This window comes from Mesotoga sp. UBA5825, assembly GCF_002432955.1.
Classification (GTDB): Bacteria; Thermotogota; Thermotogae; order Petrotogales; family Kosmotogaceae; genus Mesotoga.
Window position 1 is genome coordinate 1 of the sequence record NZ_DJHG01000035.1, and the last position, 57,671, is coordinate 57,671.

General features: G+C 45.1%; 46 protein-coding genes, 1 tRNA gene and 1 pseudogene (1 of these 48 running past the window's edge). 30 read left to right on the forward strand and 18 right to left on the reverse strand.

Translation table 11 applies throughout. The annotated features are described in order from the left end of the window. The 6 genes from B3N33_RS03505 to B3N33_RS03530 form a co-directional block, all read right to left on the reverse strand. On the reverse strand, positions 1 to 631 hold a 631-nt coding region (locus B3N33_RS03505), incomplete at its 3' end, for a deoxynucleoside kinase (RefSeq protein ID WP_292592189.1). Next, complete coding sequence (locus B3N33_RS03510) at positions 628 to 1,242, reverse strand: deoxynucleoside kinase (protein WP_292592190.1); 615 nt, start codon at positions 1,240 to 1,242, stop codon at positions 628 to 630. The genes B3N33_RS03505 and B3N33_RS03510, both read right to left, overlap by 4 nt. A 102-nt stretch (positions 1,243 to 1,344) precedes the next feature. After that, the gene (locus B3N33_RS03515) at positions 1,345 to 1,842 is read right to left on the reverse strand and encodes a MogA/MoaB family molybdenum cofactor biosynthesis protein (RefSeq protein ID WP_214079347.1); all 498 of its coding nucleotides are present in this window, start codon (positions 1,840 to 1,842) and stop codon (positions 1,345 to 1,347) included. 15 nt (positions 1,843 to 1,857) lie between these two features. After that, positions 1,858 to 4,341: a type I pullulanase gene (pulA, locus tag B3N33_RS03520; RefSeq protein ID WP_414674174.1), complete on the reverse strand. Its 2,484-nt coding sequence runs from the start codon at positions 4,339 to 4,341 to the stop codon at positions 1,858 to 1,860. Positions 4,342 to 4,423: 82 nt separating this feature from the next. Further along, complete coding sequence (locus B3N33_RS03525; RefSeq protein ID WP_214079349.1) at positions 4,424 to 5,380, reverse strand: hypothetical protein; 957 nt, start codon at positions 5,378 to 5,380, stop codon at positions 4,424 to 4,426. Positions 5,381 to 5,486: 106 nt separating this feature from the next. Then, positions 5,487 to 5,903 (reverse strand): antibiotic resistance protein VanZ, encoded by a 417-nt coding sequence (locus B3N33_RS03530; RefSeq protein WP_292588724.1) that lies wholly within the window; start codon positions 5,901 to 5,903, stop codon positions 5,487 to 5,489. A 91-nt stretch (positions 5,904 to 5,994) separates the two neighbouring features. Here B3N33_RS03530 and rpmB point away from each other — a divergent pair, with 91 nt between their 5' ends. From rpmB to B3N33_RS03590, 11 genes and pseudogenes are all read left to right on the forward strand, one after another. Then, the gene (gene rpmB, locus B3N33_RS03535; protein WP_099830535.1) at positions 5,995 to 6,186 is read left to right on the forward strand and encodes a 50S ribosomal protein L28; all 192 of its coding nucleotides are present in this window, start codon (positions 5,995 to 5,997) and stop codon (positions 6,184 to 6,186) included. A gap of 39 nt (positions 6,187 to 6,225) precedes the next feature. Further along, positions 6,226 to 7,362 carry an alanine racemase gene (alr, locus tag B3N33_RS03540; protein WP_214079350.1) on the forward strand — a complete coding sequence of 379 codons (1,137 nt, stop codon included), beginning with the start codon at positions 6,226 to 6,228 and terminating at the stop codon, positions 7,360 to 7,362. Next, a complete protein-coding gene (locus B3N33_RS03545; protein ID WP_214060951.1) occupies positions 7,334 to 8,386 on the forward strand; it encodes a 3'-5' exoribonuclease YhaM family protein in 1,053 nt (350 codons plus the stop codon). Before alr ends, B3N33_RS03545 begins: the two co-directional genes overlap by 29 nt. An 18-nt stretch (positions 8,387 to 8,404) precedes the next feature. Further along, positions 8,405 to 10,624 carry a type I DNA topoisomerase gene (gene topA / locus B3N33_RS03550; RefSeq protein WP_214060950.1) on the forward strand — a complete coding sequence of 740 codons (2,220 nt, stop codon included), beginning with the start codon at positions 8,405 to 8,407 and terminating at the stop codon, positions 10,622 to 10,624. Further along, complete coding sequence (locus B3N33_RS03555; protein ID WP_292588716.1) at positions 10,624 to 11,535, forward strand: D-alanine--D-alanine ligase family protein; 912 nt, start codon at positions 10,624 to 10,626, stop codon at positions 11,533 to 11,535. The genes topA and B3N33_RS03555 overlap by 1 nt, the downstream gene beginning before the upstream one ends. 2 nt (positions 11,536 to 11,537) lie before the next feature. Continuing rightward, the gene (gene hslV / locus B3N33_RS03560) at positions 11,538 to 12,083 is read left to right on the forward strand and encodes an ATP-dependent protease subunit HslV (RefSeq protein ID WP_214060948.1); all 546 of its coding nucleotides are present in this window, start codon (positions 11,538 to 11,540) and stop codon (positions 12,081 to 12,083) included. Then, positions 12,083 to 13,455: pseudogene (gene hslU, locus B3N33_RS03570) on the forward strand (ATP-dependent protease ATPase subunit HslU). The gene hslV and the pseudogene hslU overlap by 1 nt, the downstream one beginning before the upstream one ends. Beyond that, positions 13,455 to 14,474 carry a DNA-processing protein DprA gene (gene dprA, locus B3N33_RS03575; protein WP_214079354.1) on the forward strand — a complete coding sequence of 340 codons (1,020 nt, stop codon included), beginning with the start codon at positions 13,455 to 13,457 and terminating at the stop codon, positions 14,472 to 14,474. Before hslU ends, dprA begins: the two are co-directional and overlap by 1 nt. Before the next feature lie 63 nt (positions 14,475 to 14,537). Further along, entirely contained in the window at positions 14,538 to 15,482 is a 945-nt protein-coding gene (gene fba, locus B3N33_RS03580) for a class II fructose-1,6-bisphosphate aldolase (protein ID WP_214060046.1), read from the forward strand. 13 nt (positions 15,483 to 15,495) lie between these two features. Next, entirely contained in the window at positions 15,496 to 16,725 is a 1,230-nt protein-coding gene (locus tag B3N33_RS03585) for an acetate kinase (protein WP_214079355.1), read from the forward strand. Positions 16,726 to 16,801: 76 nt separating this feature from the next. Next, positions 16,802 to 17,818 (forward strand): cyclic nucleotide-binding domain-containing protein, encoded by a 1,017-nt coding sequence (locus B3N33_RS03590; protein ID WP_292588711.1) that lies wholly within the window; start codon positions 16,802 to 16,804, stop codon positions 17,816 to 17,818. A gap of 3 nt (positions 17,819 to 17,821) precedes the next feature. Here the strand turns inward: B3N33_RS03590 and B3N33_RS03595 are convergent, their stop codons facing one another. Both B3N33_RS03595 and B3N33_RS03600 read right to left on the reverse strand, forming a co-directional pair. Then, entirely contained in the window at positions 17,822 to 18,661 is an 840-nt protein-coding gene (locus tag B3N33_RS03595; protein ID WP_292588737.1) for a GNAT family N-acetyltransferase, read from the reverse strand. Continuing rightward, positions 18,654 to 19,043 (reverse strand): DUF3783 domain-containing protein, encoded by a 390-nt coding sequence (locus B3N33_RS03600; RefSeq protein WP_214060049.1) that lies wholly within the window; start codon positions 19,041 to 19,043, stop codon positions 18,654 to 18,656. The genes B3N33_RS03595 and B3N33_RS03600 overlap by 8 nt, the downstream gene beginning before the upstream one ends. Before the next feature lie 181 nt (positions 19,044 to 19,224). On the opposite strand from B3N33_RS03600, the gene B3N33_RS03605 reads away from it, so the two are divergent. From B3N33_RS03605 to B3N33_RS03635, 7 genes are all read left to right on the forward strand, one after another. Beyond that, positions 19,225 to 20,199: a fumarylacetoacetate hydrolase family protein gene (locus tag B3N33_RS03605; RefSeq protein WP_292592192.1), complete on the forward strand. Its 975-nt coding sequence runs from the start codon at positions 19,225 to 19,227 to the stop codon at positions 20,197 to 20,199. Then, the gene (locus B3N33_RS03610) at positions 20,199 to 21,059 is read left to right on the forward strand and encodes a DegV family protein (RefSeq protein WP_099830548.1); all 861 of its coding nucleotides are present in this window, start codon (positions 20,199 to 20,201) and stop codon (positions 21,057 to 21,059) included. Before B3N33_RS03605 ends, B3N33_RS03610 begins: the two co-directional genes overlap by 1 nt. A gap of 266 nt (positions 21,060 to 21,325) precedes the next feature. Beyond that, on the forward strand, positions 21,326 to 22,315 hold the full coding sequence (locus tag B3N33_RS03615; protein WP_292592193.1) for a LacI family DNA-binding transcriptional regulator: 990 nt from the start codon (positions 21,326 to 21,328) through the stop codon (positions 22,313 to 22,315). Positions 22,316 to 22,341: 26 nt separating this feature from the next. Further along, the gene (locus B3N33_RS03620; protein WP_214060053.1) at positions 22,342 to 23,418 is read left to right on the forward strand and encodes a carbohydrate ABC transporter permease; all 1,077 of its coding nucleotides are present in this window, start codon (positions 22,342 to 22,344) and stop codon (positions 23,416 to 23,418) included. Continuing rightward, entirely contained in the window at positions 23,415 to 24,281 is an 867-nt protein-coding gene (locus tag B3N33_RS03625; RefSeq protein ID WP_214079361.1) for a carbohydrate ABC transporter permease, read from the forward strand. Before B3N33_RS03620 ends, B3N33_RS03625 begins: the two co-directional genes overlap by 4 nt. Before the next feature lie 125 nt (positions 24,282 to 24,406). After that, entirely contained in the window at positions 24,407 to 25,675 is a 1,269-nt protein-coding gene (locus B3N33_RS03630) for an ABC transporter substrate-binding protein (protein ID WP_292592194.1), read from the forward strand. Positions 25,676 to 25,750: 75 nt separating this feature from the next. Beyond that, positions 25,751 to 26,986: a glycosyltransferase gene (locus B3N33_RS03635; RefSeq protein WP_292588699.1), complete on the forward strand. Its 1,236-nt coding sequence runs from the start codon at positions 25,751 to 25,753 to the stop codon at positions 26,984 to 26,986. A 43-nt stretch (positions 26,987 to 27,029) separates the two neighbouring features. On the opposite strand, the gene B3N33_RS03640 is transcribed toward B3N33_RS03635, so the two are convergent. The 5 genes from B3N33_RS03640 to B3N33_RS03660 all read right to left on the reverse strand — a co-directional run bounded on the left by B3N33_RS03640 (position 27,030) and on the right by B3N33_RS03660 (position 33,482). Continuing rightward, positions 27,030 to 28,253 (reverse strand): 6-phosphofructokinase, encoded by a 1,224-nt coding sequence (locus B3N33_RS03640; protein WP_214079364.1) that lies wholly within the window; start codon positions 28,251 to 28,253, stop codon positions 27,030 to 27,032. Between the two features lie 92 nt (positions 28,254 to 28,345). Beyond that, positions 28,346 to 29,731 carry an NAD(P)(+) transhydrogenase (Re/Si-specific) subunit beta gene (locus B3N33_RS03645; RefSeq protein ID WP_292592195.1) on the reverse strand — a complete coding sequence of 462 codons (1,386 nt, stop codon included), beginning with the start codon at positions 29,729 to 29,731 and terminating at the stop codon, positions 28,346 to 28,348. Next, the gene (locus B3N33_RS03650; protein ID WP_214060480.1) at positions 29,728 to 30,018 is read right to left on the reverse strand and encodes an NAD(P) transhydrogenase subunit alpha; all 291 of its coding nucleotides are present in this window, start codon (positions 30,016 to 30,018) and stop codon (positions 29,728 to 29,730) included. Before B3N33_RS03650 ends, B3N33_RS03645 begins: the two co-directional genes overlap by 4 nt. A gap of 30 nt (positions 30,019 to 30,048) precedes the next feature. Then, the gene (locus B3N33_RS03655; protein WP_214078421.1) at positions 30,049 to 31,230 is read right to left on the reverse strand and encodes an NAD(P) transhydrogenase subunit alpha; all 1,182 of its coding nucleotides are present in this window, start codon (positions 31,228 to 31,230) and stop codon (positions 30,049 to 30,051) included. A gap of 221 nt (positions 31,231 to 31,451) precedes the next feature. After that, positions 31,452 to 33,482, reverse strand: a complete 2,031-nt coding sequence (locus B3N33_RS03660) for an Ig-like domain-containing protein (protein WP_292592196.1) — start codon at positions 33,480 to 33,482, stop codon at positions 31,452 to 31,454. 306 nt (positions 33,483 to 33,788) lie between these two features. Between B3N33_RS03660 and B3N33_RS03665 the strand changes: the two genes are divergently transcribed. Next, positions 33,789 to 35,549, forward strand: a complete 1,761-nt coding sequence (locus B3N33_RS03665) for an NADH-dependent [FeFe] hydrogenase, group A6 (protein ID WP_292592197.1) — start codon at positions 33,789 to 33,791, stop codon at positions 35,547 to 35,549. Positions 35,550 to 35,597: 48 nt separating this feature from the next. Here B3N33_RS03665 and B3N33_RS03670 read toward each other — a convergent pair whose 3' ends face one another. Continuing rightward, positions 35,598 to 36,509, reverse strand: coding sequence for a sugar transferase (locus B3N33_RS03670; RefSeq protein ID WP_292592198.1), 912 nt, complete (start codon positions 36,507 to 36,509; stop codon positions 35,598 to 35,600). A gap of 104 nt (positions 36,510 to 36,613) precedes the next feature. Here B3N33_RS03670 and B3N33_RS03675 point away from each other — a divergent pair, with 104 nt between their 5' ends. From B3N33_RS03675 to B3N33_RS03695, 5 genes are read left to right on the forward strand one after another with little or no spacing between them, the layout of a single operon-like run. Next, the gene (locus tag B3N33_RS03675; protein ID WP_214078418.1) at positions 36,614 to 37,903 is read left to right on the forward strand and encodes a hypothetical protein; all 1,290 of its coding nucleotides are present in this window, start codon (positions 36,614 to 36,616) and stop codon (positions 37,901 to 37,903) included. 13 nt (positions 37,904 to 37,916) lie between these two features. Further along, on the forward strand, positions 37,917 to 42,374 hold the full coding sequence (locus B3N33_RS03680; RefSeq protein ID WP_292588687.1) for a fibronectin type III domain-containing protein: 4,458 nt from the start codon (positions 37,917 to 37,919) through the stop codon (positions 42,372 to 42,374). Positions 42,375 to 42,398: 24 nt separating this feature from the next. Continuing rightward, complete coding sequence (locus B3N33_RS03685; protein WP_214078416.1) at positions 42,399 to 43,892, forward strand: ABC transporter substrate-binding protein; 1,494 nt, start codon at positions 42,399 to 42,401, stop codon at positions 43,890 to 43,892. 14 nt (positions 43,893 to 43,906) lie between these two features. Then, positions 43,907 to 44,860: an ABC transporter permease gene (locus B3N33_RS03690; RefSeq protein ID WP_214061124.1), complete on the forward strand. Its 954-nt coding sequence runs from the start codon at positions 43,907 to 43,909 to the stop codon at positions 44,858 to 44,860. Between the two features lie 10 nt (positions 44,861 to 44,870). Continuing rightward, positions 44,871 to 45,701 carry an ABC transporter permease gene (locus B3N33_RS03695; protein WP_214078415.1) on the forward strand — a complete coding sequence of 277 codons (831 nt, stop codon included), beginning with the start codon at positions 44,871 to 44,873 and terminating at the stop codon, positions 45,699 to 45,701. On the opposite strand, the gene B3N33_RS03700 is transcribed toward B3N33_RS03695, so the two are convergent. Next, positions 45,702 to 46,244: a glycerol-3-phosphate responsive antiterminator gene (locus tag B3N33_RS03700; protein WP_214061122.1), complete on the reverse strand. Its 543-nt coding sequence runs from the start codon at positions 46,242 to 46,244 to the stop codon at positions 45,702 to 45,704. Positions 46,245 to 46,424: 180 nt separating this feature from the next. On the opposite strand from B3N33_RS03700, the gene B3N33_RS03705 reads away from it, so the two are divergent. The 4 genes from B3N33_RS03705 to B3N33_RS03720 all read left to right on the forward strand — a co-directional run bounded on the left by B3N33_RS03705 (position 46,425) and on the right by B3N33_RS03720 (position 49,598). Continuing rightward, positions 46,425 to 47,867, forward strand: coding sequence for an NAD(P)/FAD-dependent oxidoreductase (locus B3N33_RS03705; protein ID WP_214078414.1), 1,443 nt, complete (start codon positions 46,425 to 46,427; stop codon positions 47,865 to 47,867). Then, positions 47,864 to 49,102 (forward strand): NAD(P)/FAD-dependent oxidoreductase, encoded by a 1,239-nt coding sequence (locus B3N33_RS03710; RefSeq protein ID WP_214078413.1) that lies wholly within the window; start codon positions 47,864 to 47,866, stop codon positions 49,100 to 49,102. Before B3N33_RS03705 ends, B3N33_RS03710 begins: the two co-directional genes overlap by 4 nt. After that, positions 49,099 to 49,473: a DUF1667 domain-containing protein gene (locus B3N33_RS03715; protein WP_214061120.1), complete on the forward strand. Its 375-nt coding sequence runs from the start codon at positions 49,099 to 49,101 to the stop codon at positions 49,471 to 49,473. The genes B3N33_RS03710 and B3N33_RS03715 overlap by 4 nt, the downstream gene beginning before the upstream one ends. A 50-nt stretch (positions 49,474 to 49,523) precedes the next feature. Beyond that, positions 49,524 to 49,598: transfer RNA gene (locus B3N33_RS03720), tRNA-Asn, on the forward strand. Positions 49,599 to 49,625: 27 nt separating this feature from the next. Here B3N33_RS03720 and B3N33_RS03725 read toward each other — a convergent pair. Further along, positions 49,626 to 50,564, reverse strand: a complete 939-nt coding sequence (locus tag B3N33_RS03725) for an asparagine synthetase A (protein WP_214078412.1) — start codon at positions 50,562 to 50,564, stop codon at positions 49,626 to 49,628. Positions 50,565 to 50,798: 234 nt separating this feature from the next. Between B3N33_RS03725 and B3N33_RS03730 the strand changes: the two genes are divergently transcribed. Together B3N33_RS03730 and smc are read left to right on the forward strand one after the other, a co-directional pair. Then, entirely contained in the window at positions 50,799 to 51,848 is a 1,050-nt protein-coding gene (locus B3N33_RS03730) for an elongator complex protein 3 (RefSeq protein WP_292592199.1), read from the forward strand. Beyond that, positions 51,835 to 55,359 carry a chromosome segregation protein SMC gene (gene smc, locus B3N33_RS03735; RefSeq protein WP_292592200.1) on the forward strand — a complete coding sequence of 1,175 codons (3,525 nt, stop codon included), beginning with the start codon at positions 51,835 to 51,837 and terminating at the stop codon, positions 55,357 to 55,359. The genes B3N33_RS03730 and smc overlap by 14 nt, the downstream gene beginning before the upstream one ends. On the opposite strand, the gene B3N33_RS03740 is transcribed toward smc, so the two are convergent. Both B3N33_RS03740 and B3N33_RS03745 read right to left on the reverse strand, forming a co-directional pair. After that, complete coding sequence (locus B3N33_RS03740) at positions 55,356 to 56,258, reverse strand: DMT family transporter (RefSeq protein WP_214061117.1); 903 nt, start codon at positions 56,256 to 56,258, stop codon at positions 55,356 to 55,358. The genes smc and B3N33_RS03740 overlap by 4 nt on opposite strands. Beyond that, positions 56,255 to 57,671: the 3' portion of a glycoside hydrolase family 13 protein gene (locus B3N33_RS03745; RefSeq protein ID WP_214078410.1), read on the reverse strand. It continues 71 nt past the right edge of the window; 1,417 of the gene's 1,488 nt are visible here — the last part of the coding sequence; the start codon falls outside the window, past its right edge — the gene reads right to left on this strand; the stop codon is at positions 56,255 to 56,257. Before B3N33_RS03745 ends, B3N33_RS03740 begins: the two co-directional genes overlap by 4 nt.

The window sequence follows — 57,671 nt, forward strand, 5'->3', positions numbered from 1 at the left end:
ACCTAGACTGCACTCCTGCCACAAGCTCAGCCGTGAACCTTGAAATCAGGTGAAGAACGTCTTCTCTGTCTTGAGGACTCTCTATGAAATCATATCTATCTCCGTCAATAACTAACTTACGACAGAAGGTGACGCTGTTGATCCATTCGCTGTAAAGACCATTCAGTCTTTCGATGTAGTCCTCGCTGACACCACTCTCGAAACCACGCCCTCTCTTCCTTATTCTCTTCAACAACACGTTCTTCGAGCACTTAAGATAGACAATTCCGTCTGGGGCGGTCAGATGTTCAGAAAGTGTCTGGTAAGTGTCCATGTATAATTGCCAGTCCCTTTCATCGATATAACCCATAAGCTGAAGATTGCGAGCAAATATCTCAACGTCCTCATATATAGTTCTGTCTTGAAGAATCACTGCGCCCTCTGTCACGACTCTCTTGAGGAAGTCGAATCTCTTTATCAAAAAAAATAGTTGCGAGTGGAAGGCCCATCGCTCCATGTTGGAGTAAAAATCCTTCAGAAACGGGTTTTCATCCACTGCTTCGTAGACCCCTCTGAATCCCAGAGTCTCCTCAAGAAGCGAGGTGAGAGATGATTTTCCTGCTCCAATGTTTCCGCAAATTCCAATAATCATAAGATCGCCTCGATTCTCTCAAAAACCTTCTTGAGATCTTCTGGATTTCTCACAAAATCGATGTTCGAAGTATCAATTCTCAGAACCTGGCTTTCGGTCACGTCTTTCATGTAATTCTCATAAGCATCGCTTAACATCGAGATATAGGTCCTGTCCATTCTTCTCTCGAAGGGTCTGTCCCTCAAAGCGATTCTGTTCATCAAAATGTCTACCTCAGCAAAGAGATAGACTATGAGGTCGGGATGGAGGACCTGCTCTTTAAGGGCATTGAAGATCTTCTCATAGAGTCTTAGCTGTTCGCCTTTCAGAGTTAGCGAAGCGAACAAGTGATCCTTCACAAATGCATAGTCGGAGATTACTCCTTGGCCTTGAGAAGCCGCCTTTTTCAGTAGTGACTGTTGATCAAATCGGCTTATCAAGAAGAAGAGTTGAGTTTGAAAGGCCCACCTGTCCATGTCTTCGTAGAAGTTCGTGAGAAAAGGATTCTCCTCGACTACTTCCAGTACAGTGGGCATCGTGTACTTCTGAGATAGCAATTTGACCAGGGTAGTTTTACCAACCCCGATTACGCCCTCAACAGAAACGTATTTTCCACTAACTTTTGAAAACATCATATGAATTCAAAACTCCCTTACACTCAAGACTTAGTAAAGATCTATATCGAAAATCCGAAATGACAATAAGGAGCGATTTTCTCACGATTGCTCACCGTATCACAAATTTACATTGCCATCATTGCCAAGAATCTTCTCCGGCGCCCTCAGTCCATCAAAAAAAGGTTTCAGGTAATCCAGAACAGCCTCCAGATAGTAATGAACTGTCTCATGATATCCTGGTACAGAAAGTACTATTGAGTCTTTTATCGTTCCTGCTCCCACCCTGTAAAGGCACAGAGATGGATCGGCAACAATTGCGTTTCTCAACATGGCAGTCTCGATTCCTGTTGCTCTCTTGTCTACAAGAGATAAGACAACCTCAGGACCAATGTCTTCTCTGTATAGACCAGTTCCTCCAAGAACCAGAACAACATCGTTTGAACAGGAGTCTGCATATATCGCTTCTTTCAGGTCGCTCATTACTGGAGCGACATCAGTGGAGCCGGTATACGTGAAATCATGGTCTTCAAGAATCCTCTTTGAGATTTCTATTGACCGAGAGATTTCCTCAAAGAAGCCAGACTCAAGTATTCTGATTATCTTGCAGCTGTACATAACACACCTCCGAAATCACTTGTGAAGGATATAAGTGGATACCGGTGCAAGTATTACCCTTCCGGACAGCCTTTCAAACGCATCTTCTGAGACTCTGTCTTTGTCAGCAACAAGATTCCAGCTTTCATCGGGTAAGGTTATCTCGCTTGGTTCAAGATTACCGTTGAAGATTACGAGAATTTCATCCCAAGAATCGCCTACCGCTCTGCCATCTATAGTGAAAGCGACTATGTTCCTAGGAGCGTCCAGGAATTTGAGATTTCTGCTTATTTCTTCGGCTGAGCCCATCCTGAATGCGGGATGATTGTTTCTCAGGTGTATCAGAGCCTTGTAGTACTCGAACAGGTCAATGAATTCCGCTTTTCTGGAATAGTCCATCTTGTTCAGCTCTACCCCCGCGTTGTAACTGTTCTCGTTTCCGTATTTCGTGCGCGCAAAATCAACTCCTCCATGTAGGAACGGAATCCCCTGAGAAAGAATAACAATGGCGTTTGAAAGCTTCTGAGCACTAATCAGGAGCTCTTTTGGGGCATCGGGCATCGCTGCACTGTTCTTGTCCCAGAGTGTCTGATTGTCATGAGCCGAAACATAGTTTATTGTCTCTGCCGGGTCATCAGCAAAGTCCTTAATATCGTTGCTGTAATCAATACTACCTACAATTCCACGCATTATCCTTCGTTCTTTTGCACGGCTTCCAAGAGCAAAACCCTTTACCTTTGGATCGAAAACGCTACCTCTTATCGCATCGCGAAGATTATCATTGAAGACCGCTACTCCGGTACCCCTCTGATCTCCCTTGCCAAAGGTGATCGTTGCTCCCCAGCCTCCCCAAGGTTCACCGTATAGGAGAATCGATTCATCAATAGCATGTAGTTCTCTGTCTATTGCAAGAACAGTGTCGCGGTCTATCAAACCCATGAGATCAAACCTAAAACCGTCGATTCGGTAATCTTGGACCCACATCTTAACTGTATCGAGAATATGCTTCCTCATCATCGGCCTTTCGGTAGCTATTTCGTTTCCGACCCCAGTTCCATTAAGATAGTCGCCTGTTCTGTCCGTTCTGTAGAAGTAATAGGGAACAGTCTGGTCAAATGGTGAGGAAGAACCTGTTGTTGCAGTATGGTTATATACTGTATCGAGAATCACCCTGATTCCATTATCGTGGAAGGCTTTGATCATCATTTTCGACTCAGCAATCCTGCTAAGTGGGTCATAAGGATCTGTGCTATAGTGTCCTTCCGGAACCATGTATAGATATGGATCATACCCCCAGCCGTATTGTCCGTCAACGCCCTCATCGATATAGTGAATATCATTGAATGGCATAATATGAACGTGAGTTACGCCAAGTTCAATTATATGATCCAGTCCGGCGGTGACCCCATCAGGCCCGGTCTTTCCTCTTTCGGTTAGTCCCAGGTACTTTCCTTTACTCTCTATGTCGGTATTTGAGTCTGATGTCATATCGCCAACATGGATCTCGTAAATAATCGCGTCCTCCGGCTTCGCAAAAGGGGGGATTTCATGGCCTGTCCAGCCATCGAACACTGCCTTGTTATGATCGATTACGACTGATCTCTCGCTGTTTCTTGTTACTGCTCTAGAGTAGATGTCTACAGTCTCTCTTTCCTTACCGTAAGAGAAAAACCGGTACTTGTAGGCTTTTAAATGCTGATCACCCTCAACCGTCGCTTCCCACACACCTGCCTCGATTTTGCTCATGGGGACCTCTGTGTACACTTCGGAATAGAGGTCTTCAAAGAGTATGACTGTAGCCGAAGAAGATACGGGAGACCAAACTCTGAATACTGTTTTACTCTCCGAGTAGATTGCTCCAAGTTCTTTGTCGTAGTAAAACTGTGGATCATCCAGCGCCTTTCTAACGATCACTTCGCTTGACAGAAACCCTTCGATCTCTAGAGAGAGTTGTTTGTTCACGTTTTCAGCGGCAATCGGTTCGGAAAGCACAATCTTCACGTAGTTTGTGGTTGATATGTCTGTCGGATCAGCCTTCTCAAACCTCTCGATTTTGAGCACAGAGCCGTTCAAGGTAACTTTTGGAGCTGCCGTTTTAGTGTCAACCGGGGCGGATAGAGAGGCCAGAATCTCAGTCAATGAATCCAGGAAAGCGATCTTAACTTTCGGTGTAAGATCTATCTTTTCCGGATCTAACAAGAATTCTTCTTCACCCTCAACTACCCAAATCTCTACTAAACCGGATTCAGGGATATCTACAAATCTATCAACGGCTATGTCCTTTTTTTCCCACTCGCGAAGTCTAACAATGAATCCGAGTCTCGAATGTTTGTCGGCAAGCCTTACTATCGAAGTGACTCCGAAATCGTCGATTTTGTCGAAAGAATATGACTTTCCATCCATGCTCTTTGGTTTATCGGGCCATACCCAGAGATTCCAACCGTCGTAGTTGTTATCGTACCTATGATAGTGGATTATAATTACAGTTTCTGCGCTGTAATCAGCTGAACTTTTCCCCATGCTTTCTCCTGTAAAAGCCAAAATCGTTGTTCCGAAGATAATCACCAAGAAGAACAACACTCTTTTCATTATAAAGCCTCCTTCAGTTAAGTGGGGTTACAATGAAGCCACTAATTCTTCTATCGTATTCATATTCGAAAAGGGTTTCGCTACCACTTGGAGCCCTTACCCTCAGGTAGCCTCCTCTAGGATCAAGGAAGCTTTCCCAGACAAAATCATACTCATAAGAAACGGTTCGTGATCTGTCAAGTGTTACAAGTATTGTTATTTGCTCGTGGACTTCAGCCTCTTTTCCTGAAGCGAAGAAGAAGACATCCTCATCAACACTTCTATCTGACTTTGAGACTATCGAGATTGAATAACCTTCTGAACTTCCTCTCTCTTCAGCGGCTAGGACTATAAGGGCATACTCGCCGTTATCGAAGATCTTGATTTCTGAAATCACGAGTTTTGCATTCTGGACTGACGAGTCTTGGACAGGCGGCTGATCTTCTTGCCCATAATCTTCTTCTATTCGTGATTCCAGAGAGTTTGCTTCATCTGCCCAGATACCCAGTTTCTCCTTGGAAGCGTATTCCTCGGCATAGCTCAGTTCGATTTCTCCATCTGCAACGGAAATAGCAAGACCGCTTGATACGATTATTGATTGAAGTAGATAGACTTCATCTTCGATCGAGATCCATACGTAAGCAGAAGAAGGTTCTTCAGTAGATATCTTCTGGATCCTTGCCCAAGACCCTATTGTACTTCTTAGAAGAGCAAGAAGCGCTCTGCTATGAGGTCTTGACCAGTCATACTTCGGAATCTCGATTCCCTCCAAAACTACTCTTTCAAGAAGACCTTCTTTCAAAATCAGGAGATCAAAGTTGTTCACAGTCCCTACTATGAGGGCTGGAAACCCGGAAGGCGTAGCATCCGGAGAAACATAATGAGTATTAACCATAATAGATGGCTCTGCCATAACGACCATGGGCGAAAGGCTTATCATAAACGATATCAGAAAGATTGATAGCAACTTCACTGAGCTTCTCTCTTTCAAGTATTACACCTCCCCTCACGATCAAAAAGAAGTATATCATCTTAGCTTATTAGAAGAATAATTTGAAGGTCTGTGTTGAAAGTTGGACTTTGCTGATCAAGTGGTTTTATCCATGAGAATCTCTGTTTTTCAGTAGAACCATGCAGCGTTCAACAATCGAAAAAACGGTTGCAGGAACAATCCAGCCAAGGTAATTGAACAAGATATCCAGAGTGTCGAACTGTCTGTAAGGAGATATGATTTGAAGAGATTCGAGGACTAAAGGTCCAATCACCAAGAAGAACCCAAGGGCAAGCCTGTTCAGACGGCTGGCTCCGATTCTTGAAATCAGAATCAGAAGAACACCTCCGGAGAAGAATCCTACGAAATGAAGGAACTTGTCGCTTCCGACTACAAAAGTTTGTACTCCCGGTCTCAAATAAAAGTAGACTGTTGCAATCATGTATGTGATTGACAGAATCGCAGTTATTATCTTCTTCATAACTAAGATTATGCTTGTGACAAACATGAAAGTCAACGACATTTCAAGAAGTGAAACCTCCCAAACGAGTTGAAAAGCTGATCTTTCTTTACTATAATGAATTGTATTGCGAATCGAGAGGAGGACAAATCAAATGTCCAAAGTTTGTGAAGTTTGTGGTAAGGCACCAAGAACCGGAAATATGGTCTCTCACTCAAATAAAAAGGCCAAGCGCTGGTGGAAGCCGAATGTTCACAAAGTCCGTGCCGTAGTTGATGGTGAGGTAAAGAGAATTAATGTTTGTGTGAAGTGCCTTAAAGCTGGGAAAGTCACAAGAGCAATTTAGTTATAGCATACCTAGCGTGTTTTGCCAAAAAGGTATTCCATGAATAGTAGAAAGACCTACGCCTTAGTAAATCTGTCTGCCTATAGACAGAATCTTCTTTATTTAGCTGGGAAAGCATATCCAGCGAGGCTGATGGCAGTTGTGAAAGCAGATGCGTACGGCCATGGCGCTGAACAGCTGTCCAAAGTAGCCGAGGAAGCTGGCGTTGAAAGGCTTGCAGTTGCTTTTCTTGAAGAGGGGATAAAGCTTCGAGAGAGCGGAATATCTCTTCCGATTCTTGTCCTGAACTATGTGGATAATGAAGAGATACTTGCTGCAAAGGAGTACGGTCTTACATTGTCGCTCTGTTCCTCCGGTCAGCTTGATAGCATTTCTGGCCTCAACGAAACCCTTCCTGATTTTGAGATTGCAGTAGATACAGGGATGAGACGGCTTGGGATGAAATGGGAAGAATCGATCAAGTTATATGAGTCGGCGGTCGCTAATGGAATCAAAATAACGGGTGCTTACACACACTTTGCTACCGCCGATGAAAAGGATAGCGATTTCGTTTTCGAGCAGAGTGAGGAGTTCAGAAAGTTCCTCCAGGGCATTGGTAAGAGCAGGGGCAGGGACTTCGTGGTTCACATTTCGAATAGCGCCGGTACCATCTTTCTTGATAACAAAGACTACGATTATGTTAGAGTGGGTATTGCAACATATGGTCTTCAACCATCGAGCGTTATTGACTATAATCTCAAGCCGATAATCGAGTGGAAAACCTGCATTTCCTTCCTAAAGAAGATTCGAGCCGGTGATTCAGTTAGTTATGGAAGAACCTTTGTTGCCGGACGAGAGATGCTTGTTGCCACTATTCCTGTTGGCTATGCAGACGGCTTTAATAGACTGCTCTCTAACAGAGGTTGTGTTATTATTGCGGGCAGGAGATGTAGAGTCCTGGGTAGGGTTTGCATGGATCAATTTGTGGTTGACGTATCACATGTCGATAGTAAGCTGTCGGTGGGAGACGAAGTAGTTATAATCGGTTCACAGAAAGAAGAGACGATAACTGCGGAGGAAATTGCAGAACTGTGCGGTACCATAAATTACGAAGTGGTTTGCTCTATCACTTCTAGAGTTCCCAGGATCTATTGGAAAGGAGAAGATTATGAAACTCCGCGACATAATAGGAAATGAGATTCTTAGTCAGATAAATGACGACCAGGATAAAACTAATAAGGACGGTCTTCCGTTTGTTTCGGACCTGCGCCCGGGAAGTTCTGTCCTTTCAATATTTAAGGTTCATTCTAAGAGAATTCAGGAGGCTCGAGACGGGAAGAAATTCCTTCTTCTCACTCTTTCTGACAAGACAGGCGCGATAAGAGCTATCGATTGGTTCAACGCAGAGCACAACGATGACACTCTGGAACAGGGAACCGTTGTAAGAATCTCGGGGCGGGTAGTTGTATATGAAGATAGGCAGCAGCTGAATCTTGATTCGGAAGGTATTCAAGTTCTAGAAATCGGACAGTATGATCCCGAAAGATTCATGGCTGTAACAACCAAAGATATCCCGCAGATGTATGATGATCTTTTGGGTCTTATAAACAATATGAGTGAAGAGCATATCAAGGCCTTGCTGAGAGATATCTTCGAAAACGATAAGAAGTTCATTGAGAAGTTCATTATCTCCCCTGCAGCGGCAAAGGTACACCATGCTTACAAGGGTGGTCTTCTGGAGCATACAATGTCTGTTGCAGAGCTTTGCGTTTTCTTGGCAACGAAGTACAGTGATTCTATAGACAGGGATCTTCTGATAGCAGGTGCATTGTTGCATGATATAGGCAAAGTTTATGAATACGCGGTAACGCCTGCCGGAATCGATCGAACTAACGACGGTGAGCTTGTTGGTCATATCGCTATGGGAATTGAGATGGTAGGCAGAGCAATAGCGAAGATACAGGGCTTCCCACGCTATCTTCAAACCGAGATCAAACATCTTCTTCTATCTCATCACGGAGAGATGGAGTGGGGTTCCCCTGTTATTCCAAAGACAACTGAAGCGATTGTTCTTCACATGGCCGACGACCTCGATTCCAAAGTTGCCCAGTTTCGTGAGATTGAAGAGAGAGAATTCAACGGGTCAACGGCTTCTTGGAGCAACTATGATCGTTTTCTGAATAGAAGGGTCTTCATGAAGAACAGAAGATCAGGTGACTGAGGAATTGGGAGTGATATCTTGCCTGACAAGCTTGTTATAGTTGAGTCGCCCGCAAAGGCGAAGACGATTAGTAGATACTTGGGAAAAAACTACGAAGTTGCAGCTTCAAAGGGACATGTTAGGGATCTCCCCGAATCTAATCTCGGATTGAATCCTGAGAATTTCGAACCCACATATGAAGTCCTGAAAGGGAAGGAAAAAGTTGTACAGGAACTCAAAAAGAAGTCCAAAGGCAAGAAAGTCTTTCTGGCTTCTGACCTTGACCGTGAAGGAGAGGCTATTGCGTGGCATATTTCAGAGCTTCTTGGCCTTCCCAGAGATGAAAAGAACAGGATAGTCTTCAACGAGATTACTGAATCTGCAATAAAGAGCGCAATTCTTAGTCCAAGAAATATCGACATGTCAAAGGTTGAAGCTCAAGTAGCTAGAAGGGTTCTGGACAGAATTGTGGGCTACAAGATAAGCCCGCTTCTATGGAGAACTATGACTAAGGGTTTGAGCGCCGGCAGAGTTCAGTCGGTGGCTCTGAAGTTAATGGTTGAGCTTGAGAAGAAGATCGCAGTCTTTGTTCCGCACAGATTTTTCAAGATTTTTGCTAAGACTGCCGAGGATCGGTTCGCTCTTTCGCAAATTGAAGGAAAGAAGTTTAACAACAAATCCGTGACTACTGAAGAAAAGAGAGATGAGATCATTGAAGAGCTCTCGAAAAGCGTTCTCCGTGTTAAGGATGTTAAGAAACGAACTTCCAAGAGAAGCGCTCCGATGCCTTTTATTACTTCAACTCTTCAACAAAGCGCGATTGGGGAGCTAGGATGGAGCGCCAGCAAGACCATGAAAGTTGCTCAACAGCTGTATGAAGGAATTGAGACAGATCAGGGCCAGATAGCCTTCATCACATACATGAGAACAGACTCCACAAGGATTTCGAGTCAGGCAAGAGATAAGGCAGTAGAGATAATCAGCAACAGCTTCGGAAGCGAATACGTCGGTCCTGTTAGATCAGGGGGTAAAGGTAAGAAAATTCAGGATGCTCATGAAGCGATCAGACCAACATATCCCGAAAATGATCCGGAGATGGCCAAGAGGCTACTGTCAGGAGATAATCTCCGTCTCTATGCCCTAATATGGAATAGATTCATTGCTTCTCAGATGGCGAGTGCAGAGTATGCGGTGACAGATGTTGAATTGGCTGACGAAAGCGGCAAGTACATTCTGAGTTTGACCGGAGAAAGAAGACTATTCGACGGGTTTGAAAGGATTATCTCAAGATCCTCAAAGAGCGAAATTGGCCACGACTACAAAAAGGGAGAATTAGTCAAGCCTTCCAAACTAGAATGGGAAGAGGATACAACCAAACCGCCTTCCAGATTCAGTGAGGCCTCCCTGGTTAAAGAACTTGAGAAGAGAGGTATAGGGCGTCCGTCAACATATGCAACGATAATTTCCACACTTCTCGACAGGAAATATGTGCTGAGACAATCCAGAGAACTAAGACCGACATTGCTGGGCTCTATTGTGAATGAGTTCTTAAACGAGTATTTTCCGGATGTTGTTAACACGAATTTCACAGCAAACATGGAAGAAGAACTCGATGGTGTTGAAAACGGATCAAAAAAGTGGCGAGATGTTGTTCACGATTTCTATGAAGGTTTTAGAATAGATCTTGATCAGATTGACAAGAAGATCAAGAAGGGAGAGTTAAGAATCGAATTCGAGACCGATAGGGAGTGTTCTTGCGGCGGAGCCTTCAAGGTTGTATTCGGAAGGTACGGCGGATATCTTAAGTGTCAGTCTTGCGACAAAAACGAGTCTGTGGACATGACGTCCTTCACCTGTGTTATCGATGGAAAAGTTCTTCTGAAAGATGTTGCCCCGAATCAGAAATTAGAAGTTGAGATAGATGAAAGCTGCCCCGAATGCGGATCCAATTTGGTTAAGAGAAAAGGAAGATACGGAGAATTCATTGCCTGTTCTGCCTATCCGAAATGCAAGTACACAAGGAACGTCAGGATTGATGCACATTGTCCGAAATGCGGCGGGGTTGTTGAAAAGCTTAGAAGCAAGAAGGGGAAAAACTACTACAAGTGTTCCGGTTGTGGGGAAATGTTCTGGAACGAACCTACAGAAGAGAAGTGCGAGATCTGTGGCTCCAATCTCTTCCTCAAGGTGAAGCGAGGCGGAAAGAGAGTCAAGTATTGTGAAAACTGCAAGAAGGATTTCGAGGTGGGAGAAGCTTGATGCAGCGAAGGGTTGCCGTTGTTTACGGCGGGCTTTCTAATGAGAGAAACGTTTCGATTAAGAGCGGAATGAACGTAGTAACTTCTCTTGAGAAGCTCGGTGTGGAAGTAGTGCCCTTTGATCTCAGAAGGGAGACGATTCCTGCTCTTCTTACTTTAAAGGTAGACCTCATGTTTTTGGCTCTACATGGTAAGTTCGGTGAAGATGGGACGCTTCAGGGTATGCTAGAACTGGCAGGAATGCCCTACACCGGTTCCGATTCCAGGACCAGTTCGATTTGCTTCGACAAGGAGATTACATACAGGCTTGTCAGGGATATCGTCGATCTGCCCGTATGGAGAAGAATTGGCGGCGAGGTCGATCTTGAGGAGTGGGAGACATTTCCCTGTGTGGTGAAGCCGGTAAGAGAAGGATCGAGCATCGGCGTATTCATCTGTGACGATCTTGCGGTATTGAAGGAAAGAACAAGGGAACTTCTTGGCACTTACGATTTTCTTCTCCTTGAAGAATACGTAGAAGGAAGAGAAATCACCATATCTATCATTGATTCGGAAGATGACCATATGGTTCTTCCGATTCTAGAGATAAGACCGAAGAGACGTTTTTATGATTATGAAGCGAAATACACGGCAGGGTTGACGGATTTTGTGGTCCCGGCTCCAATGAATAATGACGTGTATGAAACGATTATCGAAAAGTCTGCTGCAATCTACGATCTTCTCGGATGCAAGGATTTTGCCAGAATTGATGGAATACTGAGGGATAAGACTTTCTTCTTTCTCGAGGTAAATACTATACCTGGAATGACTGACCTGAGTGATCTTCCTATGTCTGCCAGGGCCGCGGGCATGTCTTTCGAGGACATTGTTCGGGGCGTGATTGAGTCTGCTGAGAAGAGGAACAGGAGGTAATCATGAAGACGATGCACGGTACAACGGTACTGGTTCTGAGAAGAAACGGAAATACTGTTATGGTAGGAGATGGTCAGATCACGATCGGAGATACAGTGATGAAAGGCACAGCCAGAAAAGTAAGGAAGCTTGGTGATGGAGCGGTATTAGCGGGTTTCGCGGGTTCTGTAGCCGACGCAATGACTCTCTTCGAGAAATTCGAGGAAAAGCTCAAGGAAGTCAACTCAAATCTTAAGAGAGCAGCCGTGAATCTTGCTAAGGAGTGGAGAACAAACAAGATTCTTAAGAACCTTCAGGCTCTTCTACTCGTTGCTGACAAAGAGAGCATTCTTCTCGTATCTGGAAATGGCGAAGTGATAGAGCCCGACGAAGAAGTGCTAGCAATTGGTTCTGGCGGTTCTTACGCACTTGCTGCTGCAAGAGCTCTGATGAGGAATAGCGATCTCAATGCAGAAGAGATAGCAAGGAGGTCAATGACTATAGCCAGTGAGATATGCATCTACACCAACACGAATTTCACTCTGGAAACACTTGGAGGAGATAAGTAATGAAGAGAGAAGAATTGGATGAGTTGACTCCAAAGAGAATAGTCGAAGAACTCGATAAGTATATAGTAGGTCAAGACAAGGCTAAGAGAGCTGTCGCAGTAGCCATGAGAAATAGGATCCGTAGACAGAAACTTCCTGAAGAGATGCGAAAAGACGTAATACCAAAGAACATACTTATGATGGGCCCTACGGGGGTTGGCAAGACTGAAATAGCAAGAAGACTGGCGGAGTTGACTGGTTCTCCGTTTACTAAGGTCGAAGCAACTAGGTTCACGGAAGTTGGTTATGTTGGGAAGAATGTTGAGTCGATAATAAGGGAGCTCGTTGAAGTCGGGGTCAATATGGTCAAGCAGGAGAAGANNAGGCGATCTTCCAGGTTGAGGAGAGAATCCTTGAAGCCCTGGTTCCCGGTCCTCAGACGAAAGGAAGTGGACCGAGGAACATTCTTGAGTTATTTCAGGGACAACAGCAGTCTAAACCTAGTCAGGAGGAACTTGAAAGAATTAAGGACCGCAGGGAAGACTATAGAGAGAGATTGAGAAGCGGAGATCTTGAAGATCTCGATATTGAGGTTGAGATAGAGGATCACAGTCAACCGATGATAATGATTCCCGGTATGGAAGACATGGGAATCGATATGTCGGGTGTTCTGGGAGGTATGGTGCCGAAGAAGACGAAAAAGAGGAGAATGAGAATTGTCGATGCTCGAAGGGCACTCTTACCGGTTGAAGCTGAAAAACTTCTTGATATGGATAAGGTCATAGCAGAAGCGATTGAAAGAGTTCAAAATAGAGGAATCGTATTCATTGATGAGATAGACAAGATAACTTTCCGAAACGGTTCCCATGGACCAGATGTCTCTCGCGAGGGTGTTCAGAGGGATTTACTGCCGATCATTGAGGGAACAACTGTCACAACCAAACATGGCCAGATAAGAACCGATTACATACTTTTCATTGCGGCAGGAGCTTTTCATGCGGCAAAACCCTCTGATTTGATACCTGAATTTCAGGGAAGGTTTCCTATAAGAGTTGAGCTTGACGCGTTGACCCAGGGGGATTTCCTAAGAATCCTGGTTGAGCCTAAGAATGCAATAACGAAACAATACGTTGCTTTGCTTGAAACTGAAGGTGTAGAAGTGAAGTTCACCGAAGATGGCCTCAATGAGATAGCCAGGGTATCCCACAATCTTAATGAAAGTATAGAGAACATAGGAGCTAGAAGATTATACACGGTTGTTGAGAAGGTTCTAGAAGAGGTATCGTTTAAGGCTCCGGACGTTAGTGATGAAGTTCTTATTGATTTGAAGTATGTTGATGAAAGAATCGGCGAAATCGCGGCCGACGAGGATCTCAGTGCTTTCATTTTGTGATGGATAGATTAGAATATGCTGCAATTGCGCTTTCGGGCGACTTCAACCCTTCTGAAATGGAGAAGATAGAGAGTTCTGGATTCGATAGCTCTCTGCTTTTTCGTTCGCCAATAGAATTGAATAGAAACAAACTGAAGAATTTCGCAAGGAATTTCTCCAGTGTTATTAGAACTCTTTCAACATACGGCAACTTCATAACTCACAGGGATGAGGAGTATCCCGATTCTCTGAAGCACATCTTCGAACCGCCTTCAGTGCTTTTCTTTCGGGGAAAAGTCTCATTGCTCGATTCAAAAAGCGTCTTAGCGGTTGTCGGATCAAGGAAGGCCGACAGGTACGGAACTTCAGTTGCCAGAGAGTACTCAAGGTTGCTTTCCGAAAGAGGAATCACGATAGTCAGCGGTCTTGCTGTCGGAATAGATGCCGAAGCTCACATTGGTGCTCTTGACGGATCTGGAACGACTGTAGGTGTTTTGGGAACGGGAATCGACGTCTATTACCCTGCGTCAAACAGCTCTCTTATCAGATCGGTCATGGAAAAAGGTTGCGTAATTTCGGAGTATCTGCCTGGAACGCCCCCTTTGAAACAGAATTTCCCAAGAAGGAATAGAATAATTGCCGGTCTAGCGAGGGCGGTCTTAGTGGTACAGGCGACTATACGAAGCGGCTCCTTGATCACCGCTAGGCTTGCGCTTGAAAATGGAAGAGATGTCTACGCTGTTCCCGGAGATATCAACCGAAAGAACTCTGAGGGAACAAACTGGCTCATAAAGAATGGTGCAAAGCTCGTTGCGGAATTCGGTGACGTAATTGAGGAATTCCCTGAGATTGACATTGGAGAGTTACACGAAGGGAGTGTAGATTCAGAGGTTCTAGAAGTTCTCGGAACCGGTTCTCTGACGTTTGGAGAGCTTCTTCTCAAAACGAAACTACCTAGCAAAGATTTGATAGTTGAGTTAACGAACCTTCAACTCGAAGGTTACGTTTATGAGGAAAACGGGCGATGGAATAGAACTTAGCCGTTTTAAGCTGGTATAATCTTGATGAAATGTTGATCTAGAGACGAGATTGGAGGGAGAAAAATGCCTTACGTTAACACAAAACTGATACTTGATAGGGCTAACAAAGAATCCTACGCGGTACCAGCGCTAAATATCAACAATCTAGAATTCCTTCAAGCGATTATCGATGCTGGAGTTGAAGAGCGCTCTCCAGTGATAATCGAAACCTCCGAAGGTGCAATCAAGTATGCAGGAAACGGCAATGTTATGCTGGGAGCACGGCTTTTTGTTTCGATGGTAAGGAGCTATGCGGAGACAGTCGATATTCCAGTTTCATTACATGTCGATCATGGAAAGAACTTCAAAATACTCATGGCCGCCATTCAGGCAGGCTATTCTTCTATAATGATTGATGCTTCCGAATTTCCCTTTGAGAAGAACGTGATAGAGACGAAGAAAATGGTGGAAATTGCTCACAGTCTTGGAGTATCGGTTGAAGCGGAACTCGGCAGGTTGGTTGGGATAGAGGACAATGTCGCGGTTGAGTCCCATGAAGCGGCTCTTGTCGATCCCAAGGAGGCAGAGCAGTTTGTTAAAGAGACTGGGGTGGACTTTCTTGCTCCTGCTATAGGAACTAGCCATGGGGCCTTTAAGTTCAAGGGAGAAGCGAGACTTGACTTTGAGAGACTGAAGACGGTTAAGAAGCTTACCGGTATTCCTCTTGTTCTACATGGAGCTTCGAGCGTTCCCGAGGAGGTCAAGAACCTGGCCGAGGAGTATGGGGCTGACTTCAAAGGGGCAAAGGGAGTTCCTGGCGAGATTCTTGCTGAATCAGTGAAATTCGGAATAAACAAGGTTAACACAGATACAGATTTGAGAATGGCTTTCATCGCTTCGTTGAGAGAGTTTCTTGCAAAGAATCCTGGGGAGTTTGATCCGAGAAAATACTTCAAGACACCGAAAGAACTGGTCAAGAATGTGATAAGGGAAAGGTTGAGACTTCTAGGATGTTCTAATAAAGCATAAACGGGGGTGTCAAATGAAGATTCTTGTAATCAATTGCGGCTCGTCCTCAATCAAGTACCAGCTTCTCGATGCCGCAAGTGAAAATGTGCTGGCAAAAGGTCTACTCGAAAGAATAGGAATTCCTGGATCAAAACTGACTCACAAGAAGAGCGACCAGAAGTTTGAGTTCGAGAACGACATTGCCGACCACACTGAAGGCCTAGAACTTATAATAGAAGTTTTGCAGGCTGAGAAGACTGGAGTTGTGAAAGACATTAACGAGATTGAAGCGGTAGGTCATCGTGTAGTCCACGGTGGTGAAAGATTTGCTTCTTCAGTGCTCATTGACGATGAAGTGATAAAGGAAATAGAATCCAACAACTTCCTTGCACCTCTTCATAATCCGGCGAACATAGAAGGGATCGTTGCTGCAAAGAAGATCCTTCCATCGGTTCCTCAAGTGGGCGTCTTTGATACGGCATTCCATCAATCAATGCCCGAATCCTCTTACCTTTACGCAATACCTTATGGTCTTTATAGGAAGTATAAAATAAGAAGATACGGCTTCCATGGCACAAGCCACAGATACGTTTCGGAAAGGGCCGCATCCATTCTAGGGAAACCACTCAAGGAGCTAAAGATAATAACTGCTCACATAGGAAATGGCGCTTCGATCACAGCCGTTAAGAATGGCAGATCTTTCGATACTTCAATGGGGTTCACGCCTCTTGAGGGACTGGTTATGGGAACTCGCTCTGGAGATATTGATCCTGCAATAGTGCCTTTCTTGCAAGAACAAGAAGGGCTCTCACCTGGCGAAGTCAACAATCTGCTAAACAAGGAAAGCGGTATGTACGGACTCACAGACAGGCAGTTCAGTGATATGAGAGACATTGAGATGCGCGCAATGGATAATGAACCTCTGTGTAAACGAGCTCATGACGTATATGAGCACAGATTGGCAAAGTACATTGGTGCTTATGCAGCCGCTATGAACGGAGTCGATGCAATAGTCTTCACAGCTGGAGTTGGAGAAAACAGCGCATATCTGAGAGCCAATATCATAAATAAGTATCTTGGTCACCTTGGGATATCTCTTGACGAAGAAAATAACAGAGTCAGGGGAAAGGAAGTAATGATTTCAACTGCAGACTCTAGAGTCAAGGTTTTTGTGATTCCTACGAACGAAGAACTCGTTATTGCAAGGGATACAAGTAAGATAGTTAAGAACGGACTTAAGGAACTGAAACTTTGGGAAGACTGAAAGGTGATGAAGGATTATAAGGGAAATTGTTCTAGAGGGAGATACGAAACTTGCAGGTCGTGGTGAGAAGGCAGACTTGTATTATATTGTGTCGTCAGGTGGGCTTATTCTTAAGGGATTCAATTCGGATGACAAGGTCTATATGGAAGGAGATCTAGCAGATCCAATGTCTATAGTTGGTGAAAAGTACAGCGGAGATCTTCTTTCCATAGGGGATTCTTCAATTCTTGTTGGCGATAGGGATGAGCTCAGAGAATATCTGGTTGCCAGGCCGGAGAGACTCGAGAGGTTCCTTCAGAATGTCGAAGAAGATTTGAGATCATGTTCCGAATCGAAGGGTCTTGATCTTGACGGTTTGGTTTCGATTTTGGTATCCATGAAGCAGCACTGGTTGAAGGAATACCCTCCACTATTGTTCGGCGAAAAGTCTCTTTACAGAAAGGGCATAAAGCTGATAGAGAGGAGGGAATACCCATCTGCTCAGGAAGTTCTGAAGAGTTATCTGGAACAGTATCAGAACTCACCTTTGTCAAGACCGGTGAAACTCTACTATTCATTGAGCTGTTTTCTAAATAACTCTTTAGATCTGGCATTGACATCGATTCTGGAGATTGTTGAAGGAGAGGCAGACGAGATAGCTGGAATAGCTAGGTTCTTTGCTTGTCGCATGGGACTTCTAGAATCGGGATTCAAGTTCCTCTATAAGGGACCCGATTACAGTTCAAACCTCTTCAGGAATTTGAGAAGGGACTCACGGAAAATCAGAAAGACCGATTCGGACAAGATTGTTGTTGAGGAGGGGAAAAGAGCCGGCAGTGCTATCTTTCTTCTCAAAGGAGAGATGATTCTCTCGAAAAGAAGAGAGAATGAAAATTCTGTTTTATTTTCGCTTAAATCTCCAAATTCTATCGGCGAAGTTCAGTTGTTGGCGAAGAGTAAGTGGGACACGACAGTTGTTGTTCGGGGAAATTCCGAGTATGTGCTCTTGGACAGAAGCCGGCTTTTTCAACACCTGATACACAAATCTCCTCAAGACGGATTCAAGATGGTGGAGTATATTCTCGGGTATATGAGACAGTCACTAATTTCATGATGTTCAATGAATCTTGTAAATCATCTCGCTCTGCTTTAGCAAAACCTGAGGATCGAGTTCCGTTGCTTCCAGAAATAGTGGATCGTCATCCGGAACGGTAGGAAAGAGAGGAGTGAGCCCTTTGTCCTTAGCGATTCCGCATAGCCCTCCTATTATTTCCCTATATGAGGAACTCTTTACTGGGCCAGCGTCTCTCACATAGAAGAGAGAATCCTTTTCCTGCCAGATGCAGTAGCCTCTTTCCTTTCCCTCGGGATTCTCAACGAAGTCAAAGTTGTACTGCTCTAGATGAGTGAAACTAGAAGGCTCTCTTTCCCACTCGGGATTTCTCTTGAAGTTGCTAATTGCAGAAAGAGCGCACTCTATAATTCTGCTTGAATCGGATTTCTTGAGTGAGAACCCCTTTGTGCCGGGTCTTTTGATGAAGAAAGTGATCAGATTACGTTTGTGCCTGAACCCATACTTTTCATAAAAGGCGATTGCTGTGGAATCCTTTTCCGGGACCTCCAGAACAATTTGCTCACAACCATTCCACTTTGCGATTTTCAGTGCCTCATCGACCATTCGGAAGCCAATTCCTTCTCTTCTGAAAGAAGACAAGACTCCCATCAGGTCGATTTTTGCTCTTTTGCCCCTGAAACTCAACAGCACAACTCCCGCATACTCTCCCTTTACTTCCATAACGAAGGATTCCGAAAGCGATATGTTGTTCTCTCTCACATCTCTCTCGAAACTCTCCAGAGTCCAGTGCATTCTGAGAACATAGTCCGAAAAAATCGAATTCAGAAGATTTACTAATTCAACTTTTGAGAGATCCTCAAGTTTATGGAACAAGTTATCCATCAAGTTTTTCCCGCCTCGCTTTCACAAAGTAGTTGTGTTCCTCCGCCAATTCAGAAAGCAAATCACTCATCTTCCAGTTCATATTCGATTCAGTGGTGGTTGCGAATACCAAGTCTCTCCCAAGATACTGACGGATTTGTTTAATGATCTGACCAATATAACTGTTCTCAAACCCACTAAAAATCACATAACAGAGAACCTCGCCGGAAGTCAAGGGAGCCTCCTTCTTTGGACATTCCGAATTCAGAATTTCCTTCAGAGTTAAGTTCTCCAACCCACGGCAGTCGATTACCGTGGTGTCCTTGAATGATTTTCGAAGGACCTCTGTTGCCGCTTCGTCACAGTGAAGAAGGACCGCACGTTGGAGCTCGAAAGTACTCATTCAATCACCTCAGAACAATTCTAGCACAGCCATACCTGCTCAAAGCCAACGGTTACCTATGGGCTAACTTTGTGAGCCGCTCGCTGTAAATCCGTGCAGACTATTATTAATGGGAAGCCAATGGAAAAAACGGAGACATTGATCGAAGCCTCAGGTTATAATAAATGAGGGAGGCGGGCTTGTGATTGTCCATGTTGGAAGATTTAGAAGTAGCAAGAGACGAGAATTCTGGGGAGTTGTTGAAGACGGTTTTGCCCGTCCTCTGGATGTGGAATGTTCAACGACGGGTGACTTTCTTAGCTCGGTATCTGAGGATCTCAAGCAACTCAAGGACCTTGCTTCCGAAGAAAAGATCGTTCTCTCCGAGATTGAGGTTCTATCTCCTATAACAAAACCATGCAGGGTTATTTGTCAGGGAAAGAACTATCTGGATCATCTTCTGGATACGGGAACAAGGCAGAAAGACAAGAAGTACAACATGTTCTTCAACAAATCCTCTGCTTCAATATCAGATCCTTGTTCACCAATTGTTAGGCCACTTGGGGTACGGCTTCTAGATTATGAAGTGGAGCTGGGCCTTGTCATCAGAGCTCAAATAAGCCGAAGTATCGATGTTGACTCATCGCAACTCACTACTTACGTAGGTGGAATCGTTATGGCGAATGATGTTTCAGCGAGGGATGTCCAGTTACCTCAGTCTCAGTTCTTTAAGGGTAAAAGCTATCGTACTTTCTGCCCTATAGGTCCGTTCATGGCGATTTTTGATGAAGAGGAGACGGAATGTGTCGCGAATCTCAATGTCGAACTGAGTGTAAATGGTTCCGTCAGGCAGAGTGCTTCGACATCTAGCATGATTTATAGCCCTGCAGAGACGATTTCGGAGCTGAGTCGGTTTTCAGATCTTTACCCTGGAGACGTTATTCTCACGGGTACTCCGAAAGGGACCGCACTCAGTACAAAAAAGGGGTTTCGTTCGTGGTTCATTGGTCAGCTTTCTGAGTCCAAAAGATGGGAGATCTTTGTTAGAGATCAGCAGAAGAGCGGGAGATATTTGAACCCCGGGGATGTTGTTGAATCCAGGATATTCTCTTCAGATGGCAGAATAAGTCTTGGTTTGCAAAGAAACGTGGTTGTTGATGAGGAGGAAGCATATTAATGATAGGAATTATTTGTGACTCAATCGTGGATCTTCCTTTGGAGCTGGCTGAAAGAGAAGATGTGTACATCGTTCCTGTGATGGTTGTTCTGGGAGAAAAGTCCTTTCGCGAGGGCGTAGAAATAAGCAAGGCCGAAATTGCGGACTTTCTTGACGACAACTTTGCCAGAACGTCACTCCCTAGCCCTGGCGACGTGATGAAGGCCTTCGAGACAATGTATGCAAGAGGTTACGATGAACTTCTTGTTGTCAATCTTTCCGGCGGGCTTAGCGGAACTCATAATTTATTCAAGACGATAGGTGAACAGTTTGCTAGCGAGCGCAAGTCGGTTGTCATTGAATCGGTAGATTCTTTGTCACTTTCGGGCGGAATAGCCATGCTTGTCTACAAGGCGATAAAGATGAAAGAACGTGGAGACTCTTTGAGAGTAATCGCATCAGACCTTAGAAGTTGCGCAGGAATCAAGAACATAGTCTTCTTCACTTTGCCGACATTGAAGTATCTCAAACAGAGCGGGAGAATAGGAAGGCTTGAGGGTTCTGTAGGAGAAATACTCAATGTGAAACCTATAGGAACAATCGACAGTAGTGGTGTTTTCACCCTCTCCGGCAAAGCCAGGGGGATGAAAAAGGCCGTTGAAAAGATGGTAGATCGTCTGCTAGACACAGTCAAAGGAAAGAAAGTCCTTTGTGTTGCTCTGTATCATTCTGGAGATGACAGCAATACGGTCTCCCTGGTTGATTGGGTCAGAACGAAAATCTCTTCGCTTTCTGAGAATTTGCTTGCAGGAGAGTTATCCTCTGGAATCCTTGTCCACGGAGGGAAAGGAATTATTGGGATAGGGGCCTTGATTGCGTAGGAATAATAAGATCCAGTAATCTTATACTAATACACTGAAATCGTTGGAAGAAGCGTATCAAGTAAATCGATTGCCCAACAAGAAGCAACAGTGAGCAACGGAAAGATCTCGGGATTTATCTGCAGGATACAACAGCTAATTTGTGTTTTTCTTCGATATTTATTCTTCATTCACTCAAATAAAGGATATTCACGTTTTGACTGACTTAACTGAATTGTTATAATGGAAGCGATTCCAAATTCCTATTGATTATAGGAGCGATCTCTTTGAAGAAGCCAACTATTAAGGATGTTGCAGCTCTTTCCGGAGTTGGAACCGGTACCGTTTCACGTGTACTAAATGGCGGTTCTGTTAAAGAGGCAACCAGGATTAAGGTTGTTAGGGCGATTGAGAAATTAGGTTATCAACCGAATCAAACGGCAAGAACACTGGCGGGAGGTAAGACAAGAAGAATTCTCTTCCTGATGCCTGAAGTCAGGACTGAGTTCCATTGGAGAGTTATGAAGTCGTTTGATGACTATCTCGACATGAAAAACTACGAGATGGTAATTTATCCTGTGTTTTCGGAAAGGAGACTGAGAAGACTTAGGAGAGATCTTGCTTTGCTTCATGACTCAGATGGGGCTGTAGTTTGTACAATGAACACAGAATTCTTGCTTAAGAACGGTATTGACTTCGGAACAAACATAGTCTTTTTTGAGGCTCAATCCGAGGAGTACGACTGTGTTTATCTGGATAATGTCATGGGCGGAAGGATGGCTGCCGAGCTGCTCATTGAGTGTGGCTCATCAGATTTCTTTGTGATCTCTTTTGAGGAAGAAAACACTATTCTAGCAACTGAGAACTTCGAAAAGAGAATTGAGGGCTTTATCGACATTCTCCGGGACAAGGGATATGATTTTGACCCTGAGAGGCTCGTCTACACATCGTTCTTCTTCGAAACGGCCTACGAAAAGATTGCACGGATCCTTTCTGAAAACACTAAACCCGGCATTTTCGCATTGGCCGACAATTTCGCCCTTGAGGTTCTTCAGACTGCAGCTGCTATGAAGAAGATTCCTGGAAAGGATTTTTTCCTTGTGGGATATGATAATCAGAGTTGGACTCAAAGAGCTGGTTTGACTACAATCGAGCAGCCAATGGAAGAAATGGGCAAGAAAACAGCGGAGCTGATAATCCAAAAGATAGAAGCACCAGGACAGTATATTCAGCCAGTAAGATTCCTGCCCAAGCTAAAACGCAGGAGGACGGCCTGATTTATCTCTAATAGTGAGGAGGATTTATGGCCAGGAAAGATAAGCTATCACTTGCTCAGAAGGAACAGAGAACCGCTTACAAATTGCTTATTCCAGCTCTGCTGATCCTAGCGGCCGTTGCCTTTTATCCCCTGTTTCAGGTTTTCTACACGAGTCTCACCGACAAGGTCTTCGCCTCGGGAAAGGACGAGGCGCCTGAGTTCATAGGGCTAGAAAACTATAAGAGTCTGCTCGGGCTTACAATACAGGAACTACCTGCGGTGTTAGATGATTCAACCGGAGAAACATTGATTGACGAGTCAACGGGTAGACCAGTATATGAAAGAGCGATTAGAGTCTTGCCCAGAAGTCCGATCAGGTACAGAGAGTGGTTTCAGTTTTCTTTTTTCGGACGGCGTTATGTAGTAGGTGCGAGAGATCCTGAGTTCATGAAGGCGATCTGGAATACGCTGGTCTTCACTGTTATTTCGGTCTTTCTAGAGACTATTCTTGGTCTTGGAGTTGCACTTGTAGTGAACAGCAACTTCAAGGGGAAAGGAATTATGAGAGCTACAATGCTTGTTCCCTGGGCCGTTATTACCGTTGTCTCAGCAAGGATATGGGAGTGGATGCTTCAACCAACGAGAGCTGGTCTTTTCAACATGGTCCTTAGTAGACTGGGCTTGGGCGATGGAGATCTTTCGTTCCTCAGTATGTCAGGTCTGCAAATGCCCACTCTCATAGCTGTAGATGTTTGGAAAACAACGCCGTTCATGGCGCTTCTGATTCTTGCGGGATTGCAGCTTATCCCGAGAGAACTCTATGAAGCTGGAAGGGTTGATGGAGCAAGTAGAATCAGACAGTTTCTCTCTATCACAATGCCGCTTTTAAAGCCTACGTTAGCTGTAGCGCTCATCTTCAGAACGCTTGACGCCCTAAGAGTGTTTGACGTATTTCAGGTCTTGATGGGCAACCGGATGTACTCTATGGCCTCATACAATTATTATCAGCTGATCGGGAACAGGAATATGGGACTAGCTTCGGCAATAGGCGTAATAATATTCTTCCTAATCGGTATCTTCGCTGTGATTTACATGAGGCTTATGGGAGTTGATGAAGAATGAAGAAGAGTAGATTGCTCTGGTTCATAGGGAGAGTAGCTTTCTGGGTACTCGTACTGTTCATATTCTTTTACATGCTATTTCCGTTCTACTGGGCAGTTAACTCCTCGCTGAAGTCTGAGGCTCAACTACAAATGACCCCCGCTACTTTTGTTCCTGTGGACGGAAATGGAAAGTTCTCGCCGACACTTCAGAATTATGTTGCTGTGTTCAATGACGGGACCTTCGTTAGAGCTTTGTGGAACAGCACCATAGTTGCAGGACTAACTACAGTTCTTGCTCTAGGAGTTGGGTCTTTTGCGGCCTATGCAATGGGAAAACTTAGGTTCAAAGGGAAGAAGATAACACTCTATCTAATCCTTTCGCTAACCATGTTTCCTCAAATCACTGTACTCTCTGGGTTATACGCGGTAATCACAACGCTGAATCTAGGTGCTAGATTGAGTTTGATCCTCTCTTATATGATTTTCACTTTGCCTTTTACAACATGGGTTCTTACAGCTTTTTTCAAAGAGCTTCCTACGGAGATTATGCAGTCGGCATGGGTCGACGGTGCAACTCCATTCCAAACTTTCTATATGATCTTGCTGCCTTTGACAGCGCCGGCTCTAGTAACAGCAGGATTACTGGCATTTATTGCTGCTTGGAACGAGTACATATTTGCTCTTACATTCACAACTATTGCGCCTCAAGCAAGGACAATTCCCGTCGCGATTTCGTTGTTCACAGGGAGTGTCTCGAGACAGGTTCCCTTTGGCGAGATCATGGCTGGCGCGGTAGTGGTTACAGTACCGGTTGTAGTTCTTGTTTTCATCTTCCAAAGACGAATTGTGCAAGGATTGACTGCCGGGGCGGTAAAGGGATAGCGATGCTGAAATGATATGAATGTTTCGTTTCAATGCTAACGGGAGGTGATTTGAAGAGTCAAAGTAACTAAATGAGATTTGAGGATTGATGAAACTCAAAAAAACTCTTTTGAAGGAGGGGTATTATGAAAAAAGTACTTTTAGCTCTCATGGTAGTATCATTCGCGTTAATGGCCATTTCGCAAACTGTGATTACGATAGCCGCAGGAGCTGTCGGTCAGGAACTCGAGCTAACAAGGAAGGCTGCTGAGATGTATATGGAGATCCATCCTGATGTCACGGTAAGAGTACTGGACACACCAGATATGGTACAGGACAGACTAGGTCTCTATCTCCAGTTCCTCGAAGCAAGAAGTCCCGAGATTGACGTTTATCAGGTGGACGTAATCTGGCCCGGCGACCTCGCAGAACACTTCGTAGATCTTTACGAGTACAACGCCGACAAGGTTGTATCGATGCACTTTCCGGCAATAGTTGAGAATAACACAGTCGATGGAAAACTGGTTGCCATTCCATGGTTCACGGATGCCGGACTTCTCTACTACAGGACCGACCTTCTTGAAAAGTATGGGCTTGCTGTGCCGAAGACCTGGGACGAACTGGAAGAGACAGCAAGAATAATACAGGAAGGCGAGAGGAAGACAAATCCCGACTTTTGGGGATTTGTTTGGCAGGGAAACGCCTATGAGGGCTTAACATGTGACGCTCTTGAATGGCTTGCTTCGAACGATGCAGGTACGATTATCAGCGCCGACAAGAAGATAACAATTGCCAATGCAAACGCCGTTGAGATACTTGAAAAGGCCGCCGGCTGGGTAGGCACGATCTCTCCAAGTGGCGTCTTGACATTTGCCGAAGAGGATGCAAGAGCGGTATGGCAGACAGGGAACGCTGCTTTCATGAGAAACTGGCCATACGCTTATTCACTAAGCGGAGGCGAGGACAGCGCCGTAGCAGGAAAGTTTGACGTTTCTCCTCTACCTGCAGGAAAGAGCGGTAGCGGAGCGGCAACGCTTGGCGGTTGGCAGCTCTCGGTTAGCAAGTACAGCAGAAATCCGGAAATTGCAGCCGATGTGGCGCTCTTCATGGCAGGATATGAAGTTCAGAAGATGAGGGCAGTAGAAGGCTCCTTTAACCCAACAATTGGGGCTCTTTATGCGGATTACGAAGTGCTAAAAGCCAATCCGTTTTTCGGTTCATTGTATGATGTGTTTATAAATGCCGTTGCAAGACCTTCAACGGCGACCGCGCCACGATATAATGAAGTGTCTACTCTCTTCTTCAAGGCGGTTCATAACATCCTCTTGGGTACAGCAGATGCTCAGAACGCTCTTGAAGAACTGGCTCTTGATCTCGAAGATTTGACAGGATTTGAGGTAGTTTGGGGCTTCTAGTAACTGTCTAACTTGGTTAGCTGGTCCTAATCGGGACCAGCTAACCTTTTGCCAAAGCAGAAAGAAGGTGTGGACGTGAAGACTACGCAAGTACAGAGAAAGAGTCTGAAGGACTATGAGCCTTTTATAGAAAGTGATCTATTGGAGAGTATTCTTCAGCTTTCGAGCGAACTCAGGGGTCTGAGAGTTTTGCATGTCAACGCAACATCTTTTGGAGGAGGCGTGGCGGAAATACTACACACTCTGATTCCTCTAATGAAAGACTGTGGCCTCACTGTCGATTGGAAAGTAATTGACGCTCCTTCTCGGTTTTTCGACCTTACAAAAAGGATGCACAACGCACTTCAGGGTAAGGAGGATCGACTATCAGATGAAGACAGGAACCTTTTTGAAAACGTTTCAAAAGACAACGCGAGTTTTATAAAACCAGGTGAATACGATATTGCGGTGATACATGATCCTCAACCGGTAGGTCTTCCTGCCTTTGCAGAGTTCGGAAGTTGCAGGCTTGTATGGAGATGTCACATTGATACTTCCTCACCTAATCGGGTCTTCTGGGATTATTTAAACGGCTTCCTGTCTTACTATAATGCAGCTGTATTCACACTCAAAGACTATGCTAAAGACGGGATTTCAATCGACAAGATCTACGAAATTCCACCTTCAATCGATCCTCTAAGCAACAAGAACAGAGAACTATCGAAGGAAGAGATGCAACAGGCACTAAGAAAACTCGGAATCGAGAGTGGAAAACCCGTTATAACTCAAGTATCAAGGTTCGATCCATGGAAGGATCCGTTGGGAGTTGTAGATGCGTATAGAAAGCTGAAGGAGAGGTTTAGAGAGCTTCAGCTTCTGCTAATAGGGTCGATGGCTTCGGATGATCCCGAGGGCTGGAAGATCTATGAAGACCTTCTAAGATACAGTGGAATGGATTACGACATCAAGGTTCTCTCGAACTTCCAGAATATCAGTGATATCGAGGTGAACGCAGCTCAAAGAGTAAGCAAAGTCGTTCTTCAGAAATCACTTCGCGAGGGTTTTGCTTTGACTGTGAGCGAGGCAATGTGGAAGAAGACTCCCGTAGTTGGGGGAAACGTTGGAGGCATTCCTCTTCAGATTCACCACGGAATTAACGGCTATCTCGTTGAAAGCGTTGAAGATACCGTTGAGTACACTGGAAGAATACTTGATGATCCCGGTCTTGCAAAGGAAATGGGGAACAAGGGATATGAAATAGTGAAGAAAGACTTCCTAAGTACGAGACATCTACATCAATATCTTCAACTTTTCCGAGATCTTGCGAATTGAGAAGGCCCCCGTCCCGGCCATATGCGGAACGGGGAGCTTCATATCAGAGGAGCTTCTCCACCTTTCTTCTTTCAAGATTCTCGTATATGGGCAGACCATGTAGATAGAGATTTGGAGCTTCACCCTGTATGAGCGGTAGTGCATAGGATCTGAACTCCTCAGTAACGTGAAATCCGTCTTCCGAGATGAATTCTCTAGGAAGGTCTTTCGTTCCGTTGGCGATCCTCTCCAGATCAACTGTGCAGTATTTTTTCAGATAGGGCCTATTACTTAATCGGCGAATTGAGACCATCACTCCGCTTACCCCTTCTAGTGCCTCCCTGACTGCTAGTGCTCCTACCTCAACTGCTTCTTGCCAATCTATAAGGCTTGCAATGTGTCTTGAAGACCTCTGAAGATAATCCGGGATAGCGACATGCACTTTGCACTTCAAGGAATCGCGAATTGTCTTTTCGAGGTATTGCCCTATCTTCCCGAGCTGCACATTTCCGAAGGAATCGTAGTATCCGGCAGTAGATATGTATGATCCATCAGGCCTCTTAAGAGCCTCTGACGCAACGATTGAACAATAGCCCTCTCTTACGATTACATCATCTACTTTTGCAATGAAGGCATCTTCGTTGAAGGGTACTTCCGGGAAAAGTATGATCTGAGGACCGTGGAATCGGTCACTACTTGCGAGTGAACCTGAAGCAGCAAGCCAGCCTGAATGACGCCCCATAGACTCCATAATGAAAACCTTTGTGGAATCGCTGTACATTGATCTCAGATCTCTCGTCGCCTCCATTATCGAAATCGCAGTGAATCTTGCTGCGGAACCATATCCAGGACAGTGATCGGTTTCCATGAGATCATTATCAACAGTCTTGGGTACTCCTATCACTTGCAATGAAAAGCCTAGTTCTTTTGCTTTGTTATCGATCTTGTTGGCGGTATCCATTGAATCATTGCCCCCGTTATAGAAGAAGTAACGGATGGAATGAGCGTCGAAGACTCTGAACAATCTATCGAAGTCCTCATCGCTGTCGATTTTCGTTCTGCAAGAGCCGAATACCGCGCCAGGAGTGTAGGGAATCCTGTCTATCTCACTCCGTGTTTCTTCCGTCAAGTCAAGAAGCTCTTCGTTGAGGATTCCTTTGATACCATTTATTCCGGCAAATATCCTGTCGATTCCTTCACTCTCAAGCGCCGCAACAATCGTCCCATAAGCTGATGCGTTAATAACAGAAGTTACGCCGCCTGACTGCGCATACACAGCATTCTTCATTGTCCCACCCCTAAATGAATATACCACACTGAGAGATCACCAGCCACAAAAAAAACAGACGCCCTGAGGCGTCTGTGAAACTCGGGGACTTCTCATCGGCATGCTTCAGTAATAGTTGGCACAGTTACCGAGGCATTACCCCAAATAGTTATGACGTTTTTCATTGAATACAGAGTGTTCTCTACACCGGAGTAACCTGGTTTTTCATCTAGGTTGCACACTATTACGTTCTTCGATTTCTCAACTTCGAGAATTGGCATTCCATATATTGGAGAACCCTTGGCCGTATTAGCAGAAGGATTGACAACATCGCATGCACCCACCACAATTGTTAGGTCAGTGTTTTCGAACTCCGGATTTATCGTATCCATATCGTACAACTTGTCATAATCGATGCCCACTTCGGCAAGCAAGACGTTCATATGCCCGGGCATTCTTCCGGCTACTGGATGTATTCCAATCTTAACTTGCTTTCCAGCCTTCTCCAGACAGTCAATCAGATCCTTGACTTTGCCCTGCGCCTGTGCTACAGCCATTCCATATCCCGGTACTATTATCACGCTCTTTGCCGAGTTAATGACGTCTCCTATCTCCATACTGCCCTTTTTCTCTTCATTGAATCCTTCAAGTTCATTTGAGACGTTTAGCAGATTCTCCGCTCTTCTTGAGTCTGAAACAGTAGTTATTCCAGTTAACACTGCGCTGAGGTTCCTATTCATTGCACGACACATTATTCTTGTCAGAATAAGACCTGAGACTCCAACAACCGCCCCTACTCCTACGAGAAGAGGGTCCTCAACAGCGAAACCAGTTATCGAGGCAGCCACTCCGGAGAACGAGTTTAGTAGAGAGATAACTACTGGCATGTCCGCTCCTCCAACCCGAAGAGCCATTATTACTCCATAGACTGCCGATATTATCGAGAGGAAGACTACCCAAACAGAGTAGATTCCTGTTATGAAGGTGCTTACTAAAACAATTCCAGCGGCTGTTAAGAGTAGTATTCGCTGTAACTTCCCGCTTTCGTCAAGGTTGACAGGTTTTCCCGAAATGATACCCTGCAACTTCATTGCTGCAACCATACTTCCTGTGAAAGTTAATACGCCAACAGAAAGCGCAAGAGAAGCCGTTAACCACAAGTACCAGCTTGCATCGCCTAGAAACTGACTGCTCCCTGCAATTGCAACTAACGCCGAAGCAGCACCACCGAATCCATTTAGCATTCCGACCATTTGTGGCATCTGAATCATCTTCACTACATGGCCGAGTGACACTCCGGCAAACCCTCCAATAACTAACCAAAGCCAAAGAGCGGAATTTCCCATGCCTCCGTAAACGATTATCGTGTATATTATCGCGGCTCCCATAAACGCCGCTCCAATCCTATTGCCAAGAAGAGCAGTTTTTGGAGACTGCATTAATCGGATCTGAAGGATGAATCCAACTATGAATATCGCTGCAATGATAATAATGCTCATTTGTTCTTTCTCCTAACACTAGAATCAAACATCTTCAGCATACGATCTGTTACCCAGAATCCTCCCACAACATTGATCATTGCCAAAACAAGAGCTGCTCCACTAATGAAACGGACTATTCCAGAGTCAATTGTTGCAAAGACAGCGATTGCACCCAGAACGGTAATACCCGACAACGCATTCATACCCGACATAAGAGGAGTATGAAGAAGCGAGGGTACTGAAGATATTATCCTGTAACCTATAATGGCACAGGCGACCAGGAAAATTACTAAAGCCAAGAGCATAGAACTCCTCCTCTTATTGAATAGTGAAAATTATTCTATTATCTCTCCCATGGCCAACAAAGTACCGTGATGAACAATTGATCCCGCATGCGTTACAAGTGTCTCTTTCACAATCTGGTCATCAGAGTCGGTGACGATCTTTCCATCTTTCACCAGGTTGTCCACGAAGTGCCAGATATTGCTAGAGAACATCCTGGTCGAGTCTATCGAAAGTGTGGCAGGGATGTTGAGCATTCCAATCAACCACACTGAATTGTAATCGTATTCCTTACCTTCCTCTGTAAGCGCACAATTGCCCCCCTGATCAATAGCGATGTCAACAATCACAGAGCCTTTTTTCATTGAAGCGACCATTGGTTCAGTTACCAGAATAGGGGCAACCTCTCCCGGAATTAGTGCTGAGAGAATTAGAATGTCGCATGATTCCAAATGCTTTGACAGAATCTCTCTTTCCTTCTCGTACCACTCCTTTGGGAGCCTCTTAGCATAGCCGCCTTTTCCCATGGCCAGTTCCTGCGGCACGTCGAATGGAATTACCTCGACACCAAGCGACTTTGCCTGAGCAGCCGCTTCGGGCCTAATATCAAGTGCCTTCACCTTTGCGCCCAACCTCTTAGCGGTCGCAATTGCCTGAAGGCCAGCCACTCCGATGCCGACAACCACCACTTCAGAAGGAGGTATCATACCTGCAGAAGTAGGCATCATAGGGATGAATTTTCTTATTCTGTTTGCACCAAAGATAACCGATTTATAGCCCGCCACGGTACTCATCGAGGTCAGAGCGTCCATGGACTGAGCCTTTGAGATTCTTGGAATACTGTCCAGGGTGAAACTGGTGATCTCTCTCTCAGCCATAATCCTTATGGCCTTGTGGTTGACATCGTGTGCAGGGTGCAAGAATGCAACAATTGTTGCTCCGCGATTGATTAGCTCGGCCTCATGTTTTCCGAGCGAATTGTTAAACTGCGGTTCCTTGACTTTGAGAATCAAGTTAGCTCTTGAATAGACTTCTTGCGCGGTTGAGACTACTTCAGCTCCAGCAGCTGAATAATCACTATCAAAGAAGAATGCCCCCTCTCCGGCTCGACTCTCAATGACAAACTTAGCGCCGTTCTCAACAAACTTCTTTGCAACATCAGGAGTCACTGCAACGCGGAGCTCACCAGCAAGAATCTCCTTTGGAACACCAATCGTTAGTCCCGAAAACTTCATTCAGAATTCCTCCTTAACAGTCTTTGATTAAAGCACAGCCTCATTATACAATAGAGTTTGAAGAAACGAAACGACCGAATTTCTGCACAGAAACTCGATAAGAGCCAGATATTCGTATGTAGGTGCTCACCCTTCGTGATTTGAGACATTATTCGAAAACGGAGTGTTTCCCAGATTGTTGCGAGCGAAATTCTTGACTCAATATTCTGCCTACGGGCGATCTATCTTACTGTTATTGTGAAGGTTGTCGTGGCCTCCCCGCCTTTGAGATCACTAGCTCTAAGCATAACTGTGCTTGATCCAAGTGTTTCAGGAATGAATGAGTAGATGCTACCGGTCAACACTCCAGGTCCATAGATTAGTTCGTATCTAAGATAGTCTCCGTCGGGGTCGCTGCTGAACTGTCTCAAGTCAAGCCGAAGAGTTCTTGAGATTATTGTGGTTTGATCTGGAATATTGAATTCGGGCGGCCTGTTCGTATCCGTAACGAGCACGTCAAAAGAAGCATTTGCCGTACCTCCCTTACCGTCTGAAGCACTTACGACGAATGTGTAGAAGCCGTAATCCTCGTACCCAGGTTCAATTATCAGCCTGCTTCCTTCGATCGTTCCCATTCCCTGAACGATCTCAAATGATAGATTGTCATTGTCCGGATCAGATGAGTATTCATTCAGATCAACAACAAGTCTAGAACCTTCTGCTATCGTGAACCCAGGTATGTTCAAAACAGGGGGCCTATTGCTCTCTCTGACATCAATTCTTACCGTTGCTCTTGCCGATCCGCCCTTTCCATCGCTCACTGAAATAACCGCTTCGTAGCTTCCCGCGCTGCCATAGTCTGCGTCAAAAGTGTAAGTTCTTCCCTGAATTGTTCCCGGACCCGAAACCAGTGAGTAGCTAAGCGGGTCATTATCTGGATCGGAAGCGTGATCTGAAAGGTTAATCGTCAGCCTTTCTCCCTCAGAAATCCTCCTCGGGAGAATTGAGATCACAGGCGGGTTATTTGTTTGACTTACATTGAAGATCACTGTTCTGTCTACCGATCCGCCCTTTCCATCGGAGGCTCTGATAGTTGCTGAGTATCTTCCTGGATCAGATGATTGAAAAGTATACTGACTACCGGCGATTCTTCCGGAACCGCTGACAAGCTGGTATGAAAGTACGTCTCCGTCAGGATCTGAGAAGTAACTGCCAAGGTTAAGCGTAAGTTGTTCATTAACTTCAATCGTTCTCTCGGGAATGTTCGAAGCTACCGGTGCTCTGTTTCTAGTGGCGATACTGATTTGAAAGCTATCTTCAACAGTATTTAGACCGTCCGAAATCTGTAGAACAACGGTCTTTATGCCTGAGTCATTCTCGGTACTTGTATATGAATAGAGTGATCTCTCTACCTCACCAGGGCCCGAACTAATTCTTATCGAAACTGGATCATTTTCTGGATCCCTTATGAAGGTTCGGAGATCCAGAACGAGTGTATTGCCCTGGTCCAGAGTCTGATCAGGGATGCTCGACACCGGTGGAAGATTTCTTGTTTCAGCTGTTACTAATCGCGAAGAAGTATCTGTTCCTTCGGGAGTAATGGTGACTGCTGTTGCTGACTCGATTGTTGTGGAGTCAGCTGATGGTGTTGATGGAGTTGTAATGAACGCCTTATTCAATATCAAGAATGTTGAATCATCATTTCCCCCGCGACCGTCAAGAACTGTTATGGTTATACTCTCCTCTGTTCTTGTTGCAAAGTCCGGTTTGTACGTGTAGCTGCTGCCAATTATCTGACCGCTGCCTGAAGAGATTCTGTACGTAAGAGGATCCAAATCTGGATCTTCTGCGAACTCATCAAGATCTATGGAAACGGTTTCGTTGTGCGCAATCACCTGATCCGGCACTGATAGCACTGGTGGACGATTCACTTCCCTAACGGTAACGACAAATGTGGATTCGGCAGTTTGCTCTTTCTGGTCAGCAACCGAAATCGTCACAGTGTGTTTTCCAGACTGCTGATAACTCGGCGAGAATGTATAGAATGTCTCCCTGATTTCTCCAGGGCCCGCTAACTTTCTGTAGGTGAGAGATGCCATCTTTTCGTCGCTTGAGTAATCGTGTAGATCTATAGAAAGAATGTCACCCTCGTTGATTATCATGTCTGGAATGCTCATTACAGGGGGTTTGTTAAGCATATCAGGAAGCAATCTGATGGCAAATACGACTGCTACCACGACCATCAACAACGCCCAGAAGAACCATTTTCTCATACCGCAAAACCTCCATAGAGACCATAATAGTTATCAAGTCTATTATAATCTTATTCCTGTTCTATGCCCAAATGGAATGGGTTCTGAATACCTTTAGTGAGAACTCCTCACAATCGTTAGTCGGAGACTCGCATACTGTTTAACACGTCTAACCATGTTGCCTTTCATTTGTTTCCCTGTGGGTAAATTTTAACCTAATACCTGGCATAAGGGGCGATCAATATGCTAGAATCTACTTGATAGAAAAATCACAATCTAGTTTCTTCTCTCTCAATAACTGAAGATTTCGAATGGAGGTGCTGTTCGGTGCCCGTGACAATTACCATTAACGGCAAGGACTATTCCGTGAAAGAGGATCAGAGTATTCTTGAGGCTTGCCGTGAAGTTGGAATGGATATTCCAACGCTCTGTTATCACCCTGCCCTCTCTGTTGTTGGATCATGCAGGGTCTGTGTCGTCGAGGTTGAGGGAGCTCGTAATCTCTCGCCCGCATGCGCAACTCAGGTCGCTGATGGAATGAAGATTAAGACGAATTCTGAAAGAGTGAACAAGGCCGTAAGATTCAACCTTGGTCTTCTGCTTTCAAATCACCCCAATGACTGTATGACCTGTGATGTGAATGGTAGATGCGAGTTTCAGGATCTGATATATCAATACGATGTTAAAGACATGTTCCCGAAGACCCTCAGAAATGTTTCTTATGACACTTCCAGTCCATCGCTGTTCAGAGACATGAACAAGTGTATTGATTGTGGAAGATGCGTTAGAGCATGTGATGAACTCCAGGGCCTATCAATTCTATCACCTGTAAATAGGGGATATCATGTTCTGCCTTTACCCGCTCTCGGAGCCCCTATTGCAGCTACTGACTGTATAAATTGTGGTCAGTGTTCAGCGGTATGCCCGGTTGGAGCTATTACCGAAAGGATGGAGTTCAGAGATGTTGTTGCCGAACTGAAGAGACATGATAAAGTTCTCATTGCGCAGACGGCTCCTTCAGTGCGCGTTGCGTTGGCTGAAGAGTTTGGAGAACTTCCCGGAACCGTTAGCACCGGCAAGATGGTTGCTGCACTCAGAAAGCTAGGGTTCGACTATGTGTTCGATACGAATTTCTCTGCTGACCTGACAATTCTGGAGGAAGGCTCGGAACTACTCGAAAGAGTTAAGGAAGGTGGAAAGTTCCCGATGTTCACCTCTTGTTGCCCTGGATGGGTTAACATGATGGAGAAACTATACCCGGAGTACACCGAGAACCTTTCAACTGCCAAGTCTCCTCAAGAAATGATGAGTGCTCTTGTCAAGACTTTCTTCGCTGAGAAGATTGGTAAAAGGCCGGAAGACATTTACCTTGTCTCCATCATGCCTTGTACTGCTAAGAAAGATGAGAAGGGGAGAGATACACTTCAGGTAAGAGGTGCCCAATCGACGGATGCAGTTCTGGTAACCAGGGAGCTCGGGAAACTTATCAAAATGCATAAGATACCCTTCGAGTCGCTTGAAGAGGAAGAATACGACAATCCTCTTGGGATCTCAACAGGAGCTGCAGCTATCTTCGGAGCAACTGGAGGCGTCATGGAAGCGGCTTTGAGAACCGCGTATGAGGTTTACACCGGGGAAGAGCTGCCACGACTTGACTTCGACTTTGCTCGCGGACTCGAAGGTGTGAAGGAAGCCGAAATAGAAATGAAGGGCACTAAAGTAAAAGTTGCGATTGCTCATGGTGGAAGCAATGTTGTCAAGTTGATGGACAAGATACGTTCAGGTGAAGCCTTCTACCATTTTGTCGAGATAATGGCATGTCCAGGTGGCTGTATAGGTGGCGGCGGTCAACCGAAATCGAGTGTTCCTGGTTATTTGGAAAAGAGAATGGAAGCAATATATAGTATTGACAGGTCTTCCAAAATCAGGAAATCTCATGAAAATCCCGGGATTCTAAAGCTTTACGAAGAGTATTTGGAGAAGCCCCTAGGACACCTCTCACACGAACTACTCCATACTCATTACAAGAACAACAGCAAGAGCGTAATTGAGAGAAAGAAGGAGCTTGAGGAAATCGCCAAAGGGTAGCTATGATGAAGAAGTTAATCCGAGGGGCCAGGTGCCCCTCGTTTCTATTCAGCCATCGCTTCTCAGCAGAGCCAGAAACACTGCAAAGGGTGTTTTCAAGAGACACCTGAAGTCTAGCGTCAACGACCTGTTCTTGACATAATAGAGGTCGTAAGCAGTTTTTACTTTGTACTCTTCAAGTGTTGTTGTGTACTTGTAATTGATCTGCGCCCAACCGGTGAGTCCGGGTTTGACTAAGAGTCTTAGTGGGTAATCGGGTATGTTCTCCATTCCAAGGCTGTGAAATGATGGGAGCTCTGGCCTTGGCCCGACTAAGCTCATGTCTCCCTTTATGATGTTGATTATCTGAGGAAGTTCATCCAATCTTAGAGGTCTCAAGAATCTGCCGAGGCGAGTAATCCTATCTTTACCCGCCTTTGTTTCAAAAGTTCTAAACTTATACATTTCGAATTCCCTGCAGTCCTTTCCGATCCTCTTCTGGCAAATAAATACAGGCCTTCCGCTAGAGATAACTGAGGTCAGCACAATTACTCCGATGACAGGGCCGAACAGGACGAGTATCGTGACTCCGAGGACTATGTCAAGTACTCTCTTGATTCTGTCGTAGGTTTTCTTGGTTTCTATTGGTTCTCTTTCGATAAGCATCAACTTCTCTTCATTGAAGCTCTCGTGAGAAAGCCTGTATAGAAAGAAGTATCTCAGAGCGGTAAGTGCCAGAGTAGGTAGGGCTATCCATGGTGATAAACGAATCAACAAAGCCCCGAATAAGCAAGACAAAACAACGGATCCAAGGGAAGAAGCCTTCTGCTTATCTGGATCGGAAAAAGTGATTCCCTCGTAACCGCGCATAGAAAAGCTAATAAAGACACATACACCAAGAGCTGCGATAAACGCATCAAAACCGTTCAATAAGAGCGGCAAAGCTAGAGAAAGATCCAGCAAATACCATAGCCTGTCCATCGTTATATTGTCTCATCTTTACAACGATATTGGAACCAGCAATTTCGCAAAATATTGAATCTTGAAAGAGGATTTGCGGTATCATGTAAATTAGGAGGTCCACGGTGAAAAAACTATATCTGAGTGATCTTCACATAGGTGACGGAACGTTAAAGGATGACTTCAAGTTCGATTCGGATCTCATCGAGCTGATACTCAGCTCCAAGGACAAAGGTTTCGGCGAGATCGTGATTGTTGGTGATGGTCTTGAGTTGCTGATATCAGAGTTTATTAGAAGCAGACGGATGTTGCCTTTTGACAGATTGCTGAAAGAGATCGATGTATCGATTGTCGATGCCATTGAGAGCAAACATCAGGAAGTGTTCAGAGCATTCAGAGAGTTCGCCGAGAGTGGAAGAGTGAAATACGTTGTTGGAAACCATGATTCCCTTTTGCTTTTCAGTGAGAGACTCCGTCACAAGTTGAAGGAGTTACTGGGAGACGAAGAGAAGGTTGAAATCCTGCCTTATTATCTTGACAGAGAGTTCAAGACTTTGGCCATTCACGGCAATCAGTACGACATTGTGAACAGATTCTTCAGAGATAGGAAGAACGGCAATCTTATGCAGCCTTTTGGTGACTATATGGCCCGTTTCATGATGGAGAACTTTGACAAATGTCTCATGAGAACCGAGCTTCCCGAGCAGGTGGTAAGGGATTATCAGAATGTACACCCTACTCTCGATGTATTTCAGTGGCTTGAATACTTAAGGAGAGTGTATGAGGTCGACTCGGACTTACAGGCGGAGTGGTCAAGGCAATTTCTTATTCTTTTGAAGAGCCATGATGCACAACGTTGGATAGATGCTAACTGGCCGGTTTTGAAGGTCATTGAGGGGTTGTTTGTGAACAGGCACGGCGGTATGAAACTCGGAAGTCTGATGGTGAGAATCGTGATGGCAGTCAGAAAGTTGAAGAAGACTGACAATCTATATAGGCAAGGGAGAAGACTGCTTGGTGCGGAGGGAAAGAAAGGCTTTCAAAAGGCCATGAACAGTGAGTTCTTTCTGATGTATGGTGACAAAGCCCCGCCTATCGTTCCAGGTGAACTGAAAGGTGTTGTGATGGGTCATAATCACCGCCACGTATTGCGGATGATTTCGAGCAACGGAGAAGAGAAATTCTACGCTAATGCCGGGACATGGAAGCCCGTCGTAGAGATGATAGATGATAATCCTAAGAACGGTTTTGCAAGAAGAGTTGAGCTGGGGTACATCACTATAGAGATGATTTCTAACGAGTTTCTTGTTCAGTCGAACCATATCAAGAAACTTAGTGGCCTGCGGTTATCCGAGGATACAATAGAGCGGAATGCCGACAGTTCTATTTCGCACGAGATTGGACTAAGAGTCTGAGGAGGGATTCACGTTGCACTATTACAGAGGTTCCACGATAGTGCCGATTATCATTACTTTGCTCCTGGTAATAGTAGCTGCCGTAGTTGCAGCATTTTTCCTCTGGCCCGTTCCAGAACCGAAAATACTTATCTCGAATGTCTCGCCAATTCCGAAAAATGCAGAGAGAATCCAATATGCTGAAAAGGTAGAATTAAGATGGGAAGCTGTATATGAACGTCCCAGGCATGGCCTCTTAGCAGAAGTCTTCGCTGGCAAGGACAGAAATAGTTTGACCAGATTGGCACTTGACCTTCAGGGTGATCTGACCTCCCCTACTGAGGGGATATTTTCCTTCTCTCATGAGTTTGAGGTTGATCCTCATTCTCAGTATTGGTGGAAAGTAAGGGTTTACACAGAAGGCGGAAAATCTGCAGAAAGTGAAATCTGGACGTTCGTACTCATGAATACTTATCCTAGAAGACCAGAGCTAATTCCACCCGGCAGAAACCTGGGAAACGTCCCCCTAAAAGATCTGACACTTAACTGGAGTTCCAATGATCCTGATGGAGATGAGTTAGTATACGACGTGTATTTTGGCAGAGAGCCAAGATTAGATGAGAAGGACCTTCTCATTAGAGGAACGCACGAAACGATGGTTGACGTTTCGTTACTAAAGAGACTTGATTACTCGACGAAGTATTACTGGAAAGTCGTTGCGAAGGACTCGTATGGAGGTGAATCTACTTCTTATACTGAGAGTTTCACAACACAGATGAGGGCAGATCTTCCTGCAGTTACGCCGGAAAACCCAAGAAGCGGAGCTAGCGATTTCGATGCTGGAAGGAGGAGCCTCTCATGGAAGACCTCACTTCCTCTCGAGTACTATCCCGAACCACTTTATTTCGATGTCTATCTTGCGGAAGGTCAGTCGAGGCATTCCCTCATCGGAACCACGAATTCAACGGATATAGTTATTCCTTCTCTTAAAGGACACACAACTTACAGCTGGTATGTTGTAGTGAGGGACGCATCAGGTAAGGAGAAGAAGAGCGAAGAGTGGATCTTCCGGACTTCAAACAGAGCTCCTGTAATTGATATGAAGTATCCCTTTGCACCTCCCGGGCAGTCCTCAATACCGGTAACTTGGAGCGTAGTGGATCCCGATGGGGATAGTGTTACAACCGAGGTCTTCTTCGGGGCTGAAGATGAAGAACCTGTCAGGATTGCTTCGGGCAGAATGACATCCGTTTTTCTTTCAGCTCTGGACGAGGGGACTAGTTACAGTTTAGTCATAAAAGCCAGTGACAATCATGGTGGCGAGGCAAGCAAAGAGATGCAAATAGTACCGGGAAACCGAGCTCCTAGTGTAGCCGTTGTTAACCCGGTTTCTCGGGAAGGGGTAGAGCCATCGGCTGTCTCTTTCAGGTGGGTCGGCGAGGATCAAGATGGCGACTCGATAAGCTATGAGCTTCATCTGAAGTCGCTAGATGATTCTAGAGTTATTGGACCTATAGATTCTCAAGAACGTGTAGTACGAGATCTTGGAGAAAACGAAGAGTACAGTTGGTATGTTGTTGCGACTGACTCTAGGGGCGCATTTGTCAGAAGCGAAGAAGCGGTCTTCAGAACGGGAGATAAGTCGCTGGCACTAGTTCTACCGGTATCGCCCAGACCTGGAGAAGAAGAAGTACCCCGGTCGCACACCCGTTTCATTTGGGAAATCGATGGAGAGAGAGAGGGTCTTTCTTACAGGTTTGTTCTTGCAAATGACATCGAGATGAACAACACAGTCATCGAACGCGTCCTCGATGGACCGGATATTGAGCTTACTCAGGATATATTGAGCAACACCAGGTACTTCTGGCGGGTAGATTTGATCAAGGACGGTTCCGAAATTGCAGGAGAAATCTGGTCTTTTGAGACCGAAAACCTCCCACCCGAGGTTCCGCGCCTCATATTCCCAATGGACGGTGCTTCGGAAGTCTCTACAAGGGATCTGACCCTGAGATGGGAAGGTAACGACCCGGACGGGGTAATCGTTTCAACAAAGATCTACTTGCGCGGAACCGAATTCGTTGAGAAAGAGTATTCTGCCTCAGAGAGTTCTTTCACTATCGATGAGCTTGAACCTGGGCGAAGATATGAGTGGGCCGTGGAAATTATTGATGATGGTGGGAAGAGCTCCAAGAGCAGGTACTCATCGTTTGTTACAGGCAACCAGAAGCCAGTCATCAAGCTTCTTCAACCTTCTCGCATGTTCCTGGAGGGGGCAACGACGCCTCTTGTTGTTGAATGGGAGCTGGACGATCCTGAAGGAGAAGACCTTGAGGTGGGAGTATATGTCGACCTTGCCGAAGAGTCGTTGGGGCGCCCGGTAGCTATCGGAAATAACCTTGAGAGATATGTCATAACCAACCTCATTTCCGGAAGGGATTACTTGTTGACAATCGTGGCAGAGGATCCCGGAGGTGAAAAAGGGATTCTCGAAATACCGATAAAAAGCCGTGTTTCGGGACTAGACTACATTTATCCTTCCGGTGGAGTATTCGAGAACGACAGAGAGTTCTCTTGGTCATATTCACAACAGAGTTCGGGATACGTCTTCCGACTTTATGATTCAGATCATAACCCCATTGTCAGAAGAGTTGTTCAGGACAACAAATACAGACCCGAACTATCTTTTGAGGATGGTAGACAGTACTTCTGGGCTGTATCTGTCTTGAGAGACAACGTCGAGTATGCAGGCGAGCCGGTCAGTTTCATTTCCGGACAGCCGTTTGGAGTGTTGCTTGAAGCGCCGAGGAACGGAGAAAAAGTGTCGGCTTCGGGAGTAACATTGAAATGGGTTTTAGACGGTGATACAGAAATGATAAGGCAGAAGGAAGTCTATTTTGGAGAACTGGGTAGCCTTTCACGTTACACGGTTTCGAGCGACAGTTATCAAACAGGAAGGCTTCTTCCGGGACGAACATATGAATGGTTCGTTCAGTTGACAGACAATAGTGGAGCCACAATAAGAAGCGAGACTTTCCGATTCTCAGTTGAAAACAGACCTCCAGAACTGTCTTTAATCAGTCCCGTCGATGGAAGGGCGATCGGTGAAACGTATGTTGATTTGACATGGTCAGGCTATGATCCTGACGGAGATCAGCTGAGGTATTCGGTGTATTTTGGTTCGGGATCTGATCTTGAGCTTTATAGAGAGTCAATGCAGACAAATCAAATCAGAATATCCGGTCTAATCATGAATCGAATCTATAGATGGTACGTTGTGGCAACGGACGGCGAAAACACAGTTACCTCAGAGACGAGGACCCTTTATGTGGTAACGAGTCAAGTCGATCTGCAGGTAGAGGCTCCAGCTGCAGATTCAGTTGCCGATATCAGACCTGTCTTCTCTTGGAAGGTTACGGGAGCGCAGGCGGGAGAGTTCAGAATTTATCTGGGCGAGTCTCAAGATCAGATGTCTCTAGTAGCTACGACAGCGGGTAACTCATTTCAGTATCAGGACCGACTGAAGGAAGACAGTACGTATTACTGGAAAGTTGAGCTGTGGAGGGACGGGAGTCTGCTTGCATCAACTTCAACAGTTCAGTTCAGAACGCAGTCTTCTGGAGAACCGCAACTTCATGATCAAAGAAGTGTAACAGCGATCTACTTCGGAGAGGCATTGAATATAGTTTCTTTGGATACTTCGGGCCTCGATATCATGGAGGTTCGTTATAACTATGATGGTGAAGTGCCTGTTGTGGTCAAAGGTAATCTTGTCTACGTGATAGAAGGGACGGGAAGACTAACAACCATTGATTATAGTTCGGGTGAGGCAAAGGTTATTGGAACGATCGCAACAAATACCTCTCCGGTCAAAATAGTGCTTGAGGGAGGTTACCTTTGGATTCTAGACAATAAGAGCGCTGGAGTCGTTGTCAGAGTCTCCCTTAATAGCAGCGGAATTCCCGAAGGGATGGATGTTGTTTACAGAGATTGGACAACGCCGGTAGATTTGTTCGTTACTGAGGACCTTTCAAGAATCTATTTGGCCGATGCTCTCTCAGGAATAAAGATCCTTCAGAGAGAAGGGACGGGATACGTCGATCGCACTTCAAGCTTCGATCTTTCTCTCGAAGGTTATTCTAGAGCCGTTGCCGAGAAGGACGGCATTGTCTTTTCCGGGGAAGCGGGCATAAACGGTGGACTGAAACTCATAGATACTTTGAGATCGCTGAAGAGCACCGTTGGAAGGTACTACATTGTCTTGAAGATCGAAGTCTCAGACGATATTCTCTACGCTTCAACCGACAAAGGAGTAGCGATTGTTGACATAAGCACTCCGGCATCTCCAGTTGTGCTAAGAGATCTGGAGCTTACGCAGGTAGATGAAATCTCAGTCTCGGGGAGGCTTATGATAGTGAAATCGGGAAACAGGATGTTAATATACGACGTAGAAAGACCAAATGATCCTATTTTGTTGGAAAGCAGAAATCAATAGCATCTAAACTTGGGAGGTGTTAGTGTGAGAAAGTATCTGGCAATGCTTCTAATAACTGTATTGTCTGTAGCGCTGTTCGCAGTAAGCGGCGTATTGGTGATGGCTATCGAAACCGAACCTGTAGGATTCGATCCGACTCTTGTGACTGCTTTTGCTTCGCACAGAGTTCTTGAAAACGTCTATGACGGTCTCCTGAAATACGATGAGAACATGAACCTAATACCTAACCTTGCTGTAGACTTCGAAGTTGTCGATCCTTATACCATCGTGTTCGAGATCAGAGAAGGAGTCAAATTCCACAACGGAGAATCCCTAACCGTTGAAGATGTTTTGTTCACATTTGAAAGGATTAGAGACCCGGAAGTGAAAGCTCCCGCAGCCACTTACTATGGTGAAGTCGAATCTATAAAGGTCATAGAAGGCAACAAAGTCGAGTTCAAGTTGAAGATTCCAATGGCCTCTTCTCTCTTACCTAACTTTGCAGGTGTCAATAGCGCAATACTTTCGAAGAGTTTTGTAGAGTCAGGAGCAAATCTTCAGCTCGTGACGAATGGAACAGGCCCGTTCTTTATGGCCGAATTTGTAGCAGGTAACTACATAACGCTGAGAAAGAACACTGAGTACTTTGTGGAGGGACTTCCTTATCTAAGCGAAATAAAGATGATGATCATGCCTGAGGAGGTAACACGGGTCTCCGCGCTAAGAAACGGAGATGTCGATCTGGCAAAGATTAGCGAGCCGCTTAGTTTGAGACAACTGCCCTCAGACAGATTCAAGATATATAGAACACCTGTTCTAAGCTATTACTTGTTGGGGTTCAACACAACCAGAGGTCCTCTAAGTAAGCCAGAGGTTAGGAATGCTCTGAATTATGCAGTAAACAGAGAGATGATCGTCAAGGCGGTTGCATTCGACGAAGCAACTATAACAGGTCCTCTAAACCCGGAACTTGATTTTTGGGCGCTCCAGCCAAATGAGTTTGAGGAGTACACTTACAACCCAGCAAAGGCGAAACAGCTGCTAACGGAGGCAGGCTATCCAAATGGTTTTGAGTTTGAGATAGTTGCTGCCCAGAGATATAACTTCGACAAAGTTGCCCAAGTTATTCAAGCTCAGCTTGCAGAAGTTGGCGTCACAGCAAAGATAAACATTGTGGAATGGGGTATCTTCATTAGCAAATGGAGAGAAAGCGATTTCGATTCTTTCATTTCCATGAACAGCGGTTCTATTGATCCGGATATTCAGTTCAACAGGACCTTCAGAACCGGTGGATCAACCAATGTATTCCTTTACAGCAATCCCGAGGTCGATGAACTCCTTGACAGAGGAAGAAGCGAGTCGGATATTGTTGCAAGACAGAAGATCTATGGAGAGCTCCAGAAAAAGCTTGTGGAAGACTCACCGATTCTGTTCCTGTATTCGGCAAACACGATATTCGCTTCGAATAACGCTGTTGAAGGGTTCAGATCTCTGGCTAACGAGAGTCTTGTTTTCTTGAGAGAAACTCACAAAGAGTAATGAGCAGGTAGAGAATGGAGTTCGGATACATTGCCAGGAGGTTGCTTTCGGCAATCCCCACTGTTCTCTTAGTAACATTTTTGGTTTTCATTGCAATCCACATAGTTCCCGGCGATGTGGTGGACATGATGCTCGGAACTCAGAACTATCTTAGTGAAAGCCAAATAGAGCAGCTTTATACTGAATATGGTCTAGATAAGCCTTTAGTCGTTCAGTATGGAATATGGGTGAGAAACCTCCTTTCTTTCAATCTAGGAACTTCACTTAGAACGGGAAGAACCGTAACCGAACTAATTAGAGAGAGATTTCCCGTTACTCTTGAACTGTCATTATTCTCTCTTGGATTCGCTATGTTGTTTGGTATTCCAATGGGAATCATATCTGCAATCAAAAGAAATGGTTTCATTGACAATTTCGTAAGGATAATCGGCCTCATCGGTCTTTCGTCCCCATCCTTTTGGGTGGGGGCGATCTTCATAGTTCTCTTCTCAGGTACCTTTCACGGCTTCAATCTCTTTGGCTATGTAAGACCGGGAGTAGATCTAATCTCCAATCTTCAAGTGATGTTTCTTCCTTCGCTCACATTGGGTTTGATGGTTGCCGCCCAGATCTTAAGGATTACGAGAACCTCGATGCTGGACGTGTTGAATCAGGATTATGTTAGGACGGCAAGAGCAAAGGGGGTAAGTGTGCGAAATGTTATTTTTAAGCATTCACTGAGAAACGCTCTGGTTCCTGTGGTAACGCTTTCCGGCATTCAGCTTGGATATCTTCTTGGCGGGACAATCGTTATTGAGAATATGTTTGCGCTTCCGGGAATGGGAAGACTTCTTCTCAATGTAGTGAACGAAAGGGACTACCCAGTTGTTCAGGGAATTGTTCTTTTTATAGGTATTCTGATAGTTTTGTTGAACATAGCGGTAGACATAATATACACACTCATCGATCCTCGTGTCGAACTTCGGTAGGTGAGAGAGATTGCTTAATGTATTCAGAAGACTTATCAATAATCCAATTTACATAGTGAGTATGGCGATTATCATAGTTATAATCATGGTGACTCTGCTTCCTGGTTTGTTTGCTCCGTACGATCCGTATAAGATGAATATGGATTCTTTCATGAGCAAACCCACCTGGAGTCATCTGTTTGGTGGAGACCAGTTTGGAAGAGACGTGTTCTCAAGATCAATATATGGAGTTCAGAAGAGTGTGATCATTGCGTCCAGCGCAATTGCACTATCTGCTATTATAGGGACCTTGTTGGGACTCCTTTCCGGCTACATAGGCGGCTGGACTGATCTGATAATCATGAGGATCATGGACAGTTTTTTTGCCTTCCCTTCGTTGATACTGGCTCTCTTCATTATTGCACTATTTGGTTCAAGCATGGCCAATCTGATATTCGCAATAGGGTTGGTCTACGTCCCGATTTTTGCTAGGACTGTTAGGGGAGCCACTTTGTCTCTGAAGGACAGTCTATATGTAAAGGCATCAAAGGCGTTGGGAAAGAAGGGTATTTCAATAATGTTGACCGACATCCTTCCAAACATCTCCTCTATACTCATAGTCACTTTCACAACAAACGTATCAACTGCCCTTCTTACAGAAGCATCTCTTGGATTTCTTGGTCTTGGTTTACCTCCACCAGAACCTACTTTGGGAGGTATGGTAGGTCAAAGCACATCTTATCTACTTAGCGCACCATGGATCGTCCTCTTTCCCGGTCTTATGATCGCCATAATCGTACTGAGCCTGAATATTCTCGGAGATGGTCTTAGGGATGTGCTTGATCCAAGAATCAGCAGATAATTACCATCTGTAGGACCATAGGGTCGTGGAACTTGTGGATACGGCATCCACGTGTTTTTTGAGAGTCTCAATCTCTTCAGCGGTATCGATGAGTCCAGCGGCGACTATCGTTATGTCGGGTGCGTGTGCTCTGATCTTTGGGGCGATTTTCGCCGCAACAATTCCAGGGAGTATCTCAATATTTCTTACACCATTAGATACTATTTGCTGTATTCCTTTGTCAACGGCCCTCGAGTCAAGAACGAAGAACCTCAACAAGCTCTGATTCAAACCAACGTTAACGGCTTGCTTAAAAATCCTTAGTTTAGCCGTTATTATCCCATCTACCCCGCTCTTCTTAAGGTAGATAACGCTGTCTTCATCTCCAGAAAGTCCTGACACGAAATCGATATCAACAAATACCCTTTTGCCAGCAGATTTGAACTGGTCTATTCTCTCTTGAACTTCAAACAGGCCTCCATTGAGAAAAAAAACCGTCTCCGGTATAACGGCTTCCGGCCTCTCTTTTCTATCCCACAAAGCTGCAATGATTCCCTTAAGCATAGTAAACCTCCCTTAATCGATGATACAACATGTTCTGTAGATCGCTTATGTGCTCTTTGCTTTTAAGGTATCCCGTAATCTGAAAAAACATTTGTGATATAATTCGAGTAAACGTGGTAGAGTTTATGAGAAAACCACGCCATGAGTTGATGGCGTGGTTTTCTTTTTGGAGGTGCCGGGATGCAGGCGGTGGTTATTGGTGGTGGAGTTGTCGGTTCGCTAATTGCCCGAGAACTCACAAGATACAAAATTGAAGTCGTTCTGGTTGAGAAGTCCGAGGATATAGGTCAAGGCGTTACCAAGGCGAATTCGGCGATTTTGCATGGTGGTTACGATGATCCGCCAGATACTCTAAGAGCGAAACTTTGTGCCGCCGGGAATTCGATGTTTACCAGGCTTTCTGAAGAGCTAAAGTTTCCTGTTAAGAGGACAGGGTCACTTGTGGTCGCCAGAGGCAGAGACGAACTGCCAAGACTTGAGGAGCTCCTTGAAAACGGCATCAGAAATGGTGTGGAAGGACTCAGAATTGTTGAGAAGAGTGAACTGAAGAGTCTGGAACCATACATTTCTGATGAGTTCAACTTTGCACTTCTTTGCAGCAGTGCCGGTATTACCGAGCCATGGATGGTAGCTATCTCTTCATCGATAAACGTCTCTGAAAACGGAGGCAGAATAATCACAAGCGATGAGGTAGTGGGCGGTACTATGAGAAATGGGAGGATTGAGAAGGTTCTTCTAAGATCGGGAAGAAAGCTAAGGGCTGATTTAGTGATAAACGCTGCGGGGGTATTCTTCGAGAGAGTTGCATCAAGCTTCGGAGTTGATGTGCCTTCCGTTAAATTGAGAAAGGGAGAGTACATTCTTTTGGATAAGAAAGCAAGTTCGCTTGTAAATAGGATTATCTTTCCTCTCCCAACTGCCGAAGGGAAAGGAAGACTCGTTGTTCCAACGGTTGATGGAGGAGTTCTACTTGGTCCCACTTCTGTCGAGTTGCCGGGATTTACTCCTGAAGATGTAAGTACTACTTATGAGGGGCTGGTCTCTGTTAGAAATTCCGGGGAGTATCTGATCCCCGGAATAGACAATCCAGGCTGGTATGTCAAGTCTTTTGCCGGACTAAGACCGGAGACAGATCAGAAGGATTTCTACATAAGAAAGGCAGAAGAACTAGAGAACTTCATCACGGTTGGAGCCATCAGGTCTCCCGGATTAACTGCAGCACCGGCAATTGCAGAATATGTTGTGACTAGAATAGTCCCCGAAACAGGAATTCGCCTGGTCGAAAGAGATGATTTCGTTTCTAGCATCAAAGAGAGAGAGAGAATAAAAGAGCTTTCGTTTGAGCGAGTATCACAACTCATTGACAAGGATCCCGCCTATGGAAGGATAGTATGCCAGTGCAACGAGGTATCTGAGACAGAGGTGATTCAGGCAATAAGAGATGGAGCGAGGACTGTGGATGGAGTTAAGTTTAGAACAAGAGCTGGTTTTGGAAGATGTCAGGGCGGATTTTGCAGTTCAAGTATTGCCAGAATTCTGTCCAGAGAGCTGAAAAAAGACCTGTCGGAGATTAGACAGAACAATGAAAGAAGCTGGATAGTAAGCGAGAAGGTGAGACAATGAAGAGACTCATCACAGACGTACTTGTAATTGGCGGGGGAGCCGCAGGAATGGCCGGTGCCTTCAGCGCAGCGAAACAGGGTGTCAAAGTAACCCTGCTCGAAAGAGAGGCAGTAGTTGGCGGCGTCTTGAATCAGTGCATTCACAATGGTTTTGGACTTCAGTTTTATCATGAAGAACTTACTGGTCCGGAGTTTGCAGCTCGACTACAGAGTGAGATGAGTCAGGAAAGGGTAGATGTGATAGGTGAATCATATGTTCGGGAAATTGATGTCCGGAGGAAGGAAGCTTTGGTGTTGTCACCACAAGGTGCCTTCAAAATAGAGTCAAGGGCTCTCGTGATTTCGACCGGTGCAAGAGAGAGACCATTTGGGTCATTGCTGATACAAGGAGATAGACCTTCTGGGGTTCTGCCAGCTGGACTGGCACAGAGATTTGTCAATCTGGAGAACTATCTGCCGTCAAGACGTGCAGTTGTACTTGGTTCGGGGGATATTGGGTTGATAATGGCCAGAAGACTAACCCTTGAGGGTGTCGAGGTTGTGGCAGTAGTTGAGCGAATGCCGTATCCAGGTGGGCTTACGCGAAACATTGTTCAGTGTCTAGAGGACTATGGTATCCCGCTTCTTCTGTCGACAACGGTTACTGGCATTTATGGCAACGGAAGGCTTGAGGAAGTTGAGATCTCAAGAGTCGATGAGAAATTCACGCCTGTTCCTGGCACCTCGAAGAAATTGAAGACAGACACGCTGATTCTATCGGCAGGATTGTTGCCACAGGTTGAGGATTTCGATAATGATTTGATGATAGATCCTGTTAATCGAGGTTTCATCGTTTCCAATACCGGTGAAAGTAGCATAGAAGGTGTCTTCGCTGCAGGAAACAATGTGGCTGTGTTTGACCTGGTTGATTATGTGGCAGCTGAGGGTTGGATAGCTGGCCGACATGCTGCTCTTTTCTCGCTTGGTGAGAACACGTCAGGTGACCGAGTTCCGGTCATAAGAGGAGAAAACGTGGGAGTACTGGTTCCAAGCATTGTCGATATGGAAGAACACTTGAGATTGTACATAAGACTGAGGAAGCCCATGGATGAGGGAAGAGTAGTACTAAAGGAGTTGAACTACGAAAAGCGTTTTTCATACGGAGTTCCAAGTGAGATGATCCAAGTGGTCATAAACAAGGATAAGCTGGCTCCTCTCCTGGATGCAGGACAACTGACTGTAGAGGTGTTAACATGAAACGACATATTACCTGTGTGATCTGCCCCGTAGGTTGCAAGATATCTGTAAGAAAGAAGGATGAGAAATACGAAGTAACTGGTAACAAATGTCCAAGAGGTCAGGAATACGCACTCAATGAACTCGTAATGCCGAAACGAATACTTACAACCAGCGTGAGAGTTTTGAACGGGGAACTCCCTCTTGCTTCAGCGAAGACCACAGGCCCAATTGACAGAGCCCTAATACTCGAAAAGATGAGTTTAATCAGCAGAATAGCCGTTGAGGCGCCGGTGAAGATAGGGGACGTTTTGATAGATGACATCGACGGTGAGGGAACTTCACTTGTCGCTACTCGACCAGTTGGAAGAATCGAAACCTCCAATCAGTAGCTTTGGCTACTTGAAATAACTTTAGATTCGAGTTACAATAATTAATGTGTTCCAGCGTGGCTCAATGGCAGAGCATCCGGCTGTTAACCGGACGGTTGGGGGTTCGAGTCCCTCCGCTGGAGCCAGAACTCCCCTGTAAGGGGGAGTTTTCGTTATATCCAGCTCTGCCCTGGGACTTTCGGGAATAGCCTGGTTTTCAGGACGTTGTCAAGAGAGCATACATATCTGGCAAGTCTTTCGACTCCAATTCCACAACCCGCTGTTGGAATGAGTTCTCTCATTTCTGCTATCTCCATGTACCAGGCAAGTTCTTCGGGGTCAGTACCTTTGAATTCCATTCTGTTAATAATCCTTGGGTGTTCCCACTCTCTCTCTCCACCAGACAAGGTCTCTCCGAATCCTTTTGGAAGAATCAAGTCCATGTCTTTGAGTGTCTTTCCATCATCAGACAGGAGGTCGTAGAACTCCCTCTCCCATATTGGGAAGTCTATCAACCAGAAGGGTTCAGTGAAGCTGGAGGACAGAACGGTTTCGAAGTCTTTTCCATACTGTTCGTAAGCATCCATGAACTTCACTTTTGCGAATGGTCGGGAGGGTACTAAAGGGTCTGAAGACAGATACTCCAGTTCCCTTTTACAGCTCTCTTTAATTGTTGTAATTACGCTGGCAAGCAGATCTTCAACAAGTAACATCACGTCATCTCTGGACGCGTTCTTGATTTCCAGATCGATCTGACTGAATTCGAAAAGATGTTTTCCCGACAGCGCCTTCTCAGAAGTCTCTAGTCTCACGTTAGGAGATACTATGAAGATCCTGTCAAATGACTTGCATGCCAACTGCTTGTGGAAAATCATGGACTGCGTTAGACGATACTCCTGATCGTAATAACGAAACTTCGCGTTATGAACTTCATGGTTCAGTGGATCGGTTATTGGAGATACAACGGTGGGAAGAAGTTCCACAAAGCCTTTTCCCCGAAGGAAGTTGTTTGCTTCTCCCAGCAGTGCGGACTTAACTCTAACTGCCGATTTTACTTGCGGGTCTCTCAGGTGTTCCAGTATCCTTGTGCTTAGTCTCCCTGTGCTTTCCATTCTCTCACCCCTTATAAAAAAAAAGAAGGCCGATGGTTATCCATCGGCCTTTTAATCTTCTAAAAGCTACAAAAGCAAAGATTAACTGACCGATCCCGGCCAGGAATTATTATCGACTCCTCTATTCCCATATAAAGACTCATTATGAACCATAATCATTCCTCCTGATTGTTTGATTGTACCACCTGAAAAGTAACACGAAAAGCACGCTGTTTAAGATTTGTTGAAGTATCTTTGTTAAATAGCGCTCGATCGGTTTATAATATTAGCATGAATATCATTCCGATTTTCGTTCCACATGAGGGTTGCAGAACGCGGTGTACTTTCTGTAATGAACATTCGGCTACGGGAGTAAGTAGACTTCCCGATGAAGCCGAGGTTCATGAAACTGTCGAGAGATACCTTTCGTTTTTCAGGGATCCCCATAAGGCAGAACTGGCTTTCTATGGCGGCACCTTTTCAGGTGAAGGCCGTCAGCAAATGTACCTTGAAATTGCAGACAGATTATTCAAGAAAGGAATCATTGGAGGTATAAGATTCTCCACCTCGCCGGGACTGCTTACTGAAGAGACGATTAATCGTATGAGATCTTACCCAATAACCTTTGTGGAATTAGGAGTTCAGTCATTCGACAACGATGTTCTGAGAAGGTGTCACAGAGATCATGGCACAAACGAGATTTACGAAGCCGCTCGATTATTGAGAAAGAATGGAATTGATTACGGGATCCATTTGATGACAGGATTATCTGGAGATTGCGAGGCGAAGGACATGTTCTCGACAAAGGAAGCAATCAGAGTCGGTGCATCTTGTGTGAGGCTTCATCCGGTCGTTGTACTGAAAGGATCGATTCTCGAAGAAGAGTATCATCTTGGAGGATTCACGCCGAAAGGAATTGAAGAGTCACTTGAGATTCTATGGAAGATGTATCTTTTGCTTTTGCTGTCTGAAGTGAAAGTTAGTAGAGTAGGGATCTGTCTTTACGGAAGACAGGTGGCAAATGTAGTTGCAGGTCCTTTTCACCCTGCTCTTGGGGAACTTGTCAGAGATAGGCTGATGTTTGAGATCTTAAGAGAGTTCTGCGTGCAGAATAATCGTCGCTCTCTTTGCCTTGATAGATCGAACAGCAAATGGTTCACAGGCCATAAGAAGGGAATTCTCGCAAGAGCATTTAGAGAGGGGATTTCAATCTCCTTTGTCGAGAATGGAGAGGATGTCGATTTGCCTTTCTACATGAAGTCTATCGGGGAAAGGATTCTGGGGGGAGTCTATGCTCAAGCTTGATTCAGTTTACATCAAGGGATTCAAGAGTTTTGCCATGCCGACGAAATTTGACGTATCATCGGGAATTACAGCTGTGGTCGGGCCGAATGGAAGCGGCAAGTCGAACGTTGTGGATGCAATAAGATGGATGTTCGGAGAACAGTCGATGAAGAACATCCGTGCTGACAGTAGAGAGGATGTGATCTTCAACGGTTCGGAGAGGTTTCCGCCATCAAACTCTGCTGAAGTAAGACTGGTGTTCGAGTCGGAGGAAGGGACCTTCTCAATAGCAAGAGAGATTTCCAGGGACGGGCAGTCGATGTATAAAGTTAACGACAAGCAGTCTAGGCTGAGAGATATCAGAGAGTTGTTCCAGGGGACAGGAGTAGGGATGGATATCTACTCGATTGTTGGTCAGGGACAGGTTGATAAGGTCGTGACAGCCTCACCTTACGAGTTAAGGGCTCTCATTGAAGAGGCCGCAGGCACGGCTGTTTACAAGGAGAGGAAAAAGGAAGCACTCGGGAAACTGGCGGCAACCGAAGAGAATCTGAGCAGGCTTGAAGACATTATCTTCGAGCTTGGCAAGCAAAGGAAGTCGCTATATCTGAAAGCGAAGAGGGCAGAAAAGTTTGTTGAGTATTCTGCGAAACAAAAGGAACTCAAGAACCTTTACTTTGGCAATATCGCAAGACTGGAAGAAGAGAAGCTTATTAGTCTGAGAGAAAGATTTGACAAAGCACGAGATGAACTGAAGGATCTTCAGAAAAAGCTAATTGAAGGTGAATCGAACTGGTCGGCCCTGAGGGCGGAGTTTTCTGAGGTCGACAAAGAGATTGAGGGTTTTACGAAACTTCTTGAAGAATATAAAAAACGTCAGAATGACTTGCTCGAGCTTAAAGAAATGTACACTCGAAGATTGAGTGAGAAAGAGAACCGACTAATTGAAGTCTCCACTAGGATAGATAATTTCAGATCGGAAATCGATGATCTCGATAAGAGAAAGGATGAGATCAAACTGATTATTGATAGTCTTGAGCAGCAGATCTCTGATGAAGAAGCCGCCCTTTCCTCTTCTGAAGAAGAGAGAGACTCGCTGGTGAAGAATTACAGTGCGCGTGAACGAGAATGGCTGAAACACCAGGAGAGTTTTGAGTCAATCTCGAAAAGGCTTTCCAAGATAGAGAATGAGCTTGAGAGACTCGATAACAGCCGTGAGGATACGGGCAAGAGACTAAGGTTAATCGAGAGTCAGCTTGAAGCTAAGAGCGCGAGGTTTGAGACTCTCAAAGATGAGACTGAATCACTCGCCAAACAAGGTAAGGAAAGCACCGAGAAGCAGCGCAAAGTTGAGGGAGATATTGGTGCGTCAAGAGAACGTCTGAATGAACTAGATACGGAGCTTGAGAAAGCAAGAGAGAAACTCTCTAAAGATGAAAATGAGTTAAGGCGTTCTCAAATGGAAAGATCCCTACTTGAAAGACAACAGGAAGAGTATCAGGGTTTTTCCAAGGCTGTGAGAGAGGTATTCTCGAGAAAGGATAGTTTTGCAGGCCTGAGAGATGTGGTTGCGAATCTCATCCAGGTACCAGAATCATACGAAACTGCGATAACTATTCTTCTCGGTTATAGAATGCAAGATATCGTGGTTGATGATTCCATAACCGCAAAGAGAGTCATCGAGTTTCTCAAGACATATAAGATCGGCCGTGTTACGTTGCTTCCTATGGACATGATTGAAGGGAACTTCAGGAACTTCACCAAAGTGGAGTCGCATCCTGGATTCATAAACTACGCAGCCAGATTGGTTGATATTCCCTTTGGCTTCGAGAAGCTCCCGGTGTATCTCTTTGCGAATTCAGTTGTCGCCAGAAGTTTGGATGATGCAATCGAGATGAGGAAGGAAGCAGGCTTCTCGGGAAGAATAGTCTCTGTTGACGGTCAATTGTTGAGTGCTGGCGGTTCGATTACTGGTGGCTTCATTGGGGAAGAGACGAGAACCGATTTGCTTTCGAGAAAACGAAGAATTCAAGAGCTTCTAGAGAGAGAAACGGAACTTGTGAAAGAGATCCAGCTCGGTGGTAAGCAGATAGGTAGACTGAAAGATGAGACTATTGAAGTTCGCGGCTACCTCAAGACATTGCAGGAAGAGCTGAACGAACTTGCCTCCAAAGGGGCCGCGATAAACAGAATGATTAGTGAGCTCCTTAAATCTGCACAGGAAGTTGAAGAGGAGATATCGGAACTAACTAAGCTCGAGAATGAGTATACAAGAAGGTTGGAGGAGAATTCGAGAAAGAAGGAGCTTCTTGTTGGAGAGCAGACTTCTCTGAGAGAAGAACGATTGGATTTGGAAAGGAAAGTCGAGGCCGAATCCGAAGAGTTGAAGAAACAGAAAAAGGCTCTTGAACAGCTCCAAGAGACAATAGTAGACACTAGATTAAGGCTTTCAACTCTATATGAGAAACACGAACAGTTTACGAAGGAACACGCATCTCTAATTCAGAAGAAGAAGAACGATCAGGAAAGTATTGAGCTCCTGTCTAGGGAGGTAACTGAGCTTGAGTCGGAGACAGAACGCCTAAGAAAGCAAGTAGCCGATCAGGAACGGGAGCTTTCATCGGTCAAGAAGGAAACAGAGAATCTCTTCTCCAGCATTAGATATCAAAGAGAGGGGAAGGAGCAAAGACTATCAGCCCTTCAGGAGGCCGAAGAAGAGATTAACAGGTTGAAGGATGAAAGAGAGAAGCTTCGTGAGCAATCTCATCAAATCGAAATGCATATTCAGGAAAGTGAAATGAAGCTCTCAAGGGTAAGAGAAGAGTTTGAAGAAGATGCGAGCGAGATTCAGATCCTGTCAGAAGAGAACCTTAAAGATGTAAAAGTGGAGCTTGATGATTACGAAAACAAGCTGAAGTTTCTTGGCAGTGTTGATCTTGAGGCAATAGACGAGTATGGAGTTGTGGACAAAGAGTATCAGGAACTCGATGAGCAGAAGCGAGATCTGGAAGAGGCCAAGGTGAAGTTGATAGAGCTGATTGATAAAACTGATGCGAAGGCCAAGAACATTTTCATGGAGACGTTCAACAACGTGAACAGTAACTTCAGCCATTACATTCAGGAGATTTTTGACGGTGGGGAAGGAGAAATCAAAATCATCCCGGGTGAAGATCTTCTTGAGACCGGTTTGGAAATAACTGTAAGGAGGCCCGGAAGGAAAGTTCAGAAGCTGCAACTTCTCTCTGGAGGAGAGAAAGCACTTGTCGGTATTGCACTAGTGTTCTCCTTATTGAGTATAAAGCCCAGCCCCTTCTACGTTTTAGACGAGGTAGATGCTCCTCTTGATGACTTCAATGCGGAGAGGTTCAGGGTGCTGTTGAGAAAGCATGCTACCGATACTCAGTTTCTTGTTGTCACCCACAACAAACTTGTTATGGAAGTTGCCAACGTTCTTCACGGAGTTACGATGACAGATGGTCTCTCAAGAGTTATTCCAGTAGAGCTTAAATCGGTTGAGACTGTAATCGGTTAATCTTTTCCGTTTGTAGAAGTCAAATGACTAGACTCCCTTGAAATAACTACAAGCATTCCAATACCAATGAGTGCTGATCCCGAGAAGAACATAAGAGAGGGGGAGTTCTTTAGAAAGAGTATATCTGCAATGATCGTGAACACAGGAATGGTGTAGACCCAGAGAGTTGCTGCCTTCCCGCCCCAAAGATTTATGCCTTTGTTCCACATTATGTACCCAAGAGCGGAGGCGAATACACTAAGAAAGAGAATCCCTCTTACTGCACCTTGAGAAAACTCAACGGGTTTGTTTAGAATGAACACCTCAGTTACCACGAGAGGTGATGAAAAGAGAAGACCCCAAAGCATTATTTCCAGAGTAGTCCATATTGAGCTGTTGTGTATCTTCTCGTAGAAAAAGGTGTAGGCAGCCCATGAAACTGCAGCCCCAAAGGAGAGGAGATTTCCAACTGTACTAGAGCCTTCGGAGAATCTCCCTGAGAAGATGATTACAAAGAGTCCGGCAAAAGCTACTAAACCCCCAAAATACTCCAAGAAATCGAATCGCTTCGTAGCAACATCGTAGAGAATTATTGTCAGAATCGGTGCCGTGGAGACGATGAGAGAAGCATCAGAAGCGTTCGTCAAAGTCAGTCCGTAGTTTTCAAACAGGAAATAGAACGTGATTCCGAATAATCCAGCCAAAGCAGCATTCTTGTGATCGACGGTCCTAAACGAACCTCTTTTCCGTGTAGACAACGGAAAGAGTATACCGACCGCTATGGAGAATCTTATATACGCTAGTAGCATTGGTGGCAGTGATTCAACGGCCACCTTCGTAAATATATACGATCCTCCCCAGATCATAGCTGTCGCTGCAAGAATTACGAGACCGAAAGATCTTTTTTTTGTTCTTCTCATACTCTCTTGTATGGGGAGTAATCTGCGTTGGATCTAGAGATCACAGGTTCAAGTATTAGAGCCTCGTATGGGTGAAGGTCAATACTTATCGTCCCAAAGGATGCACTAAAGGCCTTTCCTGCAATAGTGTCTTTCATCTCCGTTCCATTCATGAGAAAGCCCTCTTGCAGAAATACTCTTGACCTTACATTCTTTTCTGTAGGATTTACGATGCAGACTAAAAGATCATCAACAATTCCAGTTGTTCTCTTGAATGAGATTAGAGAATGATCAGAGCTGACTAGAGGTTTGAAGTCGCCCGACCGGAGAGATGGTTTGCTTGAACGAATGGTGTTCAGAGTCTTGTATAAGTTCAAGGTCTCAATCTCCTGGCTCGTGTGCTCCCACTTCATTGGTGCCCTATTCTCCGGATCGTTGCCTCCTTCCATACCTAACTCTTCCCCATAGTAGATCAAAGGGACGCCCGGAAGGCAATACTGGAGAATCAACGCTGCTTTGATTCTGTCTATGGATCCAAGCTCGTTCTTCAGTCTCGGTACATCGTGTGAAGAAAGGACAGTCCAGGACTTCGACAGGAATTCCAGGCCTGCATCTCTAACTGCATCATTAATAATGTTAACTGCATCTTTCCCTGAAACAAAACCGTTCAGAGCTTCCCATATTATCAACCTGAAGTAGTAGTTCATAAGCCCATCAAGACCCGATCGCTCCGGCCAGCTCCCTGGGTAATTCCATATCTCACCAATCACGCACGAATCAGGTCTAGCAAATCTTGTTCTTTCGACTATTTCCTTCAGAATTTCAGGACCCAGATCATATGCAACGTCTAGCCTCCAGCCATCGATTCCCATGTTGAGCCAATGACGTAACACTGATTCCTCTCCCTTGAAAATGATTTCCGCAAGATCGGGGTTCTCCAGGTTCAGTTCGACAAGATTACCGGAATTCATCCAACCCCTGAATCCCTTCTCTCCCCTTATGAAGTACTCCATCAGTCTTTCGTTGCCTTGAAAAGCCCCCGGTTCATCGAAGATCTCCAGCCCATTGAACCACCTTCCAGCAATGCCAGCATGATTAAACACTCCGTCAAGTACAACTCTAATTCCCCTTGCGTGGGCACTCTCAATTAGGGCAACAAAGTCTTCTTCAGTGCCAAGATCGGGGTCGATAGCGAAGTAATCAATTGTGTCGTACTTATGATTTGTGTGAGCCCAGAATACCGGATTCAAGTAAACGGTGTTTGCTCCAAGCTCCTTGATGTAATCAAGTTTTTCGACTATGCCGATCAAGTCTCCTCCCCAAAAATCATACTGGTGACTTCCGTCAATTGAAGGGAGAGGTCTTTCTTCCCAACTTTTGACCTTTTGTTTGGGGAGCGAATAGTACCCTTCCTCTTTCTTCTGAAAGACAGTC

Bases quoted from the DNA above. Each gene is read 5' to 3' on its own strand.
- B3N33_RS03545 (WP_214060951.1), top strand. From the start codon at position 7,334: ATGAAACTCCGCGACATAATAGGAAATGAGATTCTTAGTCAGATAAAT.
- B3N33_RS03715 (WP_214061120.1), top strand. From the start codon at position 49,099: ATGAAACGACATATTACCTGTGTGATCTGCCCCGTAGGTTGCAAGATA.
- B3N33_RS03595 (WP_292588737.1), bottom strand. From the start codon at position 18,661: ATGGATAACTTGTTCCATAAACTTGAGGATCTCTCAAAAGTTGAATTA.
- B3N33_RS03510 (WP_292592190.1), bottom strand. From the start codon at position 1,242: ATGTTTTCAAAAGTTAGTGGAAAATACGTTTCTGTTGAGGGCGTAATC.
- hslV (WP_214060948.1), top strand. From the start codon at position 11,538: ATGAAGACGATGCACGGTACAACGGTACTGGTTCTGAGAAGAAACGGA.
- alr (WP_214079350.1), top strand. From the start codon at position 6,226: ATGAATAGTAGAAAGACCTACGCCTTAGTAAATCTGTCTGCCTATAGA.
- B3N33_RS03650 (WP_214060480.1), bottom strand. From the start codon at position 30,018: ATGCTCTTGGCTTTAGTAATTTTCCTGGTCGCCTGTGCCATTATAGGT.
- dprA (WP_214079354.1), top strand. From the start codon at position 13,455: ATGGATAGATTAGAATATGCTGCAATTGCGCTTTCGGGCGACTTCAAC.
- rpmB (WP_099830535.1), top strand. From the start codon at position 5,995: ATGTCCAAAGTTTGTGAAGTTTGTGGTAAGGCACCAAGAACCGGAAAT.
- B3N33_RS03710 (WP_214078413.1), top strand. From the start codon at position 47,864: ATGAAGAGACTCATCACAGACGTACTTGTAATTGGCGGGGGAGCCGCA.
- B3N33_RS03515 (WP_214079347.1), bottom strand. From the start codon at position 1,842: ATGTACAGCTGCAAGATAATCAGAATACTTGAGTCTGGCTTCTTTGAG.
- B3N33_RS03700 (WP_214061122.1), bottom strand. From the start codon at position 46,244: ATGCTTAAGGGAATCATTGCAGCTTTGTGGGATAGAAAAGAGAGGCCG.
- B3N33_RS03620 (WP_214060053.1), top strand. From the start codon at position 22,342: ATGGCCAGGAAAGATAAGCTATCACTTGCTCAGAAGGAACAGAGAACC.
- B3N33_RS03530 (WP_292588724.1), bottom strand. From the start codon at position 5,903: ATGTCGTTGACTTTCATGTTTGTCACAAGCATAATCTTAGTTATGAAG.
- B3N33_RS03725 (WP_214078412.1), bottom strand. From the start codon at position 50,564: ATGGAAAGCACAGGGAGACTAAGCACAAGGATACTGGAACACCTGAGA.
- B3N33_RS03705 (WP_214078414.1), top strand. From the start codon at position 46,425: ATGCAGGCGGTGGTTATTGGTGGTGGAGTTGTCGGTTCGCTAATTGCC.
- B3N33_RS03740 (WP_214061117.1), bottom strand. From the start codon at position 56,258: ATGAGAAGAACAAAAAAAAGATCTTTCGGTCTCGTAATTCTTGCAGCG.
- B3N33_RS03600 (WP_214060049.1), bottom strand. From the start codon at position 19,043: ATGAGTACTTTCGAGCTCCAACGTGCGGTCCTTCTTCACTGTGACGAA.
- B3N33_RS03690 (WP_214061124.1), top strand. From the start codon at position 43,907: ATGGAGTTCGGATACATTGCCAGGAGGTTGCTTTCGGCAATCCCCACT.
- pulA (WP_414674174.1), bottom strand. From the start codon at position 4,341: ATGGGGAAAAGTTCAGCTGATTACAGCGCAGAAACTGTAATTATAATC.
- B3N33_RS03630 (WP_292592194.1), top strand. From the start codon at position 24,407: ATGAAAAAAGTACTTTTAGCTCTCATGGTAGTATCATTCGCGTTAATG.
- B3N33_RS03660 (WP_292592196.1), bottom strand. From the start codon at position 33,482: ATGAGAAAATGGTTCTTCTGGGCGTTGTTGATGGTCGTGGTAGCAGTC.
- B3N33_RS03555 (WP_292588716.1), top strand. From the start codon at position 10,624: ATGCAGCGAAGGGTTGCCGTTGTTTACGGCGGGCTTTCTAATGAGAGA.
- B3N33_RS03655 (WP_214078421.1), bottom strand. From the start codon at position 31,230: ATGAAGTTTTCGGGACTAACGATTGGTGTTCCAAAGGAGATTCTTGCT.
- B3N33_RS03670 (WP_292592198.1), bottom strand. From the start codon at position 36,509: ATGGACAGGCTATGGTATTTGCTGGATCTTTCTCTAGCTTTGCCGCTC.
- fba (WP_214060046.1), top strand. From the start codon at position 14,538: ATGCCTTACGTTAACACAAAACTGATACTTGATAGGGCTAACAAAGAA.
- B3N33_RS03640 (WP_214079364.1), bottom strand. From the start codon at position 28,253: ATGAAGAATGCTGTGTATGCGCAGTCAGGCGGCGTAACTTCTGTTATT.
- B3N33_RS03645 (WP_292592195.1), bottom strand. From the start codon at position 29,731: ATGAGCATTATTATCATTGCAGCGATATTCATAGTTGGATTCATCCTT.
- B3N33_RS03610 (WP_099830548.1), top strand. From the start codon at position 20,199: ATGATAGGAATTATTTGTGACTCAATCGTGGATCTTCCTTTGGAGCTG.
- B3N33_RS03625 (WP_214079361.1), top strand. From the start codon at position 23,415: ATGAAGAAGAGTAGATTGCTCTGGTTCATAGGGAGAGTAGCTTTCTGG.
- smc (WP_292592200.1), top strand. From the start codon at position 51,835: ATGCTCAAGCTTGATTCAGTTTACATCAAGGGATTCAAGAGTTTTGCC.
- B3N33_RS03585 (WP_214079355.1), top strand. From the start codon at position 15,496: ATGAAGATTCTTGTAATCAATTGCGGCTCGTCCTCAATCAAGTACCAG.